This is a genomic window from Gulosibacter macacae, assembly GCF_003865375.1.
GTDB lineage: Bacteria > Actinomycetota > Actinomycetes > Actinomycetales > Microbacteriaceae > Gulosibacter > Gulosibacter macacae.
Genome location: NZ_RQVS01000002.1, coordinates 173015 through 230685 on the forward strand (window position 1 = coordinate 173015; position 57671 = coordinate 230685).

At 64.8% G+C, this 57671-nt stretch carries 51 protein-coding genes and 1 tRNA gene (2 of these 52 running past the window's edge); 31 read left to right on the plus strand and 21 right to left on the minus strand.

What is annotated here, in order from left to right; genetic code table 11:
* The 4 genes from EG850_RS02310 to EG850_RS02325 all read right to left on the minus strand — a co-directional run.
* Window positions 1-165, minus strand: the beginning of a protein-coding gene (locus EG850_RS02310) for an amidohydrolase family protein (RefSeq protein ID WP_124969440.1). It extends 978 nt beyond the left edge of the window; 165 of the gene's 1143 nt are visible here — the first part of the coding sequence; its start codon is at window positions 163-165; the stop codon falls past the left edge of the window.
* Window positions 155-1465: a type I glutamate--ammonia ligase gene (locus EG850_RS02315; RefSeq protein WP_124969442.1), complete on the minus strand. Its 1311-nt coding sequence runs from the start codon at window positions 1463-1465 to the stop codon at window positions 155-157. Before EG850_RS02315 ends, EG850_RS02310 begins: the two co-directional genes overlap by 11 nt.
* Window positions 1466-1508: 43 nt before the next feature.
* Complete coding sequence (locus EG850_RS02320) at window positions 1509-3011, minus strand: APC family permease (protein WP_124969444.1); 1503 nt, start codon at window positions 3009-3011, stop codon at window positions 1509-1511.
* Window positions 3012-3130: 119 nt separating this feature from the next.
* Window positions 3131-4093 (minus strand): AraC-like ligand-binding domain-containing protein, encoded by a 963-nt coding sequence (locus EG850_RS02325; protein WP_124969446.1) that lies wholly within the window; start codon window positions 4091-4093, stop codon window positions 3131-3133.
* A gap of 146 nt (window positions 4094-4239) precedes the next feature.
* Here EG850_RS02325 and EG850_RS02330 point away from each other — a divergent pair, with 146 nt between their 5' ends.
* The 5 genes from EG850_RS02330 to EG850_RS02350 all read left to right on the plus strand — a co-directional run bounded on the left by EG850_RS02330 (window position 4240) and on the right by EG850_RS02350 (window position 11540).
* The gene (locus EG850_RS02330) at window positions 4240-5763 is read left to right on the plus strand and encodes a GMC family oxidoreductase (RefSeq protein ID WP_124969448.1); all 1524 of its coding nucleotides are present in this window, start codon (window positions 4240-4242) and stop codon (window positions 5761-5763) included.
* 360 nt (window positions 5764-6123) lie between these two features.
* Entirely contained in the window at window positions 6124-7548 is a 1425-nt protein-coding gene (locus EG850_RS02335) for an MFS transporter (RefSeq protein WP_124969450.1), read from the plus strand.
* Window positions 7549-7834: 286 nt separating this feature from the next.
* Complete coding sequence (locus tag EG850_RS02340) at window positions 7835-8437, plus strand: septum formation family protein (protein ID WP_185714912.1); 603 nt, start codon at window positions 7835-7837, stop codon at window positions 8435-8437.
* Window positions 8438-8690: 253 nt separating this feature from the next.
* Window positions 8691-10169, plus strand: a complete 1479-nt coding sequence (locus EG850_RS02345) for an NAD-dependent succinate-semialdehyde dehydrogenase (RefSeq protein ID WP_124969454.1) — start codon at window positions 8691-8693, stop codon at window positions 10167-10169.
* 168 nt (window positions 10170-10337) lie between these two features.
* Window positions 10338-11540: an MFS transporter gene (locus EG850_RS02350; protein WP_124969456.1), complete on the plus strand. Its 1203-nt coding sequence runs from the start codon at window positions 10338-10340 to the stop codon at window positions 11538-11540.
* 43 nt (window positions 11541-11583) lie between these two features.
* Here the strand turns inward: EG850_RS02350 and EG850_RS02355 are convergent, their stop codons facing one another.
* A complete protein-coding gene (locus EG850_RS02355; RefSeq protein WP_185714913.1) occupies window positions 11584-12453 on the minus strand; it encodes an RDD family protein in 870 nt (289 codons plus the stop codon).
* 16 nt (window positions 12454-12469) lie between these two features.
* Between EG850_RS02355 and EG850_RS02360 the strand changes: the two genes are divergently transcribed.
* Complete coding sequence (locus EG850_RS02360; RefSeq protein WP_124969460.1) at window positions 12470-13465, plus strand: stage II sporulation protein M; 996 nt, start codon at window positions 12470-12472, stop codon at window positions 13463-13465.
* Between the two features lie 142 nt (window positions 13466-13607).
* Here EG850_RS02360 and EG850_RS02365 read toward each other — a convergent pair whose 3' ends face one another.
* The 5 genes from EG850_RS02365 to EG850_RS02385 are packed head-to-tail and all read right to left on the minus strand — an operon-like array spanning window position 13608 to window position 19416.
* Window positions 13608-14939, minus strand: a complete 1332-nt coding sequence (locus EG850_RS02365; RefSeq protein WP_124969462.1) for a DUF58 domain-containing protein — start codon at window positions 14937-14939, stop codon at window positions 13608-13610.
* A 1-nt stretch (window position 14940) separates the two neighbouring features.
* Window positions 14941-15894, minus strand: coding sequence for an AAA family ATPase (locus EG850_RS02370; RefSeq protein ID WP_124969464.1), 954 nt, complete (start codon window positions 15892-15894; stop codon window positions 14941-14943).
* Window positions 15891-17159 carry a DUF4350 domain-containing protein gene (locus EG850_RS02375; RefSeq protein WP_124969466.1) on the minus strand — a complete coding sequence of 423 codons (1269 nt, stop codon included), beginning with the start codon at window positions 17157-17159 and terminating at the stop codon, window positions 15891-15893. Before EG850_RS02375 ends, EG850_RS02370 begins: the two co-directional genes overlap by 4 nt.
* Complete coding sequence (locus tag EG850_RS02380) at window positions 17156-17851, minus strand: DUF4129 domain-containing protein (RefSeq protein WP_124969468.1); 696 nt, start codon at window positions 17849-17851, stop codon at window positions 17156-17158. The genes EG850_RS02375 and EG850_RS02380 overlap by 4 nt, the downstream gene beginning before the upstream one ends.
* Window positions 17830-19416, minus strand: a complete 1587-nt coding sequence (locus EG850_RS02385) for a glycerophosphoryl diester phosphodiesterase membrane domain-containing protein (protein ID WP_185714914.1) — start codon at window positions 19414-19416, stop codon at window positions 17830-17832. The genes EG850_RS02380 and EG850_RS02385 overlap by 22 nt, the downstream gene beginning before the upstream one ends.
* A 126-nt stretch (window positions 19417-19542) precedes the next feature.
* On the opposite strand from EG850_RS02385, the gene mtrA reads away from it, so the two are divergent.
* From mtrA to hpf, 5 genes are all read left to right on the plus strand, one after another.
* The gene (gene mtrA, locus EG850_RS02390) at window positions 19543-20226 is read left to right on the plus strand and encodes an MtrAB system response regulator MtrA (RefSeq protein ID WP_124969472.1); all 684 of its coding nucleotides are present in this window, start codon (window positions 19543-19545) and stop codon (window positions 20224-20226) included.
* A complete protein-coding gene (gene mtrB, locus EG850_RS02395) occupies window positions 20223-22268 on the plus strand; it encodes an MtrAB system histidine kinase MtrB (protein ID WP_235829178.1) in 2046 nt (681 codons plus the stop codon). The genes mtrA and mtrB overlap by 4 nt, the downstream gene beginning before the upstream one ends.
* Window positions 22265-23956: an LpqB family beta-propeller domain-containing protein gene (locus EG850_RS02400; protein WP_124969474.1), complete on the plus strand. Its 1692-nt coding sequence runs from the start codon at window positions 22265-22267 to the stop codon at window positions 23954-23956. The genes mtrB and EG850_RS02400 overlap by 4 nt, the downstream gene beginning before the upstream one ends.
* Before the next feature lie 133 nt (window positions 23957-24089).
* Window positions 24090-24662, plus strand: coding sequence for a ComF family protein (locus EG850_RS02405; RefSeq protein ID WP_185714915.1), 573 nt, complete (start codon window positions 24090-24092; stop codon window positions 24660-24662).
* Between the two features lie 143 nt (window positions 24663-24805).
* A complete protein-coding gene (gene hpf, locus EG850_RS02410) occupies window positions 24806-25483 on the plus strand; it encodes a ribosome hibernation-promoting factor, HPF/YfiA family (protein WP_124969478.1) in 678 nt (225 codons plus the stop codon).
* Window positions 25484-25591: 108 nt separating this feature from the next.
* Here hpf and EG850_RS02415 read toward each other — a convergent pair whose 3' ends face one another.
* A complete protein-coding gene (locus EG850_RS02415) occupies window positions 25592-26536 on the minus strand; it encodes an NAD-dependent epimerase/dehydratase family protein (RefSeq protein ID WP_124969480.1) in 945 nt (314 codons plus the stop codon).
* A 137-nt stretch (window positions 26537-26673) separates the two neighbouring features.
* Between EG850_RS02415 and EG850_RS02420 the strand changes: the two genes are divergently transcribed.
* From EG850_RS02420 to EG850_RS02450, 7 genes are all read left to right on the plus strand, one after another.
* Window positions 26674-27369: a TetR/AcrR family transcriptional regulator gene (locus EG850_RS02420; protein WP_185714916.1), complete on the plus strand. Its 696-nt coding sequence runs from the start codon at window positions 26674-26676 to the stop codon at window positions 27367-27369.
* Window positions 27370-27455: 86 nt separating this feature from the next.
* Window positions 27456-30452 carry a preprotein translocase subunit SecA gene (gene secA / locus EG850_RS02425; RefSeq protein ID WP_124969484.1) on the plus strand — a complete coding sequence of 999 codons (2997 nt, stop codon included), beginning with the start codon at window positions 27456-27458 and terminating at the stop codon, window positions 30450-30452.
* Window positions 30453-30462: 10 nt separating this feature from the next.
* Window positions 30463-31185 carry a tyrosine-protein phosphatase gene (locus EG850_RS02430; RefSeq protein WP_185714917.1) on the plus strand — a complete coding sequence of 241 codons (723 nt, stop codon included), beginning with the start codon at window positions 30463-30465 and terminating at the stop codon, window positions 31183-31185.
* Window positions 31186-31405: 220 nt separating this feature from the next.
* Entirely contained in the window at window positions 31406-32539 is a 1134-nt protein-coding gene (locus tag EG850_RS02435) for an ABC transporter substrate-binding protein (RefSeq protein ID WP_235829179.1), read from the plus strand.
* Window positions 32539-33414 carry an ABC transporter permease gene (locus tag EG850_RS02440; protein WP_124969488.1) on the plus strand — a complete coding sequence of 292 codons (876 nt, stop codon included), beginning with the start codon at window positions 32539-32541 and terminating at the stop codon, window positions 33412-33414. Before EG850_RS02435 ends, EG850_RS02440 begins: the two co-directional genes overlap by 1 nt.
* A complete protein-coding gene (locus tag EG850_RS02445) occupies window positions 33411-34259 on the plus strand; it encodes an ABC transporter permease (RefSeq protein ID WP_124969490.1) in 849 nt (282 codons plus the stop codon). The genes EG850_RS02440 and EG850_RS02445 overlap by 4 nt, the downstream gene beginning before the upstream one ends.
* Window positions 34256-35338, plus strand: a complete 1083-nt coding sequence (locus EG850_RS02450) for an ABC transporter ATP-binding protein (RefSeq protein ID WP_124969492.1) — start codon at window positions 34256-34258, stop codon at window positions 35336-35338. The genes EG850_RS02445 and EG850_RS02450 overlap by 4 nt, the downstream gene beginning before the upstream one ends.
* 194 nt (window positions 35339-35532) lie before the next feature.
* Here the strand turns inward: EG850_RS02450 and EG850_RS02455 are convergent, their stop codons facing one another.
* Window positions 35533-36021 carry an Rv3235 family protein gene (locus EG850_RS02455; RefSeq protein ID WP_235829180.1) on the minus strand — a complete coding sequence of 163 codons (489 nt, stop codon included), beginning with the start codon at window positions 36019-36021 and terminating at the stop codon, window positions 35533-35535.
* 136 nt (window positions 36022-36157) lie between these two features.
* On the opposite strand from EG850_RS02455, the gene EG850_RS02460 reads away from it, so the two are divergent.
* The gene (locus EG850_RS02460) at window positions 36158-36760 is read left to right on the plus strand and encodes a hypothetical protein (RefSeq protein ID WP_124969494.1); all 603 of its coding nucleotides are present in this window, start codon (window positions 36158-36160) and stop codon (window positions 36758-36760) included.
* Window positions 36761-36822: 62 nt separating this feature from the next.
* Here the strand turns inward: EG850_RS02460 and EG850_RS02465 are convergent, their stop codons facing one another.
* Window positions 36823-37089, minus strand: a complete 267-nt coding sequence (locus tag EG850_RS02465; protein ID WP_235829181.1) for a helix-turn-helix domain-containing protein — start codon at window positions 37087-37089, stop codon at window positions 36823-36825.
* Window positions 37090-37207: 118 nt separating this feature from the next.
* Between EG850_RS02465 and EG850_RS02470 the strand changes: the two genes are divergently transcribed.
* Genes EG850_RS02470 through EG850_RS02480 form a run of 3 tightly spaced genes read left to right on the plus strand, consistent with a single transcriptional unit; the run spans window position 37208 to window position 40843 of the window.
* Window positions 37208-37849 (plus strand): hypothetical protein, encoded by a 642-nt coding sequence (locus EG850_RS02470; RefSeq protein ID WP_124969498.1) that lies wholly within the window; start codon window positions 37208-37210, stop codon window positions 37847-37849.
* A gap of 2 nt (window positions 37850-37851) precedes the next feature.
* Entirely contained in the window at window positions 37852-39318 is a 1467-nt protein-coding gene (locus EG850_RS02475) for an AAA family ATPase (RefSeq protein ID WP_185714918.1), read from the plus strand.
* A gap of 10 nt (window positions 39319-39328) precedes the next feature.
* Window positions 39329-40843 carry a sensor histidine kinase gene (locus EG850_RS02480; RefSeq protein WP_124969502.1) on the plus strand — a complete coding sequence of 505 codons (1515 nt, stop codon included), beginning with the start codon at window positions 39329-39331 and terminating at the stop codon, window positions 40841-40843.
* 161 nt (window positions 40844-41004) lie between these two features.
* On the opposite strand, the gene EG850_RS02485 is transcribed toward EG850_RS02480, so the two are convergent.
* Window positions 41005-41253, minus strand: a complete 249-nt coding sequence (locus tag EG850_RS02485) for a WhiB family transcriptional regulator (protein ID WP_124969504.1) — start codon at window positions 41251-41253, stop codon at window positions 41005-41007.
* A 174-nt stretch (window positions 41254-41427) separates the two neighbouring features.
* On the opposite strand from EG850_RS02485, the gene EG850_RS02490 reads away from it, so the two are divergent.
* Window positions 41428-41859: a hypothetical protein gene (locus EG850_RS02490; RefSeq protein WP_124969506.1), complete on the plus strand. Its 432-nt coding sequence runs from the start codon at window positions 41428-41430 to the stop codon at window positions 41857-41859.
* Here the strand turns inward: EG850_RS02490 and EG850_RS02495 are convergent.
* The 3 genes from EG850_RS02495 to bcp are packed head-to-tail and all read right to left on the minus strand — an operon-like array spanning window position 41856 to window position 44815.
* Window positions 41856-42938: a tetratricopeptide repeat protein gene (locus EG850_RS02495; protein ID WP_124969508.1), complete on the minus strand. Its 1083-nt coding sequence runs from the start codon at window positions 42936-42938 to the stop codon at window positions 41856-41858. The genes EG850_RS02490 and EG850_RS02495 overlap by 4 nt on opposite strands.
* Before the next feature lie 2 nt (window positions 42939-42940).
* Window positions 42941-44293, minus strand: a complete 1353-nt coding sequence (locus EG850_RS02500) for an ATP-binding protein (RefSeq protein ID WP_124969510.1) — start codon at window positions 44291-44293, stop codon at window positions 42941-42943.
* Between the two features lie 51 nt (window positions 44294-44344).
* Window positions 44345-44815: a thioredoxin-dependent thiol peroxidase gene (bcp, locus tag EG850_RS02505; protein WP_124969512.1), complete on the minus strand. Its 471-nt coding sequence runs from the start codon at window positions 44813-44815 to the stop codon at window positions 44345-44347.
* A 91-nt stretch (window positions 44816-44906) separates the two neighbouring features.
* Between bcp and EG850_RS02510 the strand changes: the two genes are divergently transcribed.
* The 4 genes from EG850_RS02510 to EG850_RS02530 all read left to right on the plus strand — a co-directional run bounded on the left by EG850_RS02510 (window position 44907) and on the right by EG850_RS02530 (window position 48117).
* Window positions 44907-44982 (plus strand) — tRNA-Lys (locus EG850_RS02510).
* Between the two features lie 164 nt (window positions 44983-45146).
* Complete coding sequence (locus EG850_RS13215; protein ID WP_185714919.1) at window positions 45147-46457, plus strand: FAD-binding protein; 1311 nt, start codon at window positions 45147-45149, stop codon at window positions 46455-46457.
* Between the two features lie 95 nt (window positions 46458-46552).
* Window positions 46553-47419, plus strand: a complete 867-nt coding sequence (locus EG850_RS02525; protein WP_124969516.1) for a DsbA family protein — start codon at window positions 46553-46555, stop codon at window positions 47417-47419.
* Window positions 47419-48117, plus strand: a complete 699-nt coding sequence (locus tag EG850_RS02530; protein ID WP_124969518.1) for a vitamin K epoxide reductase family protein — start codon at window positions 47419-47421, stop codon at window positions 48115-48117. The genes EG850_RS02525 and EG850_RS02530 overlap by 1 nt, the downstream gene beginning before the upstream one ends.
* Before the next feature lie 132 nt (window positions 48118-48249).
* Here EG850_RS02530 and EG850_RS02535 read toward each other — a convergent pair whose 3' ends face one another.
* Together EG850_RS02535 and EG850_RS02540 are read right to left on the minus strand one after the other, a co-directional pair.
* A complete protein-coding gene (locus EG850_RS02535; protein ID WP_124969520.1) occupies window positions 48250-49017 on the minus strand; it encodes a hypothetical protein in 768 nt (255 codons plus the stop codon).
* Between the two features lie 83 nt (window positions 49018-49100).
* Window positions 49101-49292: a hypothetical protein gene (locus EG850_RS02540; protein WP_124969522.1), complete on the minus strand. Its 192-nt coding sequence runs from the start codon at window positions 49290-49292 to the stop codon at window positions 49101-49103.
* Window positions 49293-49478: 186 nt separating this feature from the next.
* Here EG850_RS02540 and EG850_RS02545 point away from each other — a divergent pair, with 186 nt between their 5' ends.
* Genes EG850_RS02545 through EG850_RS02555 form a run of 3 tightly spaced genes read left to right on the plus strand, consistent with a single transcriptional unit; the run spans window position 49479 to window position 55288 of the window.
* Window positions 49479-50111, plus strand: a complete 633-nt coding sequence (locus EG850_RS02545; RefSeq protein WP_124969524.1) for a TetR/AcrR family transcriptional regulator — start codon at window positions 49479-49481, stop codon at window positions 50109-50111.
* A 9-nt stretch (window positions 50112-50120) separates the two neighbouring features.
* Window positions 50121-53018, plus strand: coding sequence for an MMPL family transporter (locus EG850_RS02550; RefSeq protein WP_124969526.1), 2898 nt, complete (start codon window positions 50121-50123; stop codon window positions 53016-53018).
* Complete coding sequence (locus tag EG850_RS02555; protein WP_124969528.1) at window positions 53015-55288, plus strand: YhgE/Pip domain-containing protein; 2274 nt, start codon at window positions 53015-53017, stop codon at window positions 55286-55288. Before EG850_RS02550 ends, EG850_RS02555 begins: the two co-directional genes overlap by 4 nt.
* Window positions 55289-55392: 104 nt before the next feature.
* Here the strand turns inward: EG850_RS02555 and EG850_RS02560 are convergent, their stop codons facing one another.
* Together EG850_RS02560 and EG850_RS02565 are read right to left on the minus strand one after the other, a co-directional pair.
* Entirely contained in the window at window positions 55393-56187 is a 795-nt protein-coding gene (locus EG850_RS02560) for a sugar phosphate isomerase/epimerase family protein (RefSeq protein WP_124969615.1), read from the minus strand.
* 51 nt (window positions 56188-56238) lie between these two features.
* On the minus strand, window positions 56239-57204 hold the full coding sequence (locus EG850_RS02565; protein ID WP_124969530.1) for a magnesium transporter CorA family protein: 966 nt from the start codon (window positions 57202-57204) through the stop codon (window positions 56239-56241).
* Between the two features lie 122 nt (window positions 57205-57326).
* Here EG850_RS02565 and EG850_RS02570 point away from each other — a divergent pair, with 122 nt between their 5' ends.
* On the plus strand, window positions 57327-57671 hold the beginning of the coding sequence (locus EG850_RS02570; RefSeq protein WP_124969532.1) for a Na+/H+ antiporter subunit A. The gene runs 2616 nt beyond the window's last position; the window shows 345 of its 2961 coding nt (coding positions 1-345); the start codon lies at window positions 57327-57329; the stop codon falls past the right edge of the window.

A 57671-nucleotide genomic window follows, 5' to 3' on the forward strand; every position in this document is an offset into this window, starting at 1 on the left:
GAAGCCCACTTGGGAGTCGAAGCGTGTCGTGCCAGCCGTGGCCGGTCGCGATGACTCGCTGATGAGCTCCTCGAACTCGGCACGATCAAGATCGCGGGCGACGACACCGTGGCAGTGGTGGTCGAATAGCTCGAGCTGCGAGAGATCGACCCGATTAGTAGACACGCGAGTACACCTCACACTGTTCGGCCAGGGTGCGGCCCTGCACGTACACGAACTCATCACGCTTGACGGCCTCGAAGGTCTTCAAGAATGCCTCGGGGAACCAGCTGCTCACGACTTCGTCGGCGAGGAGCGCATCAAGTGCCTTGTCGAGTCCAGTCGGCAACATCGGCAGGTTGCCGTGCGCGCCCTCAAGGTCGAGTTCACCGATGATCACCTCGGCGGGGTCGAGGTCTTCCCGCAAGCCCTGCATCCCGGCACGATAGAGGAGGCCGAGGAGCAACCACGGGTTGGCGCCGATGTCGCTCGCACGGAATTCAAAGTGCAGCTGCGGTGCGGGGTCGCGGCCGTCGATCTCGTTGGTCGGGCAGATGCGCAGGAGCGCCTCGCGGTTCTGCAGGCCGAGGAAGGCACGGGCCGTCGACCAATTGTGCGGGGCGAGACGCTGGTAGCTCGTCACGAGCGGGGCAAAGAGCGCGGTGAACGAGGGAGCGTACTTCACGATGCCGGCGGCAAACTTGCCCGCGAGTTCACTTAGGCGGCCCGGACGGTCGGCGTCGTAGATCTTCGAGGTGCCGTCGAACGCATCGAGACCGAAGTGCACGTGCACGCCATTCCCGGCAGCGCCTGGCGCGACCACCGGCGCGAACGAGGCCTCGCGGCCGTGCGCGGCGAACATGTCGTAGACGATTTCACGCACGAGTACGGCGCGGTCACCAGCGGTGAGTGGATCAGAGGGCTTGACGGTGACCTCGAATTGGTGGCGACCGTATTCGGGGAGCCAGGTTTCGGGTTCAAGGCCGGCGCGGCTCAGCGTAGTCATGAGCTCGGTGCCGATCGGCTCAAGGCGGCGGAACTCTGAGAGGGCAAAGGGGTGCGCTTCACCGGTTTCCGAGACGTCAATGAACTCGTGTTCGAAGGTGGCGCGGCTGCGCAGCCCGAATTCGCTCTCGAGCTCGTTGATGGCGTTCCGCAGAAAAGTGCGCGGGCACGCATCCCAGGGCGTGCCGTCGGTCTCGACGAGGTCGGCGAACGCAATGGTAAACGCAGGCTTGCCGGGGATGCCGTCGATGCGCGCGAGCGAGGAGTGGTCGGGCTTGAGCCGGAGGTCACCGCTCGAGCCGTAGGGGATGTCGTCGACGATGTGGCCGAGGGGGCCGATGCCGAGGTTTGCGGGCACCCAGCCGAGCGAGGTGTCCTCCTTGAAATCAGCCAGGCGCATCGAGCGGCCCTTGGTACGCGCGGCGATATCTGAGGTGGCGACGAAGATGAGTTCGTCGAGGTTGGGGGTCTGTTCGGTCATGTCTGAATCCTTTGCGGTGCGGCTGAGCGTTGGCGATGCCGAGCTAGTTGCGGCTCGAAGCGATCGAGGCGTCGGTTTCGCCCGAATCGGCGATTGGCGCATCTTCGGTGAGCGGGTCGTGCAGGGTGAGCCGCTCGCCAATGCGCTTCGCGAGGCCAGGACGAGCCAGCACGATGATCAGGCCGATGAGGCACCACAGGCCAGCACCCCAGGGGAAGTACGAGTACGGCGGCTCTTGGCCGGTGACCTGGATGACGTAGACAAATACGAGGTAGCCGAGGCCGAGCACCGGCAGGATCGCCTCCCACTTCGGGATGCGCGAACCCTGCTTGAACGTGTAGGCGATCACACCAACTGAGGTCATGCCGTAGGCGACCACCATGCAGAGGGTGCCGAGCGTGGCGTACCAGTAGTACGCATCCACGCTGGTTGCCCCGAACGCACCGAGCACCACGGTCATGAGCACCGTGAGTACGTCCGAGAAGATCACCGTGGTCGTCGGCACGGCGGTCTTTGGGTTTTGCTTCGCGAACCCGGCCGGGCCGAAGCCGTCGCGGGCGAGTGCGAAGAGCAGGCGCGAGGCCGCAGCGGTCGAGCTCAGGAAAGAAGCGAAGGCGACGAAGAAGGCGATCACCGAAATGACGACGGCGAACCACGGGCCGATATAGGTCGACGATAGTGCGGTGAGCGTCGAGGCCGCCGAGGCGAAGGCATTGACACCAGCCTCATCCGTGCCGAACCCGAGGGTCTGCGCGAACATGACGAACACGTAGACGAGACCACCGACGAGCACCGCCAAGAAGAGCGCTCGCGGTACGACCCGCTTCGGGTTCTCGGCCTCTTCGCCAAGCGCCGTGCCCGATTCGAAGCCAGCCCACGAGAGGAAGGCAAACACCGAAGCCGTCATGATGGCGGTGATCGGCACGTCGCCCGGGGTAAGCACCGACAGGTCAATGCCGGTCGACACGGGGGCGTCGCCACTCGCCACGCGAACGATGATGACCACGGCGAGGATGAGCATCGCGGCAATACCGACGAATCCGATGCCGAGTAGCGTGCGCGCGGTGACCTTTGATTCGCGCAGGTTGAGGGCGAGGGCGGCGGCGCCAACGAGGAGCGGGATGAGTAGCCACATTTGGCCGGGGAGTTCGACTCCGAGTTCCTGCATCATCGCCTCGAAGAACACCGAGCAGGCACCGGCGATACAGGCGGCGAAGAAGACGTAGGTGCCGAGCAGTGCGAAGCCACCAAAGAAGCCGGCGCGGGGGCCGAGCGTTGAACCGGCGAGGGCGTAGACGGAACCTGCGTGGGTGATATAGCTGGTGAGACGGATGAAGCCGTAGGCCACGAGCATCGTGCCGATGAACGAGACGAGGAAGGTAAAGGGGACTTGTGCCCCGACGAGTCCGGCTACGCCGATGCCGTTGAGGGACATGGCCATGACGGGGCCCATGAAGCCGACCGAGATTGCGGTGACTTCCCACGTGCGCAACGAGCGCTTGGGGGTCGGGGCATTGGTTGCGGGCGTCGGCGTCGTTGCTGACATTCGTGTTCTCCGATGAACGAGGGTCTCCACAGTGAGTGAATCAAATGTTACAGATTGCTGTAATGAAAGCAAGACTGTAATGATTCATTCAGTGTGGTGCTCGTTCAACTCCCGCCGACTTACCCCACCGCGCGGCGCCGCACATCGCTCGGCGACTCGCCATACGCGGTCTTGAACGCGCGGCTGAAGTGGGCTGCATCCTTGAACCCCCAGCGCGAACCAATCGCGGCGATGGGCGTCTCGAAGGTGGCGGGGTCGGTGAGGTCGAGGTAGCAGCGCTCGAGTCGACGCGTGCGCACATACGAGGCGACGGTCTGACCCTGGTCCTGAAACAGATTGTGCAGATGGCGCACCGAAATGAATGCCGCCGAAGCGATCGTGCTGGGGGAGAGGTCGGGATCTTCGAGCCGCGAGTCAATATCGTCACGGATGCGCTGCAGCAACGCCCGGTGCGGATCCGCCGCATACTTCACGAGGTCAAACTCGGTCGCAAACAACGTGTCGAGTAGGTCGATCGCGTTCTGCGCGAGCTTCGCCCCGGCTGGCCCCTGCAGCTCAGACAGATTCGTGCCGAGGGTCGCGAGAAACGGCGAAACTACGCGCCCGAGGCCTTCGCTGCCAGCCAAGCGCACTGCGGTGACCTCATCCGAAATACCCGGCGGAATGCGCAGTCGATCGTGCGGTAATTGCACAACCATTACGCGAAAACGGCGATCAAACGACAGCGTGTAGGGCTTGGCCGTGTCGTAAATCGAGAGATCGCCGGGCTCGAGCTCAATGCGTCGACCACCCTGCTCGAGCCACGAGTGCCCCTCGAGTTGCAGGCTGATCTTGTAGAACTGGCGCGGTGCAAGGCGAATGAGATCGTGTGTGCGCTGCACCGTGTGCGCGTCGGCACGAATGTCCGTGAACGAAACCCCATGCACGGATGCTTGGGTGAGCATCGCGCGAAAGGTATCGGCGACGTCGCTCGCCACTTTGAGCGGCACGAACGAGCGCGACACCGCGGTCTGAAAGGCGGCGAAATCAAGCACATCTTCGGACCGCTCGAGTGGCAGCGGCGTTGCATCGTTGCTAGTCATTGACTCTCCTCGACTCATCCTATCGCCGGGCCTCTCAGCATCGTCGGCACGCAAATGCCAGTGCCGCGCGTTCCTAGGCAAATGGATGCACCGGGCACACAAGACAATTGGCGGACACTCAACGTGGAGTTACGAAGGAGAACGCAATGTCGCGCCACATCATCGTTGTCGGAGCCGGATCGGCTGGATCAGTTGTTACTCGCCGCCTGCTCGATGCGGGTCACGAAGTCACGCTGCTTGAAGCAGGCCGCAAAGACGAGAACCCGGCCATTCACGACATGGGCCGGATGGGCGAACTCTGGCACAGCGAAGACGACTGGGACTACTACACGACGCCCCAGGAAGGCGCAGCGAACCGCGAGCTGCACTGGCCGCGCGGCAAGGTGCAGGGCGGCTCGCACTCGCTCAACGCGGTGATCTGGGTGCGCGGCCCGCGCGAAGACTACGACCGCTGGGTAGAAGAAGGCGCGACCGGCTGGGGCTGGGACCAAGTGCTGCCGGTGTTCAAGCGCATCGAGAACACGACGGTCGGCAGCGATGAACTGCGCGGCCGTGACGGACTCCTCGACGTGAGTGAGACTGCCTACGAACGTCACCCGCTCTTTGAGTCGCTGTATGAAGCGGCGCAGCAAGCGGGCATCCCGGCGAACGAGGACTACAACGGTGCCGAGATCGACGGCGTCGGGTGGGAGCAGCTCAACATTCGCGACGGCAAGCGTCTGTCGACCTTCCGCGCCTATGTGTTCCCAGAGCTCGACAACCCGCGTTTGCACTCGGTCACGGGTGCCCACGTGACGCGCCTGCTCATCGAAGATGGCCGCGTTGTCGGGGTCGAGGCCGTTGTCGACGGCGAGACCCGCGAGATTCGCGCGGATGAGGTCGTGCTCTCGGCGGGCGCGCTCGACACCCCGCGCATCCTGTTGCTCTCGGGCATCGGTCCGCGCGAAGATCTTGAGGCGCTCGGGATCGACGTGGTCGCCGACCTGCCGGGCGTCGGTGCAAACCTGCACGACCACCTGCTCGCCCCGGTGATCGCGAAGACGACCACCCGCGAGATTGGCGCCCCGGGCCCCGGCCAGCCGATCAGCCAGATGCACCATTTCTCGACCTTCCGTGAGGGTTCGAATGTGCCCGACACCCAGCCGATCTACTTCATGGTGCCGATGGCTGACGAAACGATGACGGTGCCAGAGAGCGCATTCACCATCCACGCTGGCCTCGTGCGGCCGACCTCGCGCGGCACGCTGAAGCTCGCGAGCGCGGATGCGGCCGAGCGCGTGCTCATGGACCCGCGCCTACTCACGACCGAAGAGGATGTCGCGAGCATGGTCGCGTCGGTCAAGCAGTGCCGCGACATCGTGCGCCAGCAGGCGCTCGTCGAAGGCTGGGGTGCTGAAGAGGTGTACCCGGGCGCCGAGGTGCAGACCGATGAAGAGATCGCGCAGTACGTGCGCGAGCACTGCGTCACCTACCACCACCAGGTGGGCACCGCGCGCATGGGCACTGACGCGGATGCGGTCGTCGACCCGGCCACGCTCAAGGTGCACGGCGTTGAGGGCGTGCGTGTTGTCGATGCCTCGGTGATGCCGTCGGTGACGTCGGGCAACACGAACGCGCCGTCGGTGCTCATCGGCGAGCGCGGGGCCGACTTCATCCTCGCGGACGCGTAGCTCGCATCCCGTTACTCGGGGGAGGGCCGCGGTGCACGCCCCATCGCACCGGAACAAACTCCGCTAATCCGCCCGTTTCCGCCTAATCCGCCCGCTGCAGCGCGCGGATTAGGCGGGAACGGGCGGATTAGTGCGTCAGGGGGTGTCGCTGCGTCGAGGGCGCGCGCGCCGACAACGAGGATGCTTGGCCCGCGTGACACGAAATCGCAAGGAATACTGACCAGCCAGTCGGGAAAGATGCACCTCTGTGCATCCCGCGCAAAAGTTGTAGAAATCTGCGCAGGGAACAATATACGATTTGAGCACTGGGTGCCTGACCGCGTGGATGCGGTCACCAGTGACAAGGGAGTCCATGACCACATGTCCAATGTCGGAGTCGCGCAAGACGCGCGTGAACGTCGCAAAGTCGCCGCTGCCACCATCATCGGCACGACCATTGAGTGGTACGACTTCTTCATCTATGCCAACGCTGCGGCGCTGATCTTCAACCAGCTCTTCCTCAAGCCCGTTGAGGGCCCGCTCGGTCAGATCCTCACCTTCGCGACGGTCGGTATCTCGTTCCTCTTCCGTCCCCTCGGTGCTGCCCTCGTCGGCCACTACGGTGACAAGCTCGGCCGCAAGGCGATGCTCGTGATCACGCTGCTGCTCATGGGTGCTGCGACCACGCTCATCGGTGTGCTGCCGACCTACGACGCGATCGGTGTCTGGGCGCCGATCCTGCTTATCTTCCTCCGCATCCTGCAGGGCATCTCGGCCGGTGGCGAGTGGGGTGGTGCGGTGCTCATGGCTGTTGAGTACGCCCCCGTCAACCAGCGCGGTCGCTACGGCATGTTCCCGCAGCTCGGTGTGCCGATCGGGATGCTCCTCGCCACCGCCGTCATCGCCCTCATGTCGGGCGTCATCTCGCCCGGCGACGCGTTCGTCGAGTGGGGCTGGCGCATCCCGTTCCTCTTCTCGATCGTCCTCATCGTTGTCGGCATGGTCGTGCGTCAGTCGATCGACGAGTCGCCGGTCTTCAAGGAGATCGCCGAGTCAGGCAAGAAACAGAAGATGCCGATCGCGGAACTCTTCCGCAAGCACTGGAAGCTCGTGCTCCTGCTCGCGCTCGTGTTCGCTGGCAACAACGCCTCTGGCTACATGATCACCGGTGGCTTCATCCTCAACTACACGACGAACCCCGAAGGCTCGTTGGCGATGGACCGCACTGGCGTGCTCAACGCGGTCACCATCGCGGCCACCGTGTGGCTGCTTGCCACGCTCCTATCGGGCTACATGGCCGACTGGATCGGCCGCAAGAACACCTACGTCATCGGCTGGCTCTGGATGATCCTCTGGGTCTTCCCGCTGTTCTGGTTCGTCAACACGGGCGATCTCCTTTGGGTCACCGTCGGCATGTGCATCTTCGCGATCGGCCTCGGCCTCACCTATGGCCCGCAGGCTGCCTGGTATGCCGAGACCTTCCCGGCCTCGGTGCGCACTTCGGGTGTGTCGATTTCGTACGCGATCGGTGCCATCCTCGGTGGCGCCTTCGCCCCGATGATCGCGACCGCGCTCGTGGCCGAGTTCAACACGACGCTCGCCGTGTCGATGTACCTGCTCGTGCTCATCCTGATCGCCATGATGGCGACCCTGGTGCTGCGCGACCGGCGCGGCATTCCACTCGACATCGGCTTCGAAGAGTCGGGCCGCTACGAGCTGTTCGACCCGGACAGCCGCCCCGTCGAGACCTCGGCAATCATGCTCGAGTATCACGGCGTGGAGCGGGCTCCTGGCACGCGACGCTAGCCAGACACAACGTCGCCCCGGGGGGAACACGGCATCCCCCGGGGCAACGGCTTAGCACGGTCGCGACCTAGCTCGACCGAAAGAGGCGGAAGTGGCAACACTTCCGCCTCTCAGTTTCGCGCAAAATTCGCCGTTGGGCTAGTGCTTGCGACCCGAAAATCTCGACTTGGTTACGGGTCGTATCCGACTTCCGGATGATGTCATTTCGATGCCTGGATGAATGGCGAACTTCTCGCTCAACGCCATAAGGTGTCAGCATCCCTCCCTCGACGAAAAGGAAACGTCAATGTCGACTGACAACGCCAAGAAGCTGCGCGTCCCGGGCCTCATTGTTGCCCTCGCTGCGGCGAGCCTTGCTCTGACCGGTTGCTTCGGCGGCGGCGGCAACGCGGACGACTCGGAGAGCACCAAGGGTCCGCAGCCGGAGTCGAGCTCCTCAAACGAAGGCGGCTCGCTCGGCACGCCTCCCGAGACCGAAGAAGAAGAGTTCAAGAACCCCGAGACGCAGAGCGCGTTCGACATCACCGTCGGCACCTGCATCGCCAACCTGGAAGACCTCGGCACCGGCACCGAGGTCATGGACGTGCCGATCGTGCCCTGCACCCAGCCGCACGCCTACGAAGTGTTCTACGAGTACAACGTGGCCGACGCATCCACCTACCCGGGTGAAACGGTGATCTCTGACGAAGCCGAAAAGCAGTGCACCGGCCCTGAGTTCACCAACTTCATCGGCCACGACTGGAACAACACCGCGCTCGGTGTGACCTGGTTCTACCCGACCATGCAGAGCTGGGGCACCGGTGACCGCGTCGTGAGCTGCATGGTTTACGAAGAGGGAGCTGACACCGGCAACCCGACCACCGGTTCGCTTGCTGGCTCGATGAAGTAATTCGAGCACGAACTTCACCGCTTCCGGCGGGGCGTGTCACACGGCACACGCCCCGCCGGTTTCTTTTCCGCACGCCGGGTCGTAACTGACCGTGCATCCTGTGCTCGTGCACAAATCTTGGCGGCGGATGCAGTGCCTACCAACTTGCCGAACGCGCGAGTTCGGCGTGTAGTTTCGACTAAGACGCGTGCCGTCAGCGGCAGAGTTGCCACATTCACGATCCTGGCCGCCACGATCACCAAGGAGCACAGAGATGACGACGTATCCCACCGAGGCCGACCTTCTCGCAAAGGTCCCCACACAGCTCTACATCAACGGCGAGTGGGTTGACGGCGAAAACGACCCGTTCGTCGTGTTCGACCCGGCCAACGGCGAAGAGCTCGTCAAGATCGCAAATGCCACGCCCGCACAGGCGACCGCCGCGCTCGACGCGGCCGACGAGGCCAAGGAAGCCTGGGCCCGCACCTCGCCGCGCTACCGCTCCGACCTGCTTCGTCGTGCCTTCGACCGCGTGATCGAGATGCGAGATGAGTTTGCGCTGCTCATGACCCTCGAAATGGGTAAGCCGCTTGCGGAATCGCAGGGCGAGGTTACCTACGGTGCCGAGTTCCTCCGCTGGTTCTCGGAGCAGGCGCCCCGCGTGTTCGGCCGCTACGGCCAGATCCCCGAGGGCACCGCGCGCATGATCGTGTCGAAGCACCCGGTTGGCCCCTGCTTCCTCATCACTCCCTGGAACTTCCCGCTCGCGATGGCGACCCGCAAGATCGGTCCGGCGCTCGCAGCCGGCAACACCGTCATCGTGAAGCCCGCCTCGCTCACCCCGCTTACAACCCTCCTGCTCGTCAAGGTATTCGAAGAGGTCGGCGTGCCGAAGGGCGTCATCAACGTCATCACCTCGCGCGACACCGCCGGCATCTCGAACGCGATCATGGGCGACGACCGCCTGCGCAAGGTTTCGTTCACCGGCTCGACTCCGGTCGGCATCGGCCTCATGAAGCAGGCTGCCGAAAAGGTGCTGCGCACCTCGATGGAACTCGGTGGCAATGCCCCGTTCGTCGTCTTCGAAGACGCCGACCTCGACAAGGCTGTGGACGGCGCGATCGCCGCGAAGTTCCGCAACATTGGCCAGGCCTGCACCGCCGCAAACCGCATGATCGTGCAGAAGTCGATCGCCGATGAATTCGCCAAGCGCGTTGGTGAGCGCGTCGCCGCCTTCAAGATGGGCCGCGGCACCGAAGAGGGCGTCACCATTGGCCCCCTCGTCGAGCAGAAGGCCGTGAACAAGGTCGACGAGCTCGTGCAGGACGCCATCGCCAAGGGCGCCGAGGTCATCACCGGCGGCAAGAAGGGTGAGGGTGCAGGTTTCTTCTACGAGGCCACCGTGCTCCACAACGTCGACCTCGAGAGCCTCGTCGTCAAGGAAGAGATCTTCGGCCCGGTGCTGCCGATCGTCACCTTCGAGACCGAAGACGAAGCTGTGGCGCTTGCGAACGGTAGCGAGTACGGCCTCATGTCGTACGTGTTCACCGAGAACTTCTCGCGTGCCCAGCGCATGATGGACCGCATCGAGGCCGGCATGATGGGCCTCAACGTCGGCGTGCTGTCGAACGCTGCCGCACCGTTCGGTGGCGTGAAGATGTCGGGTATGGGCAAGGAAGGCTCGTTCGAGGGCATCGAGGAGTACCTCAACACCAAGTACACCGCGTTCCCCGAGCCGCACAACGACAAGTAAGCGCTCTGCGCGGGCCCGGTTCACCTTCTGGTGGGCCGGGCCCAACGTTTTTCCTGAGCCGCGGTTGCGCGATCTGCGTTTTTCGGCTGGATGACCTCCGTGGCGCCGTCGATCGCCCGAAAAACGCAGATTGCGCAACGGCAATCACCGCGACCTAGGCTGAGCACCATGTCTGACCCCACCCCGAAGGCACCGCTGAGCCTCCTCGTCGCACTCGTCGTCGCGATGGCCATGGGCCCGGTCTTCAACTTCGGGATGAGCGCCCTAGCGCCCGAGATCGTCGACGCCTACGACATCACCGAAGGCCAATTTGGCCTGCTCATCACGGTGCTCTTCCTCGCGGCGGGCCTCTCGGCGACGCTCCTCGGGGTGCTCGCCGACCGACTCTCGGCACGAGCGCAATTGCTCATCATCCACCTCGGCACCGCGCTCGCCTTCATCATCGCGGCCACCGGCGATAACTACGGCTGGCTCATCGTCGCCGTGATCATCTCGGGCATCGCGCAGGCGCAATCGAACCCGGTCACGAATCGCATTGTCGCCACCGAAGTTCCGCGAGCAAGTCGTAGCGGCTGGATGGGCGCCAAACAGTCGGGCGTGCAGGTGGGTCTCCTGTTTGCAGGCGTCACCTTCCCCCTCGTCGGCCTCGCGTTTGGCTGGAGCGGCGCGGCGATCTTCGGTGCTGCGCTCACCATCCCGGCGATCGTGCTCAGCTGGGTGGTGACGAAGCGACTGCGCCAGCCCACTGCATCCACCCGCACTGCCGCCGCGAACGAGGCCGCGAGCCAGCGCCCGAGCGCGGCCATGTGGCTCTTCCCGGTGGCCTCATTCCTCAATGCCGCGGGCACGCAGGGGTTCAACGGCTTCGCGGCACTGTTCGCCGTTCGTGCGGTTGATTTGCCGCTCACGGTGGCCGGTTGTCTGCTCTCCATTATCGGCGTGATCGGCATCATTGGCCGCATCGGCTGGGGCCGCGTCGCCGGCAAGCGTGAGCGCCCCGCGCAACTGCTCGCCATCATGAGCATTGGTGGCATTGTCACGATGCTCATCCTCATCGCCGCCGACCAAACCGGGCAGGCCTGGCTTCTCTGGCTCGCCGTGCCCCTCCACGCGGCACTTCCGCTCGCGGCTAACGTCGTCATCAACTCGGGCATCGTTGCGGCGGTGCCGCCAGCGCGCGTGGGCGTCGCCTCGGGACTCGTGGCAACCGGCATGTACCTCGGGTTCGCGCTCGGACCGCTCATTGTTGGCAGTCTCGTTGACCTCACCGGCGCCTACACGGCCGGGTGGGCGGTGCTGGCCGGTACCTACCTCGGATGCACGATCATCGCGATAGTGCTCTACCGCGTGCTCGAGCAGGGCAAGAGCTAACCGCGGCCCGAGCCAACGCGGCTCGAGCTAGCTGCGGCTGTAACTAGCCGCGATTCGGGAAACCGTGCGGCGAGCGCTCGAAGCTCTCGGCCACCGGCTGCAGGCGGCGTGCCCGAGCCTGCATCCCCCGCCACTCACGGTCGCGGCGCACGACTGACACCGCGAGCAAGAATGTCTCGGCATCGACATCGGGAATCGGATGCACATAGGGCTTCGCCTCGCGCGCAAGCGTGCCGGCAAGCCGCTGCCGCGAAGCCGGGTCGAGCCGGTCGGCCTGGCGAAAGAAGTCGCGGATGCGACGCGAGAGTCGGTCGGGCAGCTTCGACACGTCGACGAGTTGCTCCCACTGCGCGAGTTGCGGCGGCATCTGCAACACGAGCGGCACGGCCTTCGGCGGACGCTCCAATTGCGCGTAGGTGCCGGCAAGAAGATCGCCCACGCGCTGGGAACGGCGGGTGAGCATCCCAGTGACCGCGGCAATGGCACCGCTCGTGAGATAGAACTCGGCTGCCCCGAGGAGTCCGCGCACGAGCGAGTGGCGGAAGGTGATCGCGCCGCCGTCGAGGCGAACAATGCGCAAACCGAAAATGAGCTTGCCGACCGAGCGGCCGTGGGTGAGCACCTCGACGGTGATCGGTACGGCCACGAACCAGAGCACCGCCCAGACGGTGATGAGCGTGAACACCCAAGCGGTCTCAAACTGGGCGCCTGTGTTGCGAATCCACGACTCGATGAGCGTCACGAGGCCGATGATCGAGAGCACATAACAGATGAGCACGAGGCCCACATCGATGATGGCGCTTCCGGCGCGCAGGAGGAATCCGGCTGGCGGCACCCCGAGCGCGACTCCTTCGCCGATGACGATCTCGTCGTCGGCGAGTTGGAGCGTTCGGCTGGTCGTCGAAGTCACCATGCCATGATTGCACCACATGGATATCGACGCCTATGGAGCTGCCAGGCGCAGCGAATGGGACCGGCTCGCGACGCTAGGACGCGCCCGGTCGCTCAGCGGTGCCGAAGCGGATGAACTCATCGGCCGGTATCAGAGCGGCGCGACCGATCTTTCGGCGCTGCGCACCACCTACGGCGAAACGGTCGAGACTTCGGCGCTGTCGATCGCGCTCTCGCGGGCGCGGATGCGGTTCACGCTCGCGAAGCGGAATCCGCTCGTGCTGCTGCGCGAGTTCTTCGTCGAGCAACTGCCTTCGGCGCTCTATCAAGTGCGCTGGTGGACGCTCGCGGCGGCCGTGTTCACGATCGCCGTCGCAGCGCTCTCGTATTTCTGGCACATGCTCAACCCCGAAGTGCTCTCGTACTACGGCACCGAAGCGGGCCTCAAACAGTACGCCGAAGAAGACTTCATCAACTACTACTCCGAGTACTCAGAGTCGGCATTCGCGGCGCGGGTGTTCACGAATAACGCCTGGATCGCCGCGCAATCGCTCGCCTTCGGCTTCACTGGCTTGTGGCCGATCATGATGCTCGTGCAGAACGCGATGGGCCTTGGCATGTCGGCAGCCGTGCTTGCTTCGTTCGGTCACCTGGATGCGTTCTTCCTCTGGATTGCGCCGCACGGCCTGCTTGAGTTGACGATGATTTTTGTGGCGGCTGGTGCCGGGTTTGCGGTGTTCTGGGCGCTCATTGTGCCGGGGCCAAGGCCCCGCATTGAAGGTGTGGGTCGGGCCGGTCGTACGCTCATCGTGGTCGCTGTGGGCACCTCGATCTTCCTGTTTATCTCGGGGCTCGTTGAGGGCTTTGTGACCCGGCAAGACTGGCCCTGGGCGGTGAAGATCGGCATTGGCGCGATTGCGCTCGCCTCGTATCTTGCGTACTCGCTCGTGCTCGGGCGGCGTGCCTATCGCGCCGGTCACAGCGGCGACGTGTCGACGATGGATGCGGGCTACACGAACGTACACGCCGACTAGCTATATGGGAACCGAAGGGTAGCCGGAGCGAAGCAGGATTTCGATACGGCCTTGGGCCTACTCAATCAACCAATGCGGCCTTCGGCCTACTCAATTAACCAATACGGCCGAGCCCTACTCAATCAACCAATACGGCCGAGCCCTACAGGCGCCCGGCTCGCTTGAGTTCGAGGTAGCGGTCAGCGACGCGCGGTGGCAGCTCGAGCGGCGGCGCGCTGATCGCATCCGCCCCGAAGCGGGTCAGCGCACGCCGCACCCGCGAGGCATCGAGTAGCGATCGTTCGGCCGCAGCCGCGCGGTACACCGCATCCCGATCGTCGAGCTCGGTCGTCGCGCGCACCGCATCCGGGTCGGCGACCGACGCGACCATGACGAGGTGATGACGCGTCAACTCAGGCAATGACTCCAAAAGTGCTCGCGAGGCCCCACCGTGGTCGGCCGTCGTCAGTAGCACCACCAGCGCCCGATGCGTCGTGATGCCGCGCACGAGCCCGGGCACCGCCGACCAATCGGTTTCAATGAGCTCGGGCTCGACATTCGCCATGCCATCGACGATCTTCGACAGCAACGCCGGTCCGGTCGCGCCCTGCACCCGCGCGCGCACGCGGCGGTCGTAGGCAATGAGATCGACGCGGTCGCCCGCACGCGTGGCCAACGCCGCGAGCAACAACGCTGACTCAATCGCGGTATCGAGGCGCGTCTCGTCATCGATGCGCGCCGCGGCAGTGCGGCCGGTATCGATGAGAATGATCACCCGACGGTCACGCTCGGGCCGCCAAGTGCGCACGACCAGCCCGGTCTTCCCGGCCGCGTTCTCACCTATGCGTCGAGCGGTCGCCCGCCAGTCAATCGAACGCACATCATCGCCGCGCACATAGTCACGCAGCGAGTCGAACTCGGTGCCCTGGCCACGCACCTGCAGGGTCGTGGCCCCATCCAGCTCGCGCAGGCGCGCCACTCGCGACGGCAGGTGCCGACGTGAATTGAACGGCGGCAGGATGCGTACCCGCCCGGGCGAGCGCAGCGTCGCCTGCCGAGCGACCAAACGCAGCGGACCCCAAGAACGCACGACGACCATTTCGCTGCGGCGATCACCGCGGCGCCAGGGGCGGAGTGTCCGCTGCACGGCCCGTCGTTCACCTGCCGGGATGCGCACGGTTTCACGCATCCGTCCCGAACCTGCCGACGGCTCCCACGCATCCCGCACGACGCCGTTGAGCGTGCGGGTGCCGAGGTTCGTGAGCAGCAGCGTGGATGCGACGGGCTCGCCGAGGCGCACCCGGTCGGGCAACTCGCGCTCTACCGACAGCAGGCGGGGCGCGGCGGCGAGCGCAAAGTCGATGAGGCCGATGATGAGCCAGATCGCGATGACAACGCCGAGCGTCGTGAACGCGCTCGCCGGATCAGTGCCGAAGAAAATCACCGGCACGAGTCCAACGAGCAAGAGCCCGACGTAATACCCGCTGATTGCCACGCTAGATCGGCACCTGCACCTGTTGCATGATCGACCGCAGAATCGAGTCGGCCGAGACACCTTCAAGCTCAGCTTCGGGCTCGAGCACGAGTCGGTGGCGCCACACCGGCAGCATCATGCGCTGCACGTGGTCGGGGGTCACCGCGTTGAAGCCGTAGAGGTAGGCGAGTGCCTTCGCCGAACGAAGTAGCGCCGTCGCGCCACGCGGCGAGACGCCGGTGCGCACCGAGGGTGACTGCCTGGTCGCGCGGGCGAGGTCGACGATGTAGGCGAGCACATCGGCCGAGATACCAATGGCCTGGGCGGCTTCGGCGGCCTTGGCGATGCCCGCGCGGTCAAGCACCCGCTGCACGCCGGCGGCTTCGAGATCGCGCGGATTGAAGCCGCTTGCATGGCGACGGAGCACTTCGAACTCGGCATCGCGCGGCGGCAGATCAAGGATGAGCTTCATGAGGAAGCGGTCAAGCTGCGCCTCGGGGAGGGTGTAGGTGCCCTCGTACTCGATTGGGTTCATGGTGGCGGCCACCATGAACGGTTCGGGCAACTTGCGGGTGACGCCATCGGCCGACACCTGGCGCTCTTCCATCGCTTCGAGGAGCGATGATTGCGTCTTCGGCGGCGTGCGGTTGATCTCATCGGCGAGGAGCAGGTTCGTGAACACCGGACCCTCGCGGAACTCGAACTCGCCCGAGCGGTTGTCGTAGACGAGCGAGCCGGTGACATCACCCGGCATGAGGTCGGGGGTGAACTGCACACGCTTCGTCTCGAGGTCGAGGGCGTGGCTCAGGGTGCGCACGAGCAAAGTCTTGGCCGTGCCGGGCACGCCTTCAAGCAGCACGTGACCACCCGCGAGCAGGGCGATGACGAGCCCCTCGACGGCTTCATCCTGGCCGACGACGGCCTTGCCGACTTCGGCACGTACGCGGGCGAGTTGGCTGCGAATTTCGTCGCTCATGCTCTGTTCCTTGGGTCGGTGTCGTTGGACTTGGGTTGGTGTTCGCAGCCGAGTGCGGCGCGCACGCGGCGCTCGATCTCGGCGCAGGCGTTGGCGAGGTCGACCATATTTGTATCGTTGCCGGGATCGCCGCCAACGAGCGCCTGGTGCGCATGCTCCCGCGGAACGCGCGCGGCACCCGCCGCCGCATCGGCAACAGTCTGCGCGCTGGCATCGCGTCCGAGGCCGAGGAGTTCGGCCAGGCGCGTCACGGTGCCGATGCGGATGGCATCGAGGGCGCGCAGGCGGGAGTCGCTGTGGTCGTAGAGGCGGGCGCGGCCCACAAGCGTTTCACTCGCGGGTACGGCGACGGGGAGCCGCTCCGAGACGAGCGGGCCGAAGCGGCGTCCGCGCCACACGGTGGCGGCGAGGCCGGCGAGGAGGAGCAAGAGTGTCGCCGGCAGCAGCCACTGCGGAATATACGAACCGAATGTCGGGCCACTACTCGCGAGGTCATCCATCCCCGGCTCGTACCAAACGAACTGCTCGTGGGCACCGAGCAGACCGATCGCCGCGGCGGCATTGGCGTTATCGGCAATCTCACCGTTCGCGAGGAAGCCCGGCTGGGCAATGACGACGACTTCAGTGGTGCCGGTCGCGTCCATCACGACCGCATAGCCGTCGCGCACCTGCCAACAGCCGACCGCATCCCCAACGGGCGCATATTCGGCGCCGCCGAGATCGCTCAGGGTCGGCGCATTCGTTGCGAGCGATGCTCGACACTCGTCGCCGACCGCATGCGTAGCCGGTTCTTCGGGAGGCGCGGTGTAGCCGACCACGGTGGCGACATCGGCAACTGCCGTGCGCGACGCCTGGCTTGACGGGATGACGATGAGGCGATCAACACCGAGGGCGCGTAATTCGTCCCACTGCCAATCCTGAAGAATCGCGCCGCGGTCGTAGACGAGCACGGTGGTCGATTCACCCACGGTGCCATTGAGCGTCTCGAGCGAGTCAGCTCGTTCCACGTCGACACCGTGGCTCTCGAGCGTGCGCACAATGGCGAGCGCGCCGTTGGGGGCGGCCGAGTCGGGGTCGAGATCCCTGCCCGAATTCATCCGGTTAGATCCCAGCGCGAGCACCGTGATCGCGGTCACAATGAGCACGCCAAGCGTGATGAAGATCCACTTGCGCTGGCGTCGCCACCACTCGCCGAGCGTTGGCGTGAGTGATTCTGTCGGCGACGCCTGCGTGGTCGCCGGTGCCGGAGCAGTGTCGAGCGTCACGTGGCCGCTCCGACCGGGATGCGCGTGGGCTTCGTGCGCTCGAGTCGCTCATCGAGCGCGGTAAGGCGCTCGTAGCGCTCGCGGGAGCCGCTCGCCCCGAGATAGCGCACGGCATCGAAGGCGTTCGCGCCCTCATGCAATTCGGCGCGCTCGTCGGGGAAGGCGCGCTCGGCATCGCGCGCGACCCCCTGGGCGGTCGTGCCGGGACGCAACGCAATGAGCGTGCGGTCGGTGAGCGCGCGGCTCAGGGCGCGGAAGCGCTCGGTCGTGGCGAGGGCCCAGTCGCCGGCGTCGGCAGCGGCACGTGCGGCGGTGCGAAGTTCAGCGGATGAACGGTCATCGTCGTCGAGAAACACCGAGCCGGGTGCCTGGCCGCGGCGGGCGAGCGCACGCGGGCGACCGAAGAACACGAGCGCGAGGATCGCCCCGATTACCAGGATGAGGATGATGAGCAAAAGCGGGTTGAACGTGAAGGGGGAGTCGGGTGATGCCGAGAGCATGTCGAGCACCCACTCCCAGATGCTGTTGAAGAACTCGTCGATTGGGCTGGGGCGAGCTTGCGCGTACTCGGGCTTGCTGAGCTCCTGCAATACCCAATCGCGCCCCGTCGGCTCGTCGGGTTCGAGCGGCGGAGCGGCGGCGAGGGCCGTGAGGAGCTGCGGCGGAACGATCACTGCGGCGGCTGATTCCATGCGTTGGGCGGTGTCGCCGGGGGTTGTTGCGGCGATTGCGGCTGCTGCGGTGATTGCGCATGGCCCGGCTGTTGTTGCCACGCATCCGCTTGCTGCGGCGCCTGGCCCCAGGCTTGCTGCTGCGCCCACGGATCTTGCTGCTGGCCTGCCCACGACTCCTGCGGCGGCGGTTGCCAGGCCGGAGGTTGCTGGGCCACGGTCGGGCCAAGATCGGCAGCCGTCCACGGGTCTTCAGCCGGTTCGCGACCCTCGGCAAGCTCGTCGACGGCTTGCTGCAGGTGAATATTGAGACCCTCTTTACGCATCCGCAGATCGGTATACATCACCACGGCATTGCCGGCGATGAGCACTACGGTGAGCGTCGAGATGATCACGCTCACCACCATCGACAGCAGCATGAGGATGATGAGCACCGTGATGATCGCACCCTCTTGACCCTCAGCGATGCCGCCGGTCGGCGCCATGATCGGGATGATGATGCCCATCACGAAGCCGATACCGCCCGAGACCACCTGGCCGACCGTGCCGACGATGGCCTGCAGTAGCAGGCTGATGCCGAGCGTGCGCCAGAAGTAGCCCTGCGAGAGCTGCCAGGAACGACGAATCGCCTTGATCGGGCCAAGGCCTTCCAGCACGATCGCCGAGGGTACGAAGAGCAGGCGCACCGAGAGCCAGGCGCTCACCACTAAGAGTCCGATGAAAATCAGGATGGCGATGACAACGATCAAGGCGATGAGGCCTTGATTGTCTCGAGCCAACCAGGCGAGCCACGCGGTGAGTCCGAACACGATGCCAAATGCGAGGAGTGCCGCCGCGCCGACTAAGAAGAAATAGCCAAGGATCGGCCATGCATGCCTCAGGGCGCGCTTCCAGGCTTCGCCGAAACCGACCGTGCGCGTGACGGTGGCCGCAGCGACGACCTGCGCAATGATCGATTGCAGCAGCCCCGAACCATACGCCGAGGCGAGCAAGCCCGGAATCATCGAGAGCATCAACCAGATGCCGAAGCTGCCCATGAACACGGTGTCATCACCGGCATCGGCTGAGACCAACCGTGAGTAGTTCCACATCACCATGAGGATGGGGAGGCCCGCCGTGATGAGTGTGGTGAGCCCGGTGATGAGTACCGCCGAACCAATCGTGACGCCCGGCGTCACGCGGAGCAGGCGGAAGGTGCCGCTGAAGATCTCGCCGAAGGTGAGCGGGCGAAGGGGAATCAGCCCCGACTTAGGTGCGGGCGCCCAGCCAGCGGCAGTGGGCGCGGCCGAAGCGCCGGTGTCCCAGCTCGCCGCGCCATAGGGGTTCTGCACGGGCGAGCCGTAGTCGTAGCCGGGCTGCGCTCCATATTGAGGATGCTGTTGGTACCCGTTCGGGGCGCCGTCGCTCGACTGCGGGTAGCCGTAGTGCTCATAGCCGGTCTGCCCGTAGCCAGACTGCGCCGCATCCCAACTTTGGGATGCCGGCGAAGCTGATTCCGCGGGCGCACCCGCATACGGGCTCGCACCCTCGGCACCCGTCATGGATGCATCCGGACGGTCGGGCTCGTAGGCATTCGAAGTTGTCACGCGTTTCATCGTGTCACAGGCCGATTGCCGGGCACTCAGCAATCCGCAAGTGCTGATCACAAGGGGGTAACCTGGTGACGGCCGCGGCCGTGCGGCGAAAGACTCGAGAAGTGAGATGGAGGGCGCATGTCGGAGCGCATCCTGGTAGTCGATGACGACACGCCACTGGCCGAGATGATCGGCATCGTGCTTGAGTCAGAGGGGTATCAGGCCGAGTTCTGCTCCGATGGGGCGTTGGCGCTTCCGCGCTTCCGCGAAGTGCAGCCCGACCTCGTACTGCTCGACGTCATGCTCCCGGGCATGGACGGCATCCAGATCTGCGAGCTCATTCGCGCCGAGTCGGGTGTGCCGATCATCATGCTCACTGCGAAGTCCGACACCACCGATGTCGTGCGCGGTCTCGAAGCTGGTGCTGACGACTACATCGTTAAGCCCTTCAACCCGAAGGAGCTCGTCGCACGCATCAAGACGCGCCTGCGTAGCTCGGTGAGTGAGCCGACCGAACTCATTCGCGTTGGCGACATCACGATGAACGTGCCAGCCCACGAGGTGCTCCGCGATGGTCAGCCCATCAACCTCACGCCGCTTGAGTTTGACCTGCTGCTTACGCTCGCCTCGAAGCCGCAGAAGGTGTTCACCCGCGAAGAACTTCTCGAGCAGGTGTGGGGATACCAGTACAAGGCCGATACGCGCCTCGTGAATGTGCACGTGCAGCGGTTGCGCTCGAAGATTGAGCACGACCCTGACCAGCCGAAGATCGTGACCACCGTTCGCGGCGTCGGGTACCGAGCAGGGCACACACCGGCGTGAGTTCATCGTCGACCGAGCTGGTCCGGGTAGAGCTGCCGGCCGGCCCGGGCGCGCACGACGACAGTCTGCGGTTCGATGACCGACCGACTTCAAATTGGTGGAACCCGGCGGGTTTCATTGCGAACGTCAGGTTTCTCTGGCGCACCTCGCTACCGTTTCGCACCACCATCCTCGCGGTCGCGCTGACCACGCTCACTGTGGTGATCGTGGCGATCGTGATGGGGCAAGCGATCGCCCGAGACCTCTTTACCTCGCGCACGAACGAGATTCTTGCTGAGAGCAACCGCGCCGCCGCCGTCGTGCGCGCCACGCTCGAAATCGGCGCCGAAAGTGACGAGGTGGTGCTCGCCTCCCTGCGCCAACAGGCACTTGCTGCGGGTGCCGAACAGGCCGCGAACTCAGTCGGCTACGCCTTCTACCGGGTGCCGAGCAGTGGCGGCCGCGTGGTCTTGCAAGACATCGCGTCGGAACTCGTGCATCCGGGGCTCGTGAGCGAGCAGATGCGCCAGGCCGTGCGCGAAGACCCGGGTGGTCAGCACTATCAATCGGTCGAAATCACGCTCAATAGCGGACTCAAGGTGCCGGGTGTCATCGTCGGGACGGCGATTTCGGTGCCGACGGCAGGGCTTCACGAGTACTACCTCGCTTATTCGCTTGAGGGTTCGCAACAGACGCTCGAGTTCGTGCAGCGCACGCTCGCGGTCTCGATGGCAATTCTCGTTTTGCTCGTCGCGGTGATCGTCGGCATCATCATGCGCGCCGTGATTCGACCCATCCGTGTTGCTGCAAAGGCGAGTCGCAAGCTCGCCGCCGGGCACCTCGAAGAGCGCGTGCCCGAGCGCGGCGATGACGATATCGGAACGCTCGCGCGCTCATTCAACATCATGGCCGACAGCTTGCAGCAGCAGATTCAGCAGCTCGAGAATCTCTCGCAGGTGCAGCAGCGATTCGTGTCGGATGTGTCGCATGAGTTGCGCACACCGCTCACGACGATTCGCCTCGCTGGTGGCATCGTGTATGCCCGGCGCGATGAGTTTGATCCGACCGTGGCGCGCTCGGCAGAGCTGTTGCAAAACCAGATCGAGCGCTTTGAGATGCTGCTCAATGATCTGCTCGAAATCAGTCGCTATGACGCCGGTGCGGTCGAATTGTTGCGCCGCCCGAACAGCCTCGTGGCGATTGCCGATGACGTCATCGGTTCGATGACGCAGGTGGCATTGGATGCGGGGGAGGAGCTCATCTTCCGGGCACCCGGTGGCCACGTTGAGGCGGAGTTCGATGACCGTCGCGTCACCCGAATCGTGCGGAACCTCGTGGCCAATGCAATCGAGCACGGTGAGGGCAAGCCCATCGTGATCTCGGTCGACTCGAATGCCACCGCGGTCGCGCTGAGCGTGCGGGACTACGGCATTGGTATGACCGAAGACCAGGTGGCGCACGTGTTTTCGCGTTTCTGGCGTGCCGACCCCTCGCGCAAGCGCACGATGGGTGGTTCGGGATTGGGCCTCGCGATCTCGATGGAAGACGCGCAATTGCACGATGGCCGCCTCGAAGTGTGGTCGGCGCCGGCGCTTGGCACGAACTTCAGGCTCACCCTGCCGCGCGAAATTGGCGAGCCCATTGTCACCTCGCCGCTGCCGCTCATGCCCGAGGATGCCGGCGCCGAAAACTACCAGCGTAGCCGTGACGATATCGCGTCGATCGGTTTCAGTGACGTCAGCGTCGACACCCAGCCAATTACGCTGCCCGTGACTTCAGCGACGGCGCTGCCGGCGGCCTCCGCGACGACCTCGCCGGTACCGCAGGTGTCGGAACCCGCGGCGACGACGGTCTCGATCCCCATCCCGGTGGCGCTCATTGCCGAAGCGGCCGATGGCACCGACGCTGATGGCACCGATACGGATGCATCCCGTGCCGACGACGAGATCGATGAACTCGACATGGTCTACGACCTTGAAGATCTCGATTGCCCCGATGAGCCGAGCACGCGCGAGGAGCCTGAGCCGTTCGAGGAGCCTGGTCAGTTCGAGGAGGAGAAGTGAACCGATTCCGACGCGGCGCCGCGGCGCTCCTCGCCTTTACCGTGACGCTTGCACTCGCAGCTTGCGCCGCCATTCCCACTTCCGGTCCCGTTGAGGCGGGTCGTTCACCCGAAGAAGACCGGCAGCAGGGCATCTTCTACTACCCGGCCGGACCCCTCGATGGAGCTAGCCAGGAAGAGATCGTGCAGGGCTTCCTCGATGCCGGCACCGGCACACAGAACGACTTCGCGACCGCGCGCGAATACCTCGCCCCGCAACTTGCCTCGACCTGGGAGCCGACCGGCCGCGTCTACGTCACCGACGGCCAGGCGGCCATGCGCTCCGCCGAAAACTCCACGGTGTCGGTCTCGGTGCAGGTGAGCGCCCGCATTGACGAATCCGGCAACTACCGCGAGTCACGCCCGACGGTCGTCGAAACGGTCGACTTCCGGCTCGAGCAGATCAATGGTCAGTGGCGCATCGTTGAGGCGCCCGATGGCATCGTGCTCCCGCGGCAGCCGTTCACCGACCTGTTCAAATCGCGCTATCTCTATTTCTTTGGCACGCACATGCGGTACCTCACGCCCGATCTGCGCTGGTATCTCAACGATGCGGATGCGTCGACGGCCGCGACCCTGGGGCTACTCGACGGGCCCTCGCTGTGGCTTGCGCAGGGTGATGCCGTGCGTAGTGCGTTCCCGCCCGGGGTCGAACTCTTGCAGCCGGTGCGCGTCGAAGGTGGCATCGCCATCGTCGACTTCAACGAACAGCTCTCGACGGCAACGCCAGACAACCTCAAGCTCATTCGTTTGCAACTCGAGAAGACACTCCTCCCGATCGTCGACGCGACCACGGTCGAGGTGCGCATTAACGGTGCCAAGCTTGATATTGCGCTGCCGCAGGCCGGGGTCATCGTCGAGACCGCCGATGTGAACTCGTCGCCGCTCGTCTATCAAGACCAGCGCATGGGGTACCTCAGTGGCGGCCAGCTCACGGTGCCCGCGGGTGCCGAGAACGTGGCGGTCGCGATGGCCGAACACACCCTCATCCGCGGTGCGCTCTCGGCTTCGCGCCGCACGGTGACCTTCCTCACTGACGAGGGCACCTGGGCGATGCGCTTCGATGATGCCAATGCCCAGCTCGTCGACTCCCGCGAAGGGCAAATCGAGCCCGTGCTCGATAACTGGGACTACGTCTGGACCCAATCAATGACGAATCCCGGGCTCTACGTGAGCGAAGTCGGCGGCGATCGCCAGCGCACCATTCCGCTTCCGCAACCGATCGCCGATGATTTCATTTCGTTCCAGGTTTCGCGCGACGCGACCCGGCTCGCGATTCTCTACAAGAGCGGCGACCGAGTGCAGCTCGCGGTGACCCCGATCATCCGTGATGAAGGTACGCCGATCGCGCTTGGCGACCCAATCATCGTCGATATGCCGAGCGCTTCACCGAACGATGTCGCATGGGTTGACCCCAACACGATCGCAATGCTCGTTGACATGCCCGAGGGCACGACCGATGTGCGCATCTATCGGGTCGGCGGCGAACTCACGACCCTTGGCACGATCAAGGATGCAGTGCAGGTCGCGGGCTCGAACACCCTTGCCGGGATGCGCATCGTCGACAAGCAGGGCACGCTCTATGCGCCGCGCGGCACCGGCTGGCGATCGAGCGATTCGGTGGTCACCTTCCTCTTCGCCCAGGTCTAGTCGCGTGCCCAGAGTGCTCGACGCGATTCGGGATGCGCTCGCGACACTCTTTCCGGTGCGGTGCGCTGGGTGCGGGCGCGCCGACCGGGGCGTCTGCGCCGAGTGCCGGCGGGCGCTCCAAGGGCTCGGTGCGATGGTCACTCCACTCACACCCTCGGATGCACTGCCGCTCGCGACCGCTGCCGAGTACGACACACGGATGCAGCAGCTCATCGATTCCTTCAAGGAACGCGGCCGCGCCGACGTCGCGAGCGTGCTTGGCCCACTGCTCCGGAAATCCATCGCCGCCGTCGTGCAGAGTGCAGCAACCGACAGTGCGGGCGCGGCGGGTGACCTGACCGCCGGCTCAATTGCGCTCATCCCGGTGCCCTCGAGCCGATCGGCACGAGCGCGACGTGGCTATGAGCACGTGCCGCTCTTGCTCGAGCGTGCCATGCCGGATGCGCGGCCAGTGCGCGCGCTGACGCATGCTCGCCGCATCCGAGATCAGGCGGGGCTCGGGGTGAGCGCGAGGGAAGAGAACCTTGCTGGCTCGATGCGGGCCCACGAATCATTGGATGGCGTGACCTGCATCGTGGTCGACGATGTGGTTACCACTGGCGCGACGCTCCGTGAAGCTGTGCGTGCACTGCGAGCCGTCGGGGCCGTGCCAATCGGTGCTGCGGCCATTGCGCGCGTGCCGCGGCGAATTGTCGCCCAGACATAGCACAACAAATTCGCCACGAGCACCCCGTACTTGGCGAAATCTCGGTATCCCACAGGTAACCAGGTTCTACGATGAAGGGACAGTCATTCCCAACGCGGGGAACCTGGATGCAGGCCCCCGCGCTCGCAGATCAGGAGGGTGAAATGGACGTCACCATCACCGGCCGCAACACCGAAATCCCGGACCGTTTTCGCGAATATGCGAATGAAAAGGTCACGGCGAAAGTGCAGCAGCTCTCCGGGCGGGCCCAGACGGTCGAGGTGAAACTGCGTCGCCGCACCGACCGCGCGGGAAACGTTCTGGACAAGGGCAAGGTTGAGATCACGATCTTCGGACCGTTCCCGACCATTCGAGCCGAAGCCGAAGCGGGCGACAAGTACGCTGCCTTCGACATCGCGCTCGACAAGCTGGTTGAACGCCTGCGCCGGTCGAAGGATCGCCGCAAGTCGCACCACGGCAAGAGCCTGACTGAGGCCTCTGCCGAAGAGTTCGCTGGGCTCGACATCGTGCCCGCCGACACCGGTGTGATCGATGTTGTGGCCGGTCGCGTTGACCCGAACGCTGAAGCTACTGCCGATGAGCAGTACGACGCCGAAGAGTACAACCCGATCGTGATTCGCGAGAAGGTCTTCGCCCCGAAGACCATGTCGCCCGACGAAGCCGTTGACCACATGGAACTGCTTGGTCACGACTTCTTCCTGTTCATTGAAGCGGGCACTGACCGCCCGGCCGTCGTCTACCGCCGTCGCGGGTGGGACTACGGTGTCATCGCCCTCGGCGAAGACGGAGAAGCTGAGGCCGCCGAAGAGCCGGCTGCCTAGCTCAAACGTGGGCTGAGGCTCTCCCCATTCGTGGGCTGAGGCTCTCGAAGCCCAATCGCACTCGCGCCCCCGTCCGGAATACCGGGCGGGGGCGCGGCCCGTGTGCACCTAGTGCGCGACCACGGGTTGAGGTTTGCCTGCAAGTGCCGCCACGGCCGCGGCCATCGTTTCCGCGAGCGGCGTCGAGGTTTCGTCCAGGAGCGTGCGGGCATCGCTGTCGTCGATGATGAATGGCTGCTCGAATTGATAGAGCGTGTCGCGCAGGCCACGCATCATCGGCGACCCGAGCGCAAGCGTGCGCACGAGCCATGAGGGAACCGGCCGCATCCGCGGTTCGGCAGTGCTCCCGGCCGCGCGAAGCGCGGTGGTCAAGAGCTCGCGAATCGACACCGGCGGTGCACTTGGCACATGCCAGGCGCGACCGAGCATCTGTTCATCGCGGGTCGCGCGAGCAAGCAGGCGCCCGAAGTCGTCGAGGGCGGTCCACGAATGCGGCTGATCAGGGTCGCCGAGCGGTTGGGCGACGCGGCCGGCAAGGAGTGGCACGAGCAGTCGATCACCGCCGTGGGCGCCCGGACCGGTGGTGGCACCGATGTAGTCGCTGCCGCGTACTTCGACGGCACGCACTCGGCCAGCGGAGTGGGCGGCGCGCGCCTCGCGCCAGACTTCGGCCCGGATGCGGCCGTTTTGGAACTCGGCGGCGAGTGGGTCGGTCTCCCGCATCGGCGCGCTGGGCGGGCCATAACCATAAAGGTTGCCAGCGATGACCAGGGTGGCGTTGCGGCGCTCGGCCGCGGAAATAAGTGACTGGATGGCCGGGGGCCAGTGGCTGGCCCACTTGCCATAGGGAAAGTTGCAGGCGGCAACGATCGCATCCACTGCCGGAATCTGGTGAGCGAAGCCGGGGTCCGTGACATCGAGGGCGAGCGGTGTGGCGCCAGGCAGTGCGGTGCCTGAGCGAGTGGCGACGGTGACTTCGTCGCCGCTGGCGATGAGGTGACGGGTGGTGGCGCGGCCCAGCGGGCCGGCACCAACGACGAGGATGCTTGACATCGGAACCTCCGAGACGTTGCGGCAAGGATGGAGACCGAGTGTGAACACTGTTCACGCCCGGTCTATCCAGTATCGTGAACACTGTTCACGCATGTCAAGTGCGAAGATCAAATTGGCAGTGAATGAGGGGAGTGCGCATGTCGAACGAGTCGCATGCCACGATGCGTGAGCGCATCCTGGTGGCCGCCCGTCTGGAACTCGCCTGTGTTGGCCCGGTGATGCTCTCGATGCGGGCCATCGCCCGCGAAGTCGGTGTCACAGTGGGCGCGCTCTACCGCTATTTCGCTGACCGCGATGCCGTGCTTACGGAGCTCATTGTCGAGGCCTACGAGTCGATCGGTGCGGCCGCACGGCAGGGCGTCGAGCAGGGCGGAACGCCCGGCGAGCAATGGATGCGCGGCTGGAGCGAGGTGCGCGCCTGGGCCCTCGCGCATCCGCAGGAGTTCGCGCTCGTCTACGGCACCCCAGTCATCGGCTACGCGGCCCCCGAACGCACGATCGCTGCCGCAAACCAGCTCTTTATTGCGCTGCTGTCGATCTTTGCTCGCGCGGATGCGGCGCCAGCGGCTGAGCATCCAGCACCGTCCCTGACTGCAGGGCTTGCTACCGATATTGCGCAGGCGCGTGCGTGGGCCAGTGCCGTCATCGGCGACGCGCTCGACGCGCGATTCTCGGATGCGCGCATCCTCGGCTTCTTGCGCGCCTGGACCGAACTCATTGGCGCCATCGGCTTCGAAATGCACGGACACTACGTCGGCAGTCTCGACCATGGCGACGAATTCTTCGCACACATCGTGGCCGCGCACGCCAAGGCACTCGATCTCGACAACTGAGCGCAGTGCATCCCTCGTAGCCCGCTCGTTCAGCGGCGACGAGTACCATTACACGAGTTTCCGCAACACAACGCTAGGAGTTGGCCTTGGCCTCAGTGCTCGAGAAGATGCTGCGATTTGGCGAGGGCCGGCAGGTTCGTCGCCTTGAGCGCATCGCGAAGCAGGTGAACCAGCTCGAAGAGCACTTCCTCGACCTCAGCGATGAAGAACTGCGCGATCTGACCGAAGACTTCCGGGAGCGCTACCAGGAAGAGATCGACGCAGGGAAGAAAGAGGCCGACATCCTCGACGGCATGCTGCCCGAGGCCTTCGGCGCCGTGCGCGAGGCGGCTCGTCGCACCCTTGGCCAGCGTCACTACGACGTGCAGATCATGGGTGGTGCAGCGCTTCACGGCGGCAATATCGCCGAGATGAAGACCGGTGAAGGTAAGACGCTCGTCGCGACCCTCGCCGCCTACCTCAACGCCATTCCCGGCAAGGGTGTGCACGTCGTCACCGTCAACGACTTCCTCGCGTCGTACCAGTCTGATCTCATGGGGCGCGTGTTCCGCGCGCTTGGCATGTCGACCGGGTGCATCCTTGTTGGCCAGACCCCGGCCGAGCGCCGCGAGCAGTACGCCGCCGACATCACCTACGGCACGAACAACGAGTTCGGCTTCGACTATCTGCGCGACAATATGGCCACCTCGGTTGAGGCTTGCGTGCAGCGCGGACACCACTTCGTCATCGTTGACGAGGTCGACTCGATTCTGATTGACGAGGCGCGTACGCCGCTCATCATCTCGGGCCCCGCCTCGGGAGATGTGAACCGCTGGTACACCGAGTTCGCGAAAATCGCGCGCCGCCTCAAAGAAGACCGCGACTACGAGGTCGACGAAAAGAAGCGCACCATCGGCGTGCTCGAGCCGGGTATCGATCGAGTCGAGGATGAACTCGGCATCGACAACCTTTACGAGCAGGCGAACACTCCGCTCATTTCGTTCCTCAACAACGCCATCCGTGCGAAGGCGCTGTTCGCCCGTGACAAGGAATACGTCGTGCAGAACGGCGAAGTGCTCATCGTTGATGAGCACACCGGCCGCATCCTGCCGGGTCGTCGCTACAACGAGGGTCTGCACCAGGCCATCGAGGCGAAGGAAGGGGTGGAGATCAAGGCCGAGAACCAGACGCTCGCGACCGTGACGCTCCAGAACTACTTCCTCATGTACGACAAGATCTCGGGCATGACCGGTACCGCCGAGACTGAGGCGGCCGAGTTCAACACGACGTACAAGCTCGGCGTGATCCCCATCCCGACGAACCGGCCGATGGCTCGCATCGATCAGCCCGACCTCGTCTACAAGAACGAGCGCGCGAAGTTCGACCAGGTCGTCGAAGACATCGTCGAGCGTCACGACGCCGGACAGCCGGTGCTCGTCGGTACCACCTCGGTTGAAAAGAGCGAATATCTCTCGAAGCTGCTCGCCCGCCGGGGCGTGAAGCACGAGGTGCTCAACGCGAAGAACCACGCGCGTGAGGCGGCAATCGTCGCTCAGGCTGGCCGCAAGGGTGCCGTGACCGTGGCGACGAACATGGCTGGTCGTGGTACCGACATCATGCTCGGCGGCAACGCCGAGTTCATCGCGGTGGCCGAAATGGCTGCCCTCGGACTCGACCCGGAAGAGAACTCGGAAGAGTACGAGAAGCAGTGGCCGATCGTGCTCGAGCGCATGAAGGAAGCCGTTGCTGAAGAGGCGGAAGAGGTTGCTGACCTCGGCGGTCTTTACGTGCTCGGTACCGAGCGCCACGAATCGCGCCGTATCGACAACCAGTTGCGCGGTCGTGCCGGTCGTCAGGGTGACCCTGGTGAGTCGCGCTTCTACCTCTCGATGACTGACGACCTCATGCGTCTGTTCAACACGAGTGCCGCGCGCACGCTCATGGCTTCGGACAACATCCCCGATGACATGGCGATCGAATCGAAGATCGTGTCGAACTCGATCAAGCAGGCGCAGGGCCACGTCGAATCGCGCAACGCGGAGATTCGTAAGAACGTCTTCAAGTACGACGTTGTGCTCAACGAGCAGCGCGAGTCGATCTACTCCGACCGCCGCGCGATTCTCGAGGGCGATGACCTGGCTGAAAAGGTGCGGGCGTTCATCTCGGGGGCGATCGATGACATCGTCGCGACGCACACGACCGCTGGCGCCCCCGATGACTGGGATCTCGACCAGCTTGAGACCGAGCTCAAGCAGCTCTACCCCATGTCGATCACGGTCGACGAGATCATCGAGGATGCGGGCGGGCTCGGCGCGATCACGCGCGAGCAGATCGAGGCCGAACTGCACGCTGACGCCGACCTCGCCTACGAGAAGCGGGAAGAGGTGCTTGGCGAAGAAGCCACGCGCGAACTTGAGCGCCGTGTTGTGCTCCAGGTAATCGACCGCAAGTGGCGCGATCACCTCTACGAGATGGACAGCCTCAAGGACGGCATCGGTCTGCGCGCTATGGCGCAGAAGGATCCGCTCGTCGAGTACCAGCGCGAGGGATTCGCGATGTACCAGCAGATGCTCGGTGGCATTCGCGAAGAGTCGGTCGGCTTCCTCATGCACCTCGATGTGAAGGTAACTGAGGTTGAGGCGCCCGATGGGTCAACCCAGCGCAAGATTTCGGTGCAGGCGAAGGGGCTTGACGCTCAGCCGGCGCAGCAGCTCAACTACTCGGCGGCTGACGAGCGCGGTGACGTCAAGGTCACCGATGGTCGCGGTCACGTCAACGTGGGTGCCACCCGTGCGGCAATGCGGAAGGAAATGACGCAGGGTACCGCCTCGGCACTTCGCGAAGCAGCGGCCGAGTCGGGAGATGCGGGCAGCGAAGTTGCCGGTGCTCGGCCCGCGGCCGCCGCCGCGACGAAGGCGCCGACAAAGCCGCAGCCGAAAAAGGGCAAGGCAAAGTCGGGCAACCCGGCAAAGCAGGCCGCGACGCAGGGTCGTTCGGCGGCCGATGTGGCGCGCGAACAGCGTGCCGCAACGGCTCGCAACGAGCAGCGCGGCACCTTCGGTCAGCGCACCGACGGGACTGAGCCGCGCAAGCCCAAGCACTAGCGGGCAGGGCATGGTCGAACAGACATGGGCCGGGGCGTTCAACGCTCGCGACCTGGGTGGCATCCCACTCGGCGCGGGTGCGGTACGCCCCGGCGTGCTTTTCCGGTCGGGGCAACCGGAGGCGTGGTCGCCTGACGGCTGGCGTGAGGCGAGCGCGGCCGGGGTGGCTCGGGTGCTCGATCTGCGCCACCCCTCCGAGCCTCGGCGCCCGGCAACTGGGGCGGCAGAACTCGGTGTCGGCTACGAGTTTGCCGCGGTCGACGACCCGAATGATCCGCGATTCCGTGCGCGGTTCGTGCCGTACCTCAATCATCCAAATGGCTATGCCGACTTTCTCGACCTCTTCGCTGAGCCCGTAGCCGCGGCAGTGGGTCGCCTCGTCGAGGCCGGGCCGGGCACCGTCGTCTGTTGTTCGGCGGGCCGCGATCGCACCGGACTCGTCACCGGTCTCTTCCTGCGGGCGCTCGGCACGCCCATTTTCGTGCTTCAGGATGCGGACGAACTCGCGACCAGGAAGGTAAATCTGCGGCACCTCGTGCGTGAGACACCGCATCCCTATGAGTGCTATGAAGCCGAGCCCGAAATTTCGGCGACGGTCGCCTCGCGTCGGGCCGCAATTGCCGAGTTCTTTGGGCAATTGGATGCGGCGAAATTCTTGTCGGAACACGGCGTAGATGTTGCTGCCGCGCGGCCCTGGCTCGCTGGTGCTGGAGAACTCCACAAAGATCACTAGTGAAGATATTCAATGCCTGTTGAGTAGCTTTTTTGGCAGAGTCGTTACTTCGCTGGGATCATGCGGATCTGCGCCGGATGCGGCTTCCTCAACAAATTGGTGAACCTTGTTTACTTGCGCGCAACTTGCGCGCCACCTTCTCGATGACTCGACAGCGCACACTCGGCTTCGGCGCCGTTTGGTTGCCAAGTCGTTTTCTGAAGCAGAATTGAGAATTCCTTTGCGTCGCAAGCTTCCCATTGCCTTCGCCGGTGGCCTCGCCGCCGTCGCGATGCTCCTGACCGGATGCGCATCCGGCACCCCGGCCGCCACCACTGAGGGCGGTTCTGACTGGGCCACCATCACCAGCGCCGAAGAAGGCGGCGGCATGGAGGCACTCATCGCCGCAGCTCAGGCTGAGGGTGAACTCAACGTCATCGCCCTCCCCGACAACTGGGCGAACTACGGCCTCATCAAGCAGGCGTTCACCGAGAAATACGGCATCAAGATCAACGACAACCTTCCCGACGCTTCGTCGAAGGAAGAGATTGACACCGCCGAGAAGACCAAGGGCACGACCGCTGCCCCCGACGTCTTCGACCTTGGCGCCAATGTCGCCCTCTCGTCGACCGACTACTTCGCTCCCTACAAGGTGGAGCAGTGGGACAACATCCCCGACGCCAACAAGGAAGCCACCGGCCTCTGGGTGAACGACTACACCGGCGTCATGTCGGTTGGCTACAACAAGACCAAGTTCGGTGAGGTCACCTCGCTCGACCAGCTCACCGACCCGAAGTTCGCCGGCCAGGTTGCCCTCAACGGCAAGCCCGCTGAAGCTGGCGCGGCCTTCAACGGCTTCCTTATGGTGAACAATGCCGAAGGCGGCGACTTCGCCAACGGCCAACCGGGTCTCGACTACTTCAAGACCCTTTCGGAAGCCGGCACCCTCAACCTCCAGGATGTCACCGACGGCACCATCGCCTCCGGTACCCACGGCGTCGTGTTCGACTGGACCTACAACCAGATGTCGTACCAGGCCTCGCTCAAGGACAAGGGCGTTGAGTGGGAGATCTTCGTGCCCAAGGGTGGCGAAATCGCTTCGTACTACAACCAGGCCATCAACGTCGACGCGCCGCACCCGGCCGCCGCACGCCTCTGGCAGGAGTTCCTCTACTCGGCTGAGGCGCAGAACCTCTGGCTGCAGGGTGGCGCTCGCCCCGTGCTCTTCGACGCCCTGGAAGCAGACGGCACGCTGATCGAGAACTGGCAGGAATTCCTCCCAGAACTCGACGGCGAAACCAAGACGCCCAAGGCTGACGAGGCCGAGTCGATGACGGCCTTCATCAAGGAGAACTGGGACTCGACGGTCGGCTAATGACCATCACGTCCTCGAAGCGGCGCCGCGCCCTGGTGAACTACCTGGGCGCGGTGCCCTTCTTCCTCTATACCGGTATCTTCCTCCTCCTGCCGACGGTGCTCGTCATCCTCGGCTCAGTGCGGTCATCTCGCGACGGCTCGTTCACGCTGAACGGCCTCGCGCTCCTGTTTTCATCGCGCACGCTCGGCATCTTCTGGAATTCGTTCTGGATTAGCGCCGTCACCGCCATTGCCGGTGCCATCATCGGTGCCCTGCTCGCCTGGGCAATTTCCAACGCCCCGGCACACAGCGCGAGCCGTCGCGTGTTCGTCGCCTTCAACTCGGTGATCGCGCAATTCGGTGGCGTCATGCTCGCGTTCGCGTTCATCGCGACGCTCGGCATCAATGGTGCGCTGACGCTGCTCCTCGGTGCCATTGGTGCGCCGACGCCGTCACCGGGGTTCCTCTCATCGCTCTGGGGGATCGCTGCGGTCTACCTTTACTTTCAGGTGCCGCTCATGGTCATCGTCTTCCTGCCGGCCATTGACGGTCTCGCCCCGCAGTGGCGTGAAGCCAACGAGAACCTCGGCGGCAACTCGAAGACCTATTGGCTTCGCATCGCCGCGCCGATTCTCGCGCCGAGTTTCCTCGGTTCGCTGCTCCTGCTGTTCGCGAACTCGTTCAGCGCTTTTGCCACCGCGGCCGCGCTCATTTCGCAGCAAACGATCATCGTGCCCATGGAGATTCAGTCGGCGTTCCGCAATGAACTCGACCTCACGCTCGACTCGTATGCGCAATCGCTCGCGCTCGGCATGATCGTCGTGATCGCCGTGGTGATGACCCTCTACGCCCTCATCCAGCGGCGCGCCGGAAGGTGGTTGGCCAGCTCATGACGAATCTCCAACAGGGCGCAGCGTTGCAGCACAACGCGCGCGTCGCGAAGCGCCGCAGCGTGATCTCGCGCACGATTCTCGTGCTCGCGTGGGTGGGCCTGCTCATCCCGCTCGCCTCGCTCTTTGTCTTCTCGATTCGCTTCCCGCTCACCGGGGTCGTCGATTGGGGCGGCTGGGTTGGCCTCTTCGAATTCGAAGGATCAACGACCGCCAGCCTCCTCTGGCAGGGCATCGGCACGAGCCTCGCGATGGCGATCATCACGGTCGCGATCATGCTCGCGCTACTCATCCCGACGATGGTCTGGGTGCGACTCAAACTGCCGAAGCTCGACCGCATCATTGAGTTCATCTGTCTCTTGCCGCTCACCATCCCGGCGATTGCGCTCGTGGTCGGTCTTGCACCGATCTACGCGTTCATCTCGACACGCGTCCTCGACGCGAACTCCATCTGGTTGTCGTTCGCCTACGTCGTGCTCGTGCTGCCGTTCTCGTACCGCGCGCTCGACGCGGGCCTCCGGGCGATCAACGTCAAGACGCTCACCGAGGCAGCCCGCTCGTACGGCGCATCCTGGTTCACCGTGATCACGCGCGTGATCGTGCCGAATGTGCGCCCGGCGATCGTGTCGGCGACGTTCGTGTCGATCGCCGTCGTGCTTGGTGAATACACGATCGCGTCGATCCTCGCCCGCACCAACCTGCAGACGGTGCTCTTCCAAATCAACCTCTCTGATGCGCAGGTCTCGGCGGCGGTTTCGCTGCTCGTACTCGTGCTCACCATCGGATTACTCGTGCTTCTCGACGTCCTCACGTCGCGCCAGCCCGGCCGAAAGGACTCCCGCAAATGACCGACACCACGACTTCTGCGCCGCTGACGGCTACGGCCACGGCCGCTGCCGTTGAGCTGCGCAATCTCGCCCGTCACTACGGCGAAGTGCGCGCGCTCGACAACTTTTCGCTGCAAATCGAACCCGGCGAGATGGTCGCGTTGCTCGGTCCATCAGGATGCGGCAAGACCACGGCCCTGCGCTCGCTCGCCGGTCTCGACGACATCGATTCGGGGAGCATCCTCGTCGATGGCCGCGATGTCACCGGCTCGCCCGCGAACCAGCGCGATATGGCCATGGTCTTCCAGGCGTACTCGCTCTTTCCACACATGACGGTGGCAGAGAACATCGCGTTCGCGCTCGAACTGCGCAAGGTGCCGAAGGCCGAACGTGCCGAGCGCGTTGAGCGCTATCTCGAGCTTGTCGGACTCGATGCCCACGGTGGCCGCTATGCCCACCAGCTCTCGGGTGGCCAGCAGCAGCGCGTGGCGTTGGCTCGCGCGCTGGCGGTGCATCCCAAGGTGCTCTTGCTCGACGAGCCGCTCTCGGCGCTCGATGCGAAGGTGCGCGTGCAGCTGCGTGAAGAGATCCGTCGGTTGCAACAGGAAATTGGCATCACGGCGCTGTTCGTCACGCACGACCAGGAAGAGGCGCTCGCGATCGCTGACCGCGTGGGTGTGATGAGCGCTGGCCGCATCGAGCAACTCGGCGTGCCGCAGGAGATCTACAACCGGCCAATCAACGAGTTCGTGGCGAACTTCATTGGCGTGACGAACCGGCTGCCAGCCACGGCTTCGGCCGAGCGCGCGGATGTGCTCGGTCTGCCGGTGCCGCTGCTGCCCGGCAGCGCGCAAGGCGATGCGACCGTGCTCGTGCGACCTGAGCGGGTGCGCATTGAGCCCGAGAACGAGCAGACGCCGGCGCAGCGCCGGGCGACCGTGATGAGCGTGAGCTTCCTCGGTGCGCACACGCAGATCACCGCTGAACTCGGCGACGGGATGCGCGTGCTCGCGCGCGTCGGCGCGAACCAGGCCGCGCGCTTCTCGCCGGGCGATCTCGTCGAGGTCGTGCTCGACGACTACCCGGCGCTCGCGATCTGACGGCTGTGGGGCGGCGGGGCTGGGCTGATTCGTTCGGCCTGGCCCCGCTGGTCTTGGCGAGTGATTCCGGAGCGTTCACGCCAAACCTGAGCCGCGTTGCGAGCGTTTACGCCAAACCTGGCCCGTTCGCCGGTCAGGTATGGCGCGAAGGGTCAGGTTTGTGGCTGTTCGAGTTGGGCCGGAGCGCGCAGGCCCTAGAGTACGTGCACCCTCGCGGCGCGCCAGCGTCCGCGGAAAGCTTCCAGGCGAATTGCCACTGCCCGCACGCGCGGGCCGAGATCGACAATGACCGTCGCCTCGACGACTCCGGGGCGGATGCGTTGCGAGACACAAGCGCGCGTGCGCACGTTCGGGCGTCGCACCGGCACACCCCGCACTGCGCGGGCGCGAGTCGCGTGCTGCGAGCGTTGCACGAGGGCGGTGAACACCTCGGGCGCCACCCACCGGGCGATCTGCTCGACCTCGCGGAACCCGCCGAGCGCTTCGACGACGCTGCGCGCGAGGTTGTGCAGGAGCGGATCCGGATCGGGGAGTGCGGCGTGCTCCGGCGCATCCAACCCATCGTGTTCGTCGTCGCTGCGGCGCGGCGGCGGCGGGATGACCGGCACCGACATCGGTGCTGGGGTGCGCTGCAGGCGAGCGAGGTTGGCGGCATCGGGTTGAGTTGCGGCGCTTGAAGTCATCAGGTTTTCCGATCGGACATTACTCACACGGATCGTTTGAGCCAGATTGTGCCCATACGAAGCCAACCTCTGGGTGAACTTTCCGAAACTGTGGATAACTCCCGGGCGACGCTTCGAAACCCGGCAGACTCAAGCCGTGCGTTGGGACGACCTCTTTGACGATCTCGCGAGCCAGTTCGATGCTGGGCTCGAAGAGGAGCGACGCCGCGCACTCATCGACGAAGAGCGTTTGCGGGTCTCGCGGTTGACAACCCGTGATCGCCTCAGTGCGCTCGCTTCGACGTTGCAACCGGATGAACACATCGGGCTGCAATTGCACTCTGGGGATCGCGTCGACATCGTGCCAGTTGAAATCGGTGCCGATTGGTTGGGCGCCGATTTGGTGGGTCCCGCGCATCGCTACGGTGCCTGCCTCATTGCCCTCGGTGGCATTGGGGCGCTGCTACTCACGCCTGAGCAGGTCGCCCGTTCGATGCAACCGATGTCCGAGCGGGCCGGAGGGCTTTCGGCGAGGCTCGGTTTTGGCATTGCCCTGCGCGATCTTGCTCGTCGCCGCTTGGCCTGCGAGTTCTCCACGCGACTCGGAGTGGTCTATGGCACCGTCGATCGCGTAGGCCGCGATCATCTTGACATCGCTGTGCACGATCCGGAGGTGCCGCGTCGCGCGAGCGCAGTCATCACCACGCGCATCCTGCCGCTCGACGACCTATTGGTCGTGCGCATCCGCACCACCGACTAGGGAGCACCTCTTCATGGCTGGTCGAGTAGCGCGTAGCGCGTATCGAGACCCCGCCTCCCTGACTAATCGCGCGCTGTGATCTCCGGCAGATCAATGAACTCCTGCTGCGCAAACAGCGCCTCGCGGCGACGCAGCTCGTACTGATCTTCAATGAACGCCTCGAGCACATCCTGCTCGACGCGCCACTGCCCAGCCTCGCCAATGCGAATCGCCGCGAGCTGGTTTGATTCGACCAACTCGCGGGCGACATTGAGGTCGACCGCGAGCACATCCGCCACATCGGCGAGCGTGAGAAATCGCGGCAGGCGACCTGGACTACGAGACGACACCCGTTCATTATGCGCGTCCGAACGGCGCTCATGTCGAACTGTGGATAACTTCCGGGGCTGTCTGCCAATTCCATGCACCATGTACCGCGTCCCCCAACCCCGCGCCTGCAGGAGAGACATGTCCGCCACCGCCTCGCGTCGCCGTCTGCCGCACCTCGATGCGCGTCTTGTCATCGGCATCCTCCTCGTTGTCGCCTCGGTTGTTGGCGTGATCGCCGTCGTTGCCGGCGCGAATCGCACCGTCGCGATCTACGCAGCCAGCGGCCCGATCGCCGCTGGCGAACCACTCACCACCGAACGGCTTTCGCTGGTGCAGGTGCACGAGCAGGACTCGGTGGCGCTCTATCTCTCGCCCCAAGCGCTCCCTGACGGCGAGGTGATCGCCACGCGTCCCATCGGCGCGGGCGAACTCATCCCGGTCAGCGCGCTCGGTGCTGCCGACGCGTCAATGTCGACGGTCGTGGTGCCGATTTCCGGCACGCTGCCGGTCGAGGTCACCACGGGCGCGACGGTCGCCCTGTGGTCGTCGGTGCCAGGCGAACAGCCGGGCAGCTACACCGAACCGCGAGTGCTCGTCGCTGAGGCGCAAGTCATTCGCGTCGTTGAACAAGACCGCATGATCGCCACCGGCGAGGTCGAACTCGAATTGCGCCTGCCAGCACACTTGGTGGCGACCGTCCTCGGCGATGTCACCAATGGCGCACGCTTGCACGTCATTCCGGTGCACAGTGCCCCGGCCGCTCCCGTGGCAGGCCCGTAGCCGTGGCCCGCATTCTGCTCGCGGTCGACTTCGAAATCGAGGCGCGCCTGCTCGAGGGCATCATTCGTCGCGGCCACGATATCGTCGATCGCGTCACTGGCGCGGATGCGGTGGTCGAGGCTGCGGGGCGACTGCGCCCTGACCTCGCCCTCCTCCAGGCAGGTCCAGAAACACTCACCGCGCGTAGCCTCGCCGCCTGCGACGGAGCTGGCACGCGCACGATTGCGCTCATTGCTGGTGACCTGGAACGCCGCAACGCTGCCTCGCTCGGTGTCGTTGATCGCATTGAGGCGCACGACGATTGGGATGCGGTCGAGGCGCTCATCGCGCCGGCGCCCTACTCTGCACCGGCCGCAACTGCGAAGCCAGCAATAACGCCTGTCCCGGAAGCCGTGCTTGATGAGTCGGTGGGTTGGCGACCGGATGCTCCGAGCATTCCCGTCGCGCCAGCCGCTCCCGAACAACTGAGTTCGCGACGTGATCGGCGAGACCGTGAGCGTCGCCGCCGCAGCGACCGGCGCGAGCAGGAGCAGGCTGCAAGGAGTGAACAGGCCGGACTGATTGCCGAGAGTCAACAGCTCGGGGCGGGCATCCCGCCAGCGGCTCCTCGCACACCGCGCCGAGCGGCGCCCGCATCGCAATCGCCAGCGGCGCATCCTTGGCAATCGACCGTCATCGCCGTGTGGGGGCCGTATGGTGCGCCGGGACGAACCACCATCGCCGCCGGCCTCGCCGGTGCGTATGCCGCCGCGGGCCACCGAGTGTTGCTCATCGACGCCGATACCTACGGTGGAGCGATCGCGCCGCTCCTCGGTATTGCTGACGAGGCGCCGGGATTCGCTGCCGCCTGCCGTCTCGCCGGTGCCGAAAGCCTCAATGTCGCGGAGCTCGATCGCGTTGCCTCAACCGCGGGCAAGCAGGTGCCCTTTCGCGTGCTCTCGGGCATTTCGAATCCCGCCCGCTGGCCAGAACTTGGTCGCGATCGGGTGCGTGGCACGCTCGCAACCTGTCGCGCCTTCGCCGATGTCGTCATCGTCGATGTCGGGTTCAATCTCGAAACCGATGAGGAACTCCTCAGCGATGTGGTTGCCCCTCGGCGCAATGCAGCGACGCTCGCGGTGCTCGAAAACTGCGATGCGGTCGTCGCGGTGGCCGAGGCAACTCCGGTGGGAATTCCGCGATTCCTGCGCGCCCGCATGCAACTCATCGATCGCATCGGCACTGAAACTCCGGTCGCGACGGTCGCGAACCGGGTGCGGAGCGCCGCCACGGGCGTAGATGCGGCGGGCCAGGTGCGGCAGGCACTGCGACGCTTCGGCGGCATTGAGGATGCGGTGCTGCTGCCCGATGACCCAAAGGCTTGCGACCGCGCGCTTAGCCTTGGCGTACCGGTCGTTGAGGCGGCACCGCGCTCGACACTCACCCGACACCTGCGACAGCTGGCAATGGGGCTGGTTACCGTCCCCTAGGCTGACAACCGTGTCGAGCGTTTTCAACCTTCTGCAACGTCACGGCGGCCTTGACGAGGACGACCGCGAGTGGCTGGGCCTGCTCACGGCCGATTGGCAACTCCTTGCCGACCTCGCAACCGCCGATCTCGTGCTCTGGGTGCGCGATCCTGAGGAAGGTTTCGTAGCCGTCGGGCAGGTGCGTCCTTCCGGCGCGCCGACACTCTTCTACCGTGACCTGATCGGTCAGCCGGTTCGGGAACAGTGGGAGGCGCAGGTGCTGCGCGCCTGCGAGCAGGGACGCACCGTGCGTTCGACCGAACCGGACTGGTTCGACGAGATCCCCGCGCAGCTCACGGTCACGCCGATCTATTCGACCCGACGCGTCAATGGCGGACGCGAGCGCTCGGCGAATCCCATCGCCATCCTGACTCGGCACACGAACCTTGCCGGCGCGCGGCAGCTCACGCGCCAGGAAGTGACCTTCCGCGAGTGTTCCGAAGACCTCTTCGACATGATCGAAGCGGGCGAGTTTCCCGACCCGGATGCGCCGGAATTCTCGCGACGCGGCGCCCCGCGCGCGCACGACGGTCTTATCCGCCTGAACCAAGAGGGCATCGTCACCTTTGCGAGTGCGAACGCGCTCTCGGCGATGAACAAGCTCGGCTTCGGTGGCGAACTCGAGGGTGAAGCACTCGTCGATGTTGCCGCCATGCTCGTCGACGACAAACGGCACGTCACCGTCGATGAGGCGCTACCGCTCGTCGTTACCGGCCGTGCGCCCTGGATGACGGATGTGGATGCTCGCGGCGTCACGGTCACGCTTCGCGCCATTCCGTTGCGCCGGGGGAGTGAGCGGCTCGGTGCGATCGTGCTCTGCCGCGACACCACGGATGTTCGTCACCAGCAGCAAGAGCTCATTACTAAGGATGCGACGATCCGCGAGATTCACCACCGGGTGAAGAACAATCTGCAGACCGTTGCCGCGCTTCTGCGCATCCAGGCGCGCCGTGCCCGCAGTGACGAGGCCCGCGAGGCGCTCCTGCAGGCGATGCGACGGGTGTCGTCGATTGCGGTCGTGCACGACACTCTGAGCGGCGGCTTCTCGCAATCGGTTGAGTTTGACGAGGTCTTCTTGCGTGTCATGAAGCTCGCGACCGAGGTCGCGAGCGGCGAGGGTGGACAACGCATCCGCCCCGAACTGCAGGGCACCTTCGGCGCTGTGCCGAGCGAGTATGCGACCCCGCTCGCGCTCGCGCTCACCGAGCTCGTCACGAACGCAGTCGAGCACGGCTTCGACGCTGGCGCCACGGGTGGCCGAGTGATTGTGCGGGTTGATCGCGACGATGAGTTCCTTGATATCTCGGTCATCGATAACGGCCGCGGCATGGTCGCAGGCTCGCTCGGTAACGGCCTCGGCACGCAGATTGTGCGCACCCTCGTTGAGGGTGAACTCGGTGGCACGATCGATTGGAACTCCACCTCCGATGGCACGAGCGTCGATATCCGCGTGCCCAAGCGCTGGGGTGTCACGACGACGTCGTAGCGGCACCACCAACCTCCCACTAATCCGCGCGTCCCCGCCAAATCCGCGCGTTGCAGCGCGCGGATTTGGCGGAAGCACGCGGATTAGCGACGCAGCTCCGCGCGGAAAAGCGCTTCGCCCTCGCATCAAGTGATGCGAGGGCGAAGCGTGGGGCCGAGGGGCTAGGAAGCACGGCGGGCGCGTGCGGCGCGGCGCTTGAGCGCGCGACGCTCATCTTCCGAAAGGCCACCCCAGACACCCGAGTCCTGGCTCGTGTCGAGCGCATACTGCAGGCACTGCTCAGTCACGCGGCAACGAGCGCATACCGACTTCGCGGCATCAATCTGCTCGAGGGCCGGGCCAGTGTTTCCGACCGGGAAGAAGAGCTCCGGATCGGCGTCGAGGCAGGCAGCAGAATCACGCCAGTCCATCTAAAGGTGCTCCTTTTCTCTGCGCGCACGGATGCGCGCCAATATGCTCCGGTCAAGGAGCGTTCCCGAGGCAACATCACTACCGGGATGCGGAACCGCGCCCACACAGCGGACGTTGCCCTGATCTGAAGTAATATCTTGCCACGCACTTGCAGGCTGATCAAGGAATTTCTTTTGACTGAGACAAAGGCAGACGAGCCTATCCCGGCCCTTACGACGCCGGTTCGCCTGCTCATTGGCATCATTCTCATCGAAGCAGTTGCGATGTTTGGGGTGGCCGCGTTGCTCGTCTACGAGATCTTCACGCAGCCCTCGCTCTCGGTCGCCTCGTCCATTGCGCTCATTGTGCTCGCGCTCATCGCGACGGCCGCGCTCGCGGCGATTGCCCTCGGTATCTACCGGGCGCAGCCGTGGACGCGCGGTGCCTCGATTGTGTGGCAGGTGCTACAGGCTGCGGCCGCCGTCGTCGTATTGCAGGGTGATATGGCCGACGGCATCGGTTGGATTCTCGCGGGGCTTTCGCTCGCGGGACTCCTCCTCGTGTTCCACCCGGCAGTGACCGCTCGCTTGCGCCATCGCGAGGAGCGACCCCGCGACGACCGCTAAATACCGTCGGTGCGAAGTGCGTGCACCGCGAACGTGTGGAAGAACCACGTCACGAGCATGATCCCGAAGGGGAGCGGGAGCAGGATGACTGCCGTGCCAAACACGATCGTGAGCAGGTAGCACAGCGCCATCGCGATGAGCATGATGCCGATGATCCAGGTGCGCACGCTGCGGCTCGCGAATCGCAGCACGGCCCGCCGCACGCTCGCATCCGCGAGATGCCGCAATTGGATGCTCGCCACGAGCAAGAGTGCGACAAGACCCACCGCCCCGCCGCCGCGGATCACGGTGTCGGTAAGCGCATCGTCGATCCACTCGCCACGCTGCGTGCGCATGCCGAGCACCCCGAAGGTGAGTAGCGGCACGAGAAACGAAATGATGAGCGCCGAGAACACGAGTCGCAACTCAATGAGGAAGAGCGCGATCTTTGAGAGGTTGACCGGCGCGACATCGGTTGGCGTCACCCGCAGCACACCGAGCGCCGTAGCAATGGCCTTGGCCCGCTGGCCGAGCGCGAGCTGCATCCGTACGAGTGACGATTGCAACTCGATGTCGGTGGGTGCCAGCGCCATCGCCTGGCCGACGGTCTCGCGCGCCTCGCGCCGGTAGCCGGCGCTGAGTTCGAGTTTCGCGAGTGTCATCAGTGCTTGAGCGCGATCGTACTCATTGGTCACCGCGAGGTTGACCGAATGTTGCGCCTCGGCGAGTGCGGCCGCCGGCAGATTCGCAGTATAGAGCGCGATTGCGAACATCTGTCGACCGCGCCAATCATTTGGGTCGCTGCGCACTGCGGTGGTGGCAGCCGCGAGAAACTCTTCCTTTCGCTCCGGGATGCGCTGCAGCACGTTCGCGAGAAGCAGCCAGCCGGATGCGGCGAGTTCGTTTGACGTCAATGCCAGACGGGCATGCTGCTCGGCTTCGGTGAGATTGTCGAGTTCAGATTCAGCGGCGCCGAGCAGGAGGTGCGTTGCTGGGTTCGTTGGGTCGGTCGCGAGTTCGGCGCGGAGAAGCTCGCGGGCGCGGTCGGGCATCCCTGCCGAAAGGTAGCCCTGCGCCTGCTGCAGTGCGTTCGCCGTCATGATCAGATGCGGTGCTGCTTGAGGTAGCTGCGTAATTGCGCGAAGGTGCCGTCGTCGATGCCGTATTCGAGCACCGGCTTGATTTCGGCAAACCAGCCGCGGCTTGAGGGTGTTACCGAACCCGTGGCGCGCACGAGGTCGGCGGTTTCGATCATGCGCGGCACGCCGTCGCGCATCGACTCCATGAACGCGTGCTGCACCGCCGTGTCGACGAGGTAGCTGAGGTCGGCGCCCGAGAACTCATCGGTGCGGCGCACGATTTCGTTGAGGTCGACGTTGGCGGCGGGCTTGTCTTTGAGTCTGCTGTGCACGATTGCGGCCCGCGCGACCTCGTCGGGCGGCAGGATGAGCACGGTGCGGTCGAGGCGGCCCGGGCGCCGCAGTGCCGGGTCGATATCCCAGGGGCGGTTCGTGGCCGCGAGCAGGTAGATGCCGTCGTTTGAGGCTTCGACGCCGTCGAGTTCGACGAGCAATTGGCTCGTGAGCATGCGCAATTGTTGCGAGTTTGAGCCACCCGAGGTGCGGCGGCCGCCCACGGCATCGAACTCGTCGAAGAAGATGACGCAGGGGCGCGCTGCCCGTGCTGCCTCGAAGACATCGTGGATCGCCTTTTCGGTCTGACCCCAGAATTGGCCCATGATGTCGGCCACGGTGACGTGAATGAAGTTTGCGCCGAGCTCACCCGCGATGGCGCGCGCAATGAAGGTCTTGCCGCATCCTGGCGGGCCGTACATGAGGAGGCTCCCGCGCGGTGCCTGACCATACATGCGCGCGAGTTCGGGGTTGCGCATCGGCGCCAAGAAGGTGGTCTCGAGGTGTCGCTTCACCTCGAACATTCCGGCGACATCATCGAGCCGCACTGCTGGCCGGTCGACGTCGAAGAATTGGCGTTCTTCTTCGTCACCGACACCCATGCGGATGCGGGGGTCGTGCGTCTGCGCCGGCGGCGGTTCACCGGCAGGCGGCCAGACAAGTGAGTCATCGCTGAGGCGCGTTTCGGGAGACTTGACTGGCGGAAGTGGAGGAAGCGACGGCATCGACGGGAAATCGGTTGCTGCGGGTGCCGCCTCTGGCGAGGCCGATGCGGCCGATGGTGGAGTGGCATCGCCGAGCCCGCCCGTATTCGCGCGTCGGCGCAGGCGAGCCGCGGCGGCACGTGCGCGCAATACCGCTACGGTCTGCGGATTTGCGCCGTACTGATCGAGCGCCGCAATCTCAGGGTCTGCCGAGTCGACATCGTGCTCGAGCAAGAGTTCAACGAGGTCGATACGTAAGCCCAGGTTGGTCGGATCGGCCGCCACTGCGCTACGAATAATCGCCACGAACTCGTTCGTCGCGCCCCGCTCATCAGTCATGCCGCGAGACTAACAACCGCCTCCGACATTACGACCGTGGGCGGACTCGGCTTAGGCCGCGAGCTTCTTCAAGATGCGGTCAACGTGCCCGGTGGCGCGCACGTTGTAAAGCGGCTCGATGATGCGACCCTTTTCATCAATGAGGAACGTCGACCGAATTGCGCCCACATAGGTGCGGCCGTAGTTCTGCTTCTCGCCGAAGGCGGCGTACTGCTGCTGCACCTTGTGGTCGGGGTCACTGAGCAACTCGTAGGGGAGGTCGTACTCCTCCTTGAAGCGCGCGAGCTTCTCGACCGGGTCGGCCGATACCGCGAGCACCGTGTAGCCAGCCGCAGTTAGTCGCGCCTCGCTGTCGCGGAAGTCGCAGGCTTCCTTCGTGCATCCGGGAGTAAACGCCTGCGGGTACGTGAACAGCACCACCTTGCGGCCGCGGAAGTCGGTAAGCGAAACCTTGTCGCCATCCTGGTTCTGCAGCGTGAACTTGGGGGCGAGGTCGCCGGCAACGAGACGTTCTGTAGTCATTTCGTACTCCTAGATTCGGATGCGTTCCACTCGAGTTTGCAGGACATCGCGCTTTGGTGCTAATCTTGCTCAGTCGTCGTCACGACGGCATGCGCCTCTAGCTCAATCGGCAGAGCAACTGACTCTTAATCAGTGGGTTCCGGGTTCAAGTCCCGGGGGGCGCACCAGTTATTTTCCTACCGCAGTCGGGCCAGGGGGCCGCGAAGCAGTGCTTCACGGGGTTCAAGTCCCGGGGGGCGCACTTTTCGTTTTCCGCAACCGCTTTTCCGGATGCACCAATTCCTCTGCTGGAATCCGACAGAATAGTCAGAACGGCAGGAAGGCGGAATCAGTGGTGACTTCGAGCGAGCTTGCGACGCGTAGCGGCGGCGTCTGGCAGAACCAAGCGGCGACGGTGCGAGCAACGCCCAATCGCATTGAGCATCCGACCACCGTTGCCGAGCTTGTCGCAGCGGTGCGCAACGCATCCCTGAGCGGTGCCAACATTCGCCCGGTCGGTGCGGGACTCTCGATGACCGGCCTTGCCGCTGGCAACGACGTGCTCATCGACCTCGCGAAGTTGCGTGGTCTCGTCAGCATCGACCGGCGGGCCGGCACCGCCACCTTCCTCGGCGGTACGAGCGTCGATGAAGCGGCGACCATTCTCGAAGCCGAACGGCTCTCGATCATTGGCGCTCCTGCCATTGGTAGCGCGACCCTCGCGGGCGCCATGTCAACAGGCGCCCACGGCTACGCTCCGCGCGAAGCCAGCTTCTCGGCAAACGTCGCAGGCATCTCGCTCGTCACCCCCGACGGCCGGCTGCTCAAGATCGACGACCGCCACAACACCCAGCTCTGGCCCGCCGCCCGACTCAGCCTCGGGGCTCTCGGCGTCATCGCCGAGGTGACCGTGCGTATCCGCGACTACGTCGAACTGCGCACGAACCGCAAGCGCCGCGACATCGAACGTCTCGTGCGCGACCTCGGCGAGGCCCGCGCGAAGCTCGACTTCTACCGCGTCGACTGGCGACCCCACACTGACACCGCAATGCTCACCGTCGGCTGGCTCGAGGCGACTGCTCCCGCGGCACTCCCCGCCGCATCCTCGTCGCGCCGCGAACGGGGACGGCGACGCGACCGCATCCGTGCCCGCGTCGCCCGCGCACTTCCCTTCCTCGCACCGGCGATCGACGCTGTCGCCAACCGCCTCGAGCCGCTCGGCGACGAAGGTGTGCGCGCCGCTCGCGATGTGCACGATGGCGGCGAACCGTTGCCCTTCGTCGAGTACCAGTTCCCGATTGCGAAGGCCGGCAATGTCGTGACGGCGCTGCGCGAATTCGTGCACGGCAACCGTGCCATGGCGGCCGCCGATGTGCGCCTCACGCTCGTTGCCGCCGATGAAGTGTGGCTCTCGCCTGCGTATGGCCGCGATGTCATTGCCGTGATGGTGCGCGTGCCGACCGCGGATGCGGCTGCGCTCGTTGATCTCGAAGACCTGTTCATCTGGCTTGGCGGCCTGCCTTCTTGGGGCGGTTTCCATACGCTGACCGGGGCGGAAGCCGCCTATGTCATGCCACGCTTCAGCGACTTTTCGAGCATCCGTCACGACCTCGACCCCTATGAGCGGATGCAGAACGAAACGCTCCACAGGTTGCTCGGATAGCGTCTCTGCGGAGAGCTGGCACAAAGATTCGGTAACAATTTCACCGCATCGCATAGAATCATCGACGGCCTACTCACCGACGGAAGATTGAGCGCATGGCGACCAAAGACCGAGACCAGATCCGCAAGCTGCGGGAAGAAGCGAACGCACTGCGCAAGCAGGAAGAGGCGAAGAAGCGCCGCGCTCGCATGCTCACGCAGATCGGCGTGATCGCCGCAGCGGTTCTCGTGATCGCCGCTGTGGTCGTGGTGGCCGTCATGGCACCGACCTGGTTCGGTAACCGAAATGTCCCGGCCTCGCAGGGCACCGTCGCAGTCGCAACCTCGACCGGTGGCACCGCGGAGGTGCCGATCGCGGTGAGCGAAGAGGGCGTCCTCATTGGTGACCCGAATGCGGCCGTGAAGATTGACTACTACCTCGACTTCTCGTGCAGCTACTGCAAGGACTACCACGACGCCATGGGTCACGAGTACGAGACCCTTGTCGGCGACGGCGAAGCCGCCGTCAACTTCCACTTCATCCGCTACGTGAATGACTTCGGCACCCGCGCTGGCGCCTCGCTCATCGCAGCCATCCAGCACCAGCCCGAGCTCTTCTTCACGATCATGGATGGCATCTACGCCACCCCCGCTCAGGACCAGGTGAACTGGAACTTCAACAACTACACGACGCTCCTGTCGAGCCTTGGCGTGACCAACTCCGACGCGATCTCGTCGATCACCAACGGTGACTACGCCTGGTACATCAGCGACTCGACGCAGAAGGCACGCTCGGCCGGCGTCCCCGGCACGCCCTCGCTCTACTTCAACGGTGAGCGCAACGACAGCCTGCCGACCGACGGTGCAAGCCTGCGCACGCTCGTCGCTGAACTCTCGGGCGCACCGGCCGAAACCCCCGCTGAGACCCCGGCCGCCGAAACCCCGGCCGCTGAGACTCCCGCCGAAACTCCGGCTGCGAACTAGTGACGCGCGAGGATGCGCCCGCCGAGGCAGCGGAGCTGGATTACGACGAACTCGATGAGTTCGATGATGCCGACGAGTTTGGCGAAGAAGTAGGCGAGCACACGCCGCTGTTGCTTCGCCACTCGCCGGTCGGCTGGATTCTCATCATCTGTGGTGCGATCGGCCTGCTCGCGAGCTTCATGCTCACGATCGAGTACCTGCACAAGCTGCAGTCACCGACCGAGCAACTCATCTGCGACATCAACCCGTTCATCACCTGTGGACCGGCGATGATGTCGGATGCCGGCAGCATCCTCGGCTTCCCGAACATCATTCTCGGCCTCGTGTGTTTCACGATCACCATCACCACCGGTGTCGTGATTCTCACTGGCGTGAAGCTCCCGCGCTGGTACTGGATCTGCTTCCAACTGGGGCTCGTGGGCGCTGCGGCGCTCATCACCTACCTGCAGTGGTTCAGCGCCTTTGAACTCGGCAAACTCTGCCTGTGGTGCATGATCATCTGGACCGCGACGATTCCGCTCGTTGCGCTCACCACGATCGCGAACCTCGGCCACGGCCGCCTCGGCGCGGGGGCTGTAGGTCTCGGCCGCAAGCTCGCCTCGTGGGGATGGGTTGTCGTCGTGCTTTGGTATCTCGCCGTCATTGGCTTGATCGCCATGGGCATGTGGGAAGCCTTCATGCTCGCGTTCGCGTACTAGCGCGGGCGGGGGTCGCGATACGCGGCTACGCCGCTACTCGACCAGCCACAATGTCCTGGCTTCTCGATCAGCCACGATGTTCTGGTTGGTCGAGTAGGCCGCAGGCCATATCGACGCCCCGCTGCCGAGCAGCTAGCTCGCGCGCGGAAGCTCTTCGTCTTCCTGCGGCGCTGCCGTGATCATCTTGAGCGGTTCAATGCGCTCGAGTTCGGCGACATCAGCAATCGTGTTCTGCACACGGCGCACAAGGTCAGCAGTCATGATCTCGGCGAACATTGCGTCATCGCCGCGGCGGCGATCGGTACGCCACTCAAGGCGGTAGCGGCCGCTCGGGCCAAACAGGTCATCAAATAGCTTGAGCAGTTCCTGCTGTGCCTCGGGCGTCAGCGCCGCCTCAGGCTGCAGCAGGCGCGGCGCGGTCGGCTCCCAAACCGCCAGGTCGAGCCCGGCGAAGTTGGGGTGGGCACTCAGCGGCATGGCCGGACGCACCGAGGGCGCAGGCACGATGCCATCAAAAATGGCCTCGGCTTCTGCATCCGCTGTAGTCGGGTCGAGTGCGGCCGGCTCTGCAGCGATTGGTTCTTCAATGGCCGACGCAGGTTCGGCAACCTCGGCAAGCGGCGCGGATGCACTGGGCACAGGCTCGGGGCGTGCTTCGTCGGCTGCCTCAACCGGCGCGGTCGGTGCCTCAACCTTCGGCTGTGCCGCCGCGGGCTCGGGAGCGGCTGGCCGGGCGGGGGCGGCGGGCTGGGCTGGGGCCAAGGCTGGCGATGACGCCGAAACTTCAACGACTTCAGCTTCGAGGGCCTGTGGCAACTCGCCGTAATCGGGTTCGTCAAGCAGGAGGGAATTGTCGACGATCGTCGACTTCTTGGTGAGGTTGCGGAACCAACCGAACATCGTGAACCCCTTCCGTGGCTTCTCGGAAGCGTACGGCGGGGTCGGTGCGCATCCGCGATGCCACGCGGAAAGCGATGCGAAAACTACGCTTCGAGCTCGCGTTCTTCCTCGGCTTGATCGCGCACGGCAGCAATGGCGAGCGCAACGGTCGCGCCCCAGAGAATCCAGTTCGCGATGGTGGCCCACCTCGAGCGCGATTCTTGCGAGCGCTTGATCGTGGGGATGAAACCGAGCACGGCGGAGATGAACGCGCCGTTGAGGAGGAACTTCCGCATGGAGGTCAGCATAGTGCCGCGCAATCACGTGCACCCGAGAGGCGAGAACTATTCTTCAACAATTTGGTCGCGCTGACCACTCGGTCAGTGTACGCTTGAGGTGTCCTGACCGAACGGTCAGAGTTGTCGAGATTGCGGCGCAGGCCGCGACACCGTGCGGTTACCCCGCACTGAGGAGCCTCTGGAATGACCACGACGACGCCGCCCGCAGAACCCCGCGAGCGCATCCTGAAATACGCCCTGACTGAGTTCGCGAGCCGCGGCTACGAAGCCGCATCTCTCGCTCGCATCGCCGAACTGGCCGATGCGACGAAGCAAAACCTGCTCTATCACTTCGGGACGAAGGGGGCCCTGCTCCACGCCGTGCTCGAACCCGTGCTTGCGCAGGTTGCTGAAGTGTCCGAAGAATTGCGCGATCCCAACAGCACGATCGACCCGGCGCTCGCCGTGATCGACGTGCTCCTCGAGAACCGCACCGCCGCCGAACTCGTGCTGTTTCACCTCTCGACGCTGCCCGACAAGACGATCACCGCGTCGGTACTCGACCTTTTCGAACTCGTTGCCGCGCGACTCGCGCCCGGCGACCCGACCGCACCGCTGCGCACGATCATCGCCCTGACCGGTATGGCCTACGCGATCGCCGCCCACGAGCGTCCCGAACTCGACCGCATCGTGCCCCGATACCGGCCCGAGATGGAGTTTGCCGACAGGGAGCAACTCGCTGCCCTCCTGCGACAAATGACCGGCACCGAAATGACCGGCACCGAACTCAGCCGCATCACCCTCTCAAGCATCTGCTCGAACGACGACGAGAACTAGGAGGCAACCATGGCGCTATTGCTCTATCGCATCGGACTGTTCTCGTACCGCCACCGCTGGCAGGTGCTCGTCGCCTGGATCGTCGTGTTTGCAGGTCTTCTCGCCGCGGGCCTCGGGCTCGGCGGCACCATGAAGGAATCGTTTGCGATCCCGGGCACCGAGTCGCAGCGGGCACTCGACCGTCTCGAGCAGGTGTTCCCCGAGGTCGCTGGTGCGAGCGCGCAGGTCGTGATCGAAACCACCGACGGCAAGATCGAACCGCACAAAGAACGCATCCAGACCGCCGTCAAAGAAATCGCCGGCCAACCGCACGTCATCCAGGCCCTTGACCCGTGGAGCGAATACGCCACGAACACCCTCGCCGACGACGGCGAAGCGGTCATCGTGCAGGTGCAGTTCACCACAAATGTGACCTCAGAACTCACGGCCGATGTCGAAGCAATCCGCGAGATTGGCACGAACCTCGGCACCGACGGCCTGCGCGTCGCGTTTGGTGGCCAGCTCTATCAGAACCTCGAATACGGCCTCACCGTCACCGAACTCATCGGTGTCGCGTTCGCGGCGATCGTGCTCATCGTCGCGTTCGGCTCGGTGCTCGCGGCCGGGATGCCGCTCATCTCTGCCATCGTCGCCGTCGGCACCACTATGGGGGCAATTCTCGTCGTCGCGAAGTTCGTGACGGTGTCGAGCGCGACGCCGCTCCTCGCGGTCATGATCGGCTTGGCGGTCGGTATCGACTACGCCCTGTTCATCTTGTCTCGACATCGGCAACAACTGGCTCGCGGCGCAGAACCCGCAGAGTCGACGGCGACCGCGGTCGGCACTTCGGGCTCGGCGGTCGTGTTTGCCGGGGCGACCGTGATGGTGGCGCTCCTCGGCCTTGTCATTGTCGGCATCCCCTTCCTCTCGGTCATGGGTATCGCTGCGGCCGCCGGTGTCTTCGCCGCGCTCGCCGCATCGATCACGCTGCTCCCGGCCCTCCTCGGCTTCGCGGGCGAACGAATGCGACCAAAGGAAGGTTCGCGAGCCTGGCGCCGTGACACCGGCGCCAACGCGAAGCCGTCAATGGGTCGCCGCTGGGTGCGACTGGTGCTCAAGGCACCGATTGTGTTCATCCTGCTCGTCATCGCCGGACTCGGCGCGCTCGCGATCCCCGCCCTGCACATGCAAACTTCGCTGCCGAGCGGCAAGGGCGAGGCCGTCGGCTACACCGCCCGCGACGCCTACGACATTGTCACGAACCACTTCGGCGAGGGCGCGAACGGCCCGATGCTCGTGATGCTTGACATCACTCAGATGAGTAACGACACCCTCATGGATGACCTCGCCGCGATCCGCGACCGCGTGGCCGCCGTGCCCGGGGTCGCGCACACCGGCCAGGCGCTGCCGAACCCGACGGTCGACTCGGCGATCATCCAGGTGATTCCTACCACCGGGCCCGATGACCCAGCCACCTTCAACACTGTCGTCGGCCTTCGCGACCTCGCCGCGGGCATCCAAGACGACTACCACGCCGTGAGCTCGGTGACCGGCGCGACTGCCGTACAAATCGACATCACGAACCGACTCAACGGTGCACTCCTGCCCTTCGCGGCAGTCGTCGTCGGGTTGAGCTTCGTGCTGCTCACGATGGTGTTCCGCTCGTTGCTCGTGCCGCTCAAGGCCGCGCTCAGCTTCTTGCTCTCAGCGTTCGCCGCGTTCGGCGTCGTCGTACTCGTCTTCCAAGACGGCATCTTCGGCGAGATCTTCGGCATCGTGCCGGGGCCAATCATCGCGTTCCTGCCCGTGCTACTGCTCGCAATTGTCTTCGGCCTCGCCATGGACTACGAGGTGTTCCTCGTTTCGGGCATGCGTGAGGCGCATGTGCACGGCCACCGCGCGCGGGAGGCCATCGAAGAGGGATTCACGAATGCTGCCCGCGTCGTTACCGCGGCCGCGCTCATCATGTTCTTCGTCTTCATCGCCTTCGTGCCCGAGGGCGCCGGCGTCATCAAGGTGATCGCCTTCGGCCTCGCCGCCGGCATCTTCTTCGACGCCTTCCTCGTGCGCATGACCCTCGTGCCGGCACTCATGGCGCTCTTCGGTGAAAAGGCCTGGGCGCTGCCACGCTGGCTCGACCGGATGCTGCCCGACCTCGACATCGAGGGGGAAGGTCTGCGCGAATATCAGGCGCAGGCTGCCTGGGCGCGCGAGCATCCGGCCGCCATCGCGTTCGAGTCGCTGCGCATCGGCGATGAAGCGCATCCGATCACCGCCGCCGACGTCGACGTGCCCGCGGGCGGCGTGCTCGTGGCGCGCGGCACGGCACCGACGCGGCGCCTGCTCAGTGCGACGCTCGCGGGTCGGCTCGATCCTGTTGGCGGGCGCGCGCAGGTGCTCGGGCGCTCATTGCCCGGGGATGCGCCGGGGCTCGTCACCCGCGTCGCAAGCGTCGATCTCGGCAACCTTGACGACCGTTCGCGCGAACTCACCCTCGGGCAATTGCTTGGTCGGCACGCCGCCTATGGTGGGCTGACGATGCGCACCGAGGTGCCGGCGAGCGCAACGGCCGAGGCCATCGAGCTCCTCAACGAGGCACTCACGGAGGCTGGGCATCCCTCCCCGAACCTGCGCGCCGACACCTACCTCGACGCCCTCGACCCGGTCTCGCGAGCGGTGGCCCTGATCGGCATCACCGTCGCTGAACGACCGGAACTGCTCATCCTCGACCTCGGCGTGCTCGCGCATTCGGCCGAAGCCCCCCGACTCGGTAGCGCCGTCGTCCGCGCCGCCGAACGACTTGCCGACCCGGGCACGACGGTCGTGCTCGGCGCATCCTCACAATTCGACCTCGACGCATTCGCGCGCGGGGTCGGCGACCGCAACGTCGCCAGCCTCACTCTCACAGGAAAGGAGTCGCGCGCATGAGCACCGCAACCAGCTTCGCCGCGGCCCGCACTCGAAACCTGCTCATCGCGATTCTCTTGCCGCTGTTGCTCGTCGGCGTCTACCTCGCCTCGCTCGGTGGCGCCGCCCAGGCGTCGGCCAAGTTGCCGGCGGTGATCGTGAATAACGACCAAATGGTCGAGCAGGCCAATAATGACGGCACGACGACCCCCGTGGTCGCCGGACGCCTGCTCGTCAGTTGGCTCACGAACCCCGAGAACGCGGGCGAGTTCAACTGGACCCTCGCAAAGCCCGAACACGCCCAGCAACTGCTCGATAGCGGTGAGGCCTATGTCGCCGTGACGATTCCGAGCGACTTCTCGGCCTCGATCGTGTCGGCAGGCGGCGGGTCTCCCCGCGCCGCGAAGATCGAAGTGACCACGAGCCAATCGCGCGACTACCTCACCGGCGCCGTCTCACAGCAATTGTTTGACGGACTCGTCGCCGAATTTGGGCAGACGATCACGAACCAGATTGCTGTGGGGCTCGCTGACGGCGTGAATCAATCGGCCGAGGGTCTGCAGGCGGCCGCCGACGGGGCCTCGCAACTCGCCGATGGCGCCTCGCAACTCGGCGACGGCTTCGGTCAGTATCGCGATGGCCAGGCGCAACTCGCCGAAGGCACCTCGCAGGCCGCCGACGGTGCCTCGCAGCTTGCCGACGGTGCCTCACTCTTTGGCAATGGCGTGTCGAGTTACGTCGACGGCGTCGATCAATATCTCGATGGTGCCGGCACGCTCGCCGGTGGGGTGCGCGACTATGTCGATGGTGTGAACACGTACTCGCTCGGCGTCGATCAATTCGCCGGCGGCGTGCGCGATCTCAATGATGGGATGCAGCAGCTCGCCGATGGCGCGGGCCCCCTCGGCGACGCGGCCACGCAATTGGGTGACATGGCTGGCCAGCTTGAGGGCGCATCCGGTCAGATCAATGACGCGATTGACGCGGCCGAACAATTGCGCCCGCTGCTGGAAGGACTCGCGAGCGTTGACCCGGCCTCGCTCTACGAAATCTGCACGGCACTCGAGGCGGTCGACCCGGCGCAGGCTGAGTCGTGCCGTGGCGAGATCGACACCCTGATCGACGCAATTGACACCTCCGGCCTTGACCTCGGCACGATTACCACCGGCTTCGATAACGCGATCGAAGGATTGCGTCAGCTCTCGGGCGCGGGTGGCCAGCTCTCGCAGCTCGCCGATGGACTCGGCCAGTTCACCGATGGTGTGAAGCAGGCTGCCGATGGCAGTTCGCAATTGGCGGATGGTGCGGGTGCGCTGATCGACGGCGGCGTTGCGATCCGAGACGGTGGTTCGAAGCTCGCCGATGGCGCCAACCAACTCACCGGCGCGAACTCGCAGCTGCGTGACGGTGGATCGCAATTGGCTGATGGTGCCGCTGGAATCTCGGGTGGTGCCTATGATCTCGCCCACGGTCTCGATGCGCTCGCGGATGGGCAGCAGCAGATCGTTGATGGCGGCGCGCCGCTTGCCGACGGCATCACCCAGCTCGGTGACGGTGCGACGACAATGGCGAAGTCGCTACAGGAAGGTGCCGATCAGGCCAAGGTCGCGATTCAAGACCCGGATGCATTCGCTGCCGTGGTTTCGCAACCGGTCACCGTATCGACAGTGCCAACGCAAGACCCGGGCTTTGGAGGAGTGCTCGCCTCGATTGCGATGCCGCTTGGCGTGTGGCTGGCGGCGCTTATCACCGCGTTGCGACGACGCCTCGTGACGGCTGACCTGCTCAATTCGAGCGCGTCGAACGCGATGATTCTGCTCACTGCCGCGCGGCGTCTGCTTGCCCCGGTCGGCATCGTCGCGGTGGTGCTCGCAATCGTGCCGCACGTGTTCGTGGGCGCCCCGTGGATTGGGCTCGGGGGTTCGCTGCTCTTCGCAGCGCTGGTCACGCTCGTTGTGGTCGCGGCACATTTGCTCTTCGCGATCCTGTGGGATCGGCGGAACGCCGCCATCGCCTCGGTCACGGCGCTCGCGATTCAGCTGGTGCTCGAGCGCGGCTTTATTCCGCTCGAGATCAAGGCCCCGTGGGCAGAGTCGTTGGCAGGGTTGCTCCCGCTTTCACAGGCGGCGGCGGGGATGCAATCCCTCTACGCGGGCGGCACGATCGGCTCGATCTTCGGTCCGGGCGCGCTGCTCGCGCTGGGGGCGATCGCCCTGTTCGCCATCGCCGCGGTCGCGCTCATGCGCAAGCGGCGGGCCTCTGTGGCGAAGCTGCTCGCCGCAGCGGGGTGAGTGCGTCCCGCGATTTGCAATCTAGAGGGTCATCCCGCTCCGGGAGCGGGATGACCCTCCAGGAGGAAAATCGCGGGCCGCCCTCCACTCAAAGCGTCGAGTGCCTACAGCATCCCCAGATTCCGGCGCGCAAACTCAACTGTGCGCTGTAACACCCGCAACCGCTCGGCCTCGTTCTTCGCCGAGCGCGTGTTCACCTCGGCCACCACGTGCCCCGACCACTGAATATCGCGCAAGTACTGCAGGGTTTCGGCAACCGGCTGGCCGCCCTCGCCGGGGGCGAGATGCTGATCCCAGATCTTGTCGTTCTTGCCCGGCGCCTGGCCATCGCACAGGTGAATATGCCGCAACCGGTGCCCGGCCGCGCGCGCCATTTCAAGGCAGTTGTCGCCCGACAGTGCCGCGTGTGAGAAGTCGAGCGTGATCGAGTCGCAGTCCATCTCGACCGGATTGATGCCCGGCTTGTACATCTGCGCGCCCGAGTTGGTCACGTTCCACGGGAACATGTTCTCGACGGCGACGGTCACGCCGCTGCGCTGCTCGAGGGTGCGCACGAGCTCCAAGAATCCTTCGGCATAGCCCGATTGCCAACGAAATGGCGGATGCACGACCACAGCCGACGCTCCCACGTCACGCGCCAGCTCGACCGAGCGCTCGAGCTTCACGCCAGGATTCGTGCCCCACACGAACTGCGTGAAAAAGAGCACGGGCGCGTGGATGGCGAGCACCGGCAGGTCGTGCTTCCGCACGAGGGCGCGCATCGCAGCGGCCGAGCGGGTTGCCTGCTCGGTCGAAACCATTACTTCAATGCCATCAAAACCGGCGCGCTTCGCAATCTTGAACGAGGCGTCGAGCGATTTGGGAAATGTGCACGAAGTGCTCATGCCGACCTGGATCATCAGGGTCACCCTAGGCCCTCAGGATGAATGTCCCGTACGGTTGCGAGCCGTCTAGAGCCAGTCGTACTTGCGGAAAAGAAAGAACAAGCCCGCCCCCAGCACGACGATGATGCCGTTCGAGACCCACCACGCGGGCTCGGTGCCAAAACCCGGGAACTGCAGGTTCTGCCCGAAATAGCCGGTGATCGCGGTCGGCACGGCGATGATCGCGGCCCAGGAGGTCACCTTCTTCATGATCTCGTTCATCCGATTGCCCTGAATGGCAACGTTCGTTTCGAGCACGGTGCCGATCTGGTCGCGAATTGTCTCGGCCCACTCCGAGGAGTGCAGGGTGTGGTCGTACACATCCGAGAAATAGGGCTCGAGACCCCGCACATTTACCCGCAGATCTCGACGCAAGAGTGTGTTCACGACCTCACGCAGCGGCAGAGTGACGTGCTGCATCCTTACGACTGAGCGGCGCAACCTAAACGCCTGCTGTTGCACCGCCATCGCATCATGCTTTTCGACGAAGAGGGCACTCGAGAGCTCTTCGGTGTGATCGTCGAGTTGCTCAAGCGTTGCGACGTGGTCATCGACGACGACGTCGAGCACGCCCCAAAGCAAAAACGCGACGCCGTGCTCGATGAGGTCGTCGTTGAGTTCGAGGCGTTGCCGCAGATCGTCAATCGGGAAACCCGCTTCACGCACCGAAATGAACAGATTCGGCAGGATGAACCCGGTGAATCGCTGCAGATGCACGCACCCCGTCTCATCAATTGACGAGGATGAAATCGTCAACAGCAGGTGCGTCGAATAGCGCGCGAGCTTGGGGCGTTCGTGATCGCTCAGCGCATCCTCGACCGCGAGTTCGTGCAGATTGAGTAGCTCGGCGAGGCGGCCGAGCTCGCTCGCATCCTCAGTCGTGAGGTCGATCCAACCGAACGCCCCGTCGTCATCGCGAAGTCGCTGGATGAGATCGTGGGTATCTCCTACGGCGATCTCGCGTCCGCCCGCATAAAGATGCGCATACTGCATGGGTTCAGCGTACGCCCGAGCGGTTCGCGAACGACGAATACAGTACTCCTGGTGTCAAACCGGCCGAATCGTCTGGGTAGTATTACGGGGCAGATTGCTGAGTCAAAAGTGAGGGGACGTTGATGGTAGTGCTGCTCGCGATCTTCGGAATCGTGAGTTGTGCAATGCCCGCCCTGCGTCGCCTGCCCGGCAATGGTTTCTTCTTCATCGCCGCCGCCGTTTCGGCTGCTGCCGCCGGTTGGCTCATCGCGATCGCGCCCACGATCTTCAGCGGCGAGATCTATCTCGAGTCGTTCTCCTGGGTGCCGCAACTCGGTCTCGCACTCGACTTCCGCATTGATGCCCTGAGCTGGGTGCTCGCGATGATCGTCACGGTCATCGGCGCGCTCGTCTTGCTCTATTGCGCTCGCTATTTCTCGCCGGATGAACCATCGATTGGCCGCTTCGGCGCGGTGCTTCTTGCCTTC

Excerpts from the sequence above, each read along its gene's own strand:
- EG850_RS02340 (WP_185714912.1), top strand. The coding sequence starts at position 7,835 with ATGTCGACTGACAACGCCAAGAAGCTGCGCGTCCCGGGCCTCATTGTT.
- EG850_RS02320 (WP_124969444.1), bottom strand. The coding sequence starts at position 3,011 with ATGTCAGCAACGACGCCGACGCCCGCAACCAATGCCCCGACCCCCAAG.
- EG850_RS02380 (WP_124969468.1), bottom strand. The coding sequence starts at position 17,851 with ATGGAATCAGCCGCCGCAGTGATCGTTCCGCCGCAGCTCCTCACGGCC.
- hpf (WP_124969478.1), top strand. The coding sequence starts at position 24,806 with ATGGACGTCACCATCACCGGCCGCAACACCGAAATCCCGGACCGTTTT.
- EG850_RS02550 (WP_124969526.1), top strand. The coding sequence starts at position 50,121 with ATGGCGCTATTGCTCTATCGCATCGGACTGTTCTCGTACCGCCACCGC.
- mtrA (WP_124969472.1), top strand. The coding sequence starts at position 19,543 with ATGTCGGAGCGCATCCTGGTAGTCGATGACGACACGCCACTGGCCGAG.
- EG850_RS02545 (WP_124969524.1), top strand. The coding sequence starts at position 49,479 with ATGACCACGACGACGCCGCCCGCAGAACCCCGCGAGCGCATCCTGAAA.
- EG850_RS02405 (WP_185714915.1), top strand. The coding sequence starts at position 24,090 with ATGGTCACTCCACTCACACCCTCGGATGCACTGCCGCTCGCGACCGCT.
- EG850_RS02360 (WP_124969460.1), top strand. The coding sequence starts at position 12,470 with ATGGATATCGACGCCTATGGAGCTGCCAGGCGCAGCGAATGGGACCGG.
- EG850_RS02525 (WP_124969516.1), top strand. The coding sequence starts at position 46,553 with ATGGCGACCAAAGACCGAGACCAGATCCGCAAGCTGCGGGAAGAAGCG.
- EG850_RS02370 (WP_124969464.1), bottom strand. The coding sequence starts at position 15,894 with ATGAGCGACGAAATTCGCAGCCAACTCGCCCGCGTACGTGCCGAAGTC.
- EG850_RS02470 (WP_124969498.1), top strand. The coding sequence starts at position 37,208 with ATGTCCGCCACCGCCTCGCGTCGCCGTCTGCCGCACCTCGATGCGCGT.
- EG850_RS02500 (WP_124969510.1), bottom strand. The coding sequence starts at position 44,293 with ATGACTGATGAGCGGGGCGCGACGAACGAGTTCGTGGCGATTATTCGT.
- EG850_RS02350 (WP_124969456.1), top strand. The coding sequence starts at position 10,338 with ATGTCTGACCCCACCCCGAAGGCACCGCTGAGCCTCCTCGTCGCACTC.
- EG850_RS02565 (WP_124969530.1), bottom strand. The coding sequence starts at position 57,204 with ATGCAGTATGCGCATCTTTATGCGGGCGGACGCGAGATCGCCGTAGGA.
- EG850_RS02335 (WP_124969450.1), top strand. The coding sequence starts at position 6,124 with ATGTCCAATGTCGGAGTCGCGCAAGACGCGCGTGAACGTCGCAAAGTC.
- EG850_RS02485 (WP_124969504.1), bottom strand. The coding sequence starts at position 41,253 with ATGGACTGGCGTGATTCTGCTGCCTGCCTCGACGCCGATCCGGAGCTC.
- EG850_RS02555 (WP_124969528.1), top strand. The coding sequence starts at position 53,015 with ATGAGCACCGCAACCAGCTTCGCCGCGGCCCGCACTCGAAACCTGCTC.
- EG850_RS02315 (WP_124969442.1), bottom strand. The coding sequence starts at position 1,465 with ATGACCGAACAGACCCCCAACCTCGACGAACTCATCTTCGTCGCCACC.
- EG850_RS02455 (WP_235829180.1), bottom strand. The coding sequence starts at position 36,021 with ATGACTTCAAGCGCCGCAACTCAACCCGATGCCGCCAACCTCGCTCGC.
- EG850_RS02540 (WP_124969522.1), bottom strand. The coding sequence starts at position 49,292 with ATGCGGAAGTTCCTCCTCAACGGCGCGTTCATCTCCGCCGTGCTCGGT.
- EG850_RS02355 (WP_185714913.1), bottom strand. The coding sequence starts at position 12,453 with ATGGTGACTTCGACGACCAGCCGAACGCTCCAACTCGCCGACGACGAG.
- EG850_RS02495 (WP_124969508.1), bottom strand. The coding sequence starts at position 42,938 with ATGACGGCGAACGCACTGCAGCAGGCGCAGGGCTACCTTTCGGCAGGG.
- EG850_RS02560 (WP_124969615.1), bottom strand. The coding sequence starts at position 56,187 with ATGATCCAGGTCGGCATGAGCACTTCGTGCACATTTCCCAAATCGCTC.
- EG850_RS02445 (WP_124969490.1), top strand. The coding sequence starts at position 33,411 with ATGACGAATCTCCAACAGGGCGCAGCGTTGCAGCACAACGCGCGCGTC.
- bcp (WP_124969512.1), bottom strand. The coding sequence starts at position 44,815 with ATGACTACAGAACGTCTCGTTGCCGGCGACCTCGCCCCCAAGTTCACG.
- EG850_RS02430 (WP_185714917.1), top strand. The coding sequence starts at position 30,463 with ATGGTCGAACAGACATGGGCCGGGGCGTTCAACGCTCGCGACCTGGGT.
- EG850_RS02420 (WP_185714916.1), top strand. The coding sequence starts at position 26,674 with ATGTCGAACGAGTCGCATGCCACGATGCGTGAGCGCATCCTGGTGGCC.
- EG850_RS02415 (WP_124969480.1), bottom strand. The coding sequence starts at position 26,536 with ATGTCAAGCATCCTCGTCGTTGGTGCCGGCCCGCTGGGCCGCGCCACC.
- EG850_RS02440 (WP_124969488.1), top strand. The coding sequence starts at position 32,539 with ATGACCATCACGTCCTCGAAGCGGCGCCGCGCCCTGGTGAACTACCTG.
- EG850_RS02345 (WP_124969454.1), top strand. The coding sequence starts at position 8,691 with ATGACGACGTATCCCACCGAGGCCGACCTTCTCGCAAAGGTCCCCACA.
- EG850_RS02330 (WP_124969448.1), top strand. The coding sequence starts at position 4,240 with ATGTCGCGCCACATCATCGTTGTCGGAGCCGGATCGGCTGGATCAGTT.
- EG850_RS02450 (WP_124969492.1), top strand. The coding sequence starts at position 34,256 with ATGACCGACACCACGACTTCTGCGCCGCTGACGGCTACGGCCACGGCC.
- EG850_RS02535 (WP_124969520.1), bottom strand. The coding sequence starts at position 49,017 with ATGTTCGGTTGGTTCCGCAACCTCACCAAGAAGTCGACGATCGTCGAC.
- EG850_RS02325 (WP_124969446.1), bottom strand. The coding sequence starts at position 4,093 with ATGACTAGCAACGATGCAACGCCGCTGCCACTCGAGCGGTCCGAAGAT.